Raw genomic sequence first — 57,671 nt, 5'->3', positions numbered from 1 at the left:
AACAGCATCTTCACTCTTTTCTGTCTCATACCAAGATTTTTCTATCGCGACGATATGATCGTCAATCATCGTTTTAGCGACGAACGGACCGGCAAGCTCAGCGATAACGAAAATAAATAACATCGCCATCGCTGCAAAAATCGTCCCTTTTACTTTCATCGCATATTGAAACAATCGTTTTGAAACACTCATATTTTCACCCCACTATCCGCACTTTCATTTTCACCTTGTTGTCTTTCAAACTGCTCAGCATACCAGCCTCCGTTTCGAAGTAACTGGTCATGCGTGCCTTCTTCCATAACTTCGCCGTCATCCATAACGAGAATCCAATCTGCATGTTGTACGGCAGATAAACGGTGCGTCGTAATAATCGTCGTCTTTCCGCTTCTTTCCGTTCTTATATTTTCAATGATCGCCGCTTCCGTACGAGCATCGACAGCTGATAACGAATCGTCCAAAATTAATATTTCTGGATTTTGAATAACCGCTCTCGCAATCGAAATCCTTTGCTTTTGCCCTCCTGATAACGAAACACCTTTCTCTCCAACGAGCGTTTCTAATCCTTCTGGTAAAAACTCTAAGTCTTTTGTAAACGCAGCAATTTCAATGGCTTTCTCGAGCTCTTCTTCAGTCGCTTCCCTGTTTCCGAATAAAATATTTTCCCTCGCTGTTTTTGAGAATAAAATGTGCTCCTGAGGTACATATCCAATCCACCCGAGTACATTATCACTCGTCATTTTATCTAATGTCACATCAGAAACTGCAATATCCCCTTCTCCAAGCGGATATTGACGAAGAAGCTGACGTACAAGCGTCGTTTTTCCGCTTCCTGTTTTTCCGACAACCCCTAGCGTTTCTCCTTGTTTTAATGTAAAAGAAACCTTTTTTAAATTTTCTTCAGATGATGAAGGATAGGAAAAAGAAACTTCATCAAACTGAATATAATCAGGATCTTGTACAAGCTTTGGATTTTTCGGATTCTTTACATCTGGTTCATATGCTAACGTTTCATTCACACGATCTAACGAAGCATTTCCTCTTTGCATAACATTAATTAATTCGCCAATTGCAAACATCGGCCAAATCATCATCCCTAAATACACGTTAAAGGAAACGAGTTCGCCAAGTGTCACCTTTGATTGAAATACAAGGTATGCACCGTACACTAAACCAATTAAATAACTAAGACCGACAAGCATTTTCACAGTTGGTTGGAATAACGCATCGATTCTTGCTACCTTCATATTCTTTTCGTAGACGTCATCTCCTAAATGATGAAATCTTTCCTGATCTGCGTTCTCTTGTACGTATGCACGAATCACGCGCACGCCAGCAATTGATTCAAGTACTTTATCATTCATATCACCGAACGCATCTTGCGCAACTGTAAACCTTTCATGCAATTTCTTTCCATATATATTCATCGCATATGCCATAATTGGCAGCGGTATAAGGGCTGCTAATGTAAGCTCCCAACTTATTGTAAATCCCATCATAAAAACGATTGTAAGCATATATAAACTAGAATCTACAAGCGTTAATATACCAAAACCAGCTGTCATAGCGATTGCTTTTAAATCGTTTGTTGCTCTCGCCATTAAATCGCCAGTACGATTTTTTTGATAAAACGTCGGTGTCATCTTGAGTAAATGCCCCATAAATTTCGAGCGCATCGTCTTCTCAAGTACGAACGCACCTCCAAATAATTGATGCTGCCAAACAAAAGTAAGGCCATATCCAACTATCGTAACTCCTATTAAAATAAGAATAGACTCCATAATTGCTGCATTCGTTAACGTTCCAGTTTTTATATTATCAATCGTAACCCCTAGTACTTTTGGGGGAATGACTTCAACTATATTTACAATTAAAAGCGCACCAATTGCGATACTATATCTCTTCCAATGCTCTTTAAAAAACCATCTTAACTTTAGTAATACTGAAAACAATGTAACCTCTCCCTTCTCGTTTTCGTTTCACTCTCATTTCTTTATCCGCTATCCAAACCAATCACATTTACATTTCGTAACCCATACAATCTCATCACATTTTTCCACCTTCCAAATTTCAGTTTTATAGTAACCATACAAAGTATGGAAACAAGCAAATTGGACAAAAAAAAGCATACCGTCGCTTGACGATATGCACAAAAATGCATAAAAGCGTACGTTACGATATACGCAACGTACGCTTTTTATAAGACAAAAATGCCCTATATATCCGTACGGGTTGCGTAATGATATGAATGTTTTCCGTTATTTAACAGAGCTAAGCCCATTACATTTACGATTACAATCATTACGCACACCCCTTTCATTTATTTTCCATTTATAATCTTATAACTTCTTTGAGTATTCTGTCAATTATTTTTTTTGCAAATTGAAGAAAATAGATACCAATCACGATAAAATGAAGAGGATTTATGACGAGATAAAGCAGTTTGAAATAAGGGAATCTTCTGTAAGAAAGGGCATACAAAATAAAAAAAGAATAAGAAATCGTTTTCACAAACATTTCATTTGAAAAATATTATCAAACCCCCTACAATCACCTTATACTCACTCTTACAAGTTGCTATTTTAGGAGGACTAATCATGACAACTAGCAATACGTACAAATTTTATTTAAACGGAGAATGGAGAGAAAGCTCTTCAGGACAAACAATCGACATTCCATCTCCATACTTACACGAAGTAATTGGTCAAGTACAAGCAATTACTCGCGGAGAAGTAGATGAAGCAATTGCATCTGCAAAAGAAGCTCAAAAATCATGGGCTGAAGCTTCTCTACAAGATCGCGCAAAATATTTATATAAATGGGCTGATGAGCTCGTAAATATGCAAGATGAAATTGCTGATATTATTATGAAAGAAGTCGGTAAAGGATATAAAGATGCGAAGAAAGAAGTTGTTCGTACAGCTGATTTCATTCGTTACACAATTGAAGAAGCTCTACATATGCACGGAGAAAGCATGATGGGCGATAGCTTCCCTGGCGGAACAAAATCAAAACTTGCGATTATCCAACGTGCACCACTTGGTGTTGTATTAGCAATCGCACCGTTTAACTACCCAGTAAACTTATCTGCTGCAAAACTTGCACCAGCATTAATTATGGGTAACGCTGTTATTTTCAAACCAGCAACTCAAGGTGCAATTAGCGGTATTAAAATGGTTGAAGCACTTCATAAAGCTGGCCTTCCAAAAGGTCTTGTAAACGTAGCTACAGGACGCGGTTCTGTAATTGGTGACTACTTAGTAGAACACGAAGGTATCAATATGGTATCGTTCACAGGTGGTACAAACACAGGTAAACATTTAGCGAAAAAAGCTTCAATGATTCCACTTGTACTAGAACTTGGTGGGAAAGACCCTGGTATCGTTCGTGAAGATGCTGACTTACAAGATGCTGCAAACCATATCGTAAGCGGTGCATTCTCTTACTCTGGTCAACGTTGTACAGCTATTAAACGTGTACTTGTACACGAAAACGTAGCGGACGAGCTTGTTGAATTAGTAAAAGCGCAAGTAGCTAAACTATCAGTTGGATCTCCAGAACAAGACAGCACAATCGTTCCATTAATTGACGATAAATCTGCTGACTTCGTTCAAGGCTTAGTTGACGACGCTGTAGAAAAAGGTGCTACGATCGTTATCGGTAACAAACGTGAGCGTAACTTAATTTATCCAACATTAATCGATCACGTAACAGAAGAAATGAAAGTTGCTTGGGAAGAGCCATTCGGCCCAATCCTTCCAATCATCCGTGTTTCTTCAGATGAGCAAGCAATTGAAATTGCTAACAAATCAGAGTTCGGCTTACAAGCAAGTGTCTTCACAAAAGACATTAACAAAGCATTTGCAATTGCTAACAAAATCGAAACTGGTTCTGTTCAAATTAACGGACGCACAGAGCGCGGCCCTGACCACTTCCCATTCATCGGTGTAAAAGGTTCAGGTATGGGCGCACAAGGTATTCGTAAGAGCCTTGAGTCTATGACACGTGAAAAAGTAACTGTATTGAACTTAGTTTAATCTTATATAGAAGCTGATCTAGTTTTAGATCAGCTTCTTTTTATTTCACGAGTTGTTTTTCCATAGGTAAATTCACACATTCTACAGAAATTTCATATCCTAGCCAACGCTCAGCAATATGTTCAAATGATAAAACAGAGCCTGTTGTAAAAAATCGATGCTTCGGATTCAAATTGTCAGACAGGATTCCTTTGTGCTGTAAAATTGTGCTTAATTCTATCGCTGTTTCTTCTGCAGAACTAATAATCGTTACATCTTCTCCTAGTTCCTTTTTTATATAGGACTCTAAAAGTGGATAATGCGTACACCCAAGAATTAACGTATCTATATCTTCTTTCGTTAATGGCAGTAAAGCTTGTTTCACTTGCTGCGTTACATATGCGGTATCTTCTAATTGATTTTCTACAACTGTAGCTAAAGTCGGGCACGCGTGACTATGCACTTCCAAATATGTATCAAGCTCATGTAATGCTTTTTCGTACATATTAGACTGTATCGTACCTACAGTTCCAATTACTCCGATTTCCCCTTTCTTTGTCACTTTAATTGCCGCTCTTGCTCCCGGATGTATAACGCCAATAACCGGAATAGACAGTGCTTCTTGCAGCGCAGTCAATGCAGCAGCTGCAGCAGTATTACATGCTACCACTAGCGCTTTTAACGGAAACTGTTTGAGGAACTCAACCATTTCAAATACGAAAGATTGTACCTCTTCTACACTTCTTGGCCCATACGGACAACGCTCATTATCACCAATATAATAAATGCTCTCTTTAGGCAATTGTCTTATAATTTCACTCGCAACTGTTAATCCCCCAACTCCCGAATCTAGCACACCTATTACTGAATGTTTATGACATACAGACATATACTTCATCCCCTTCTCAATCTTCTAGCGTCAATAACATTTATTATATTACGAAAATTCAATATTACATAATAATCCCTTTCTCTTTTAATCACAAACTCTTCTCTATAATCTGATTATTACTATATCCATTGACGTATAAAAATACATTTGTTACTCTTAAATACGTTAATTTAATATTTAAATCCTCATTCGTATCTCGGTGAGGTAGAGGTTGCAGTCATTAAGAGTATCATTTCAGGAGATGTAGTGGCATTGATGAAGAAATGAGAAAGGAATGATTGCCGAAGTAAGTCGTGTCCACCATGCACACTTGCTGGGTCTGCATTTAATAAGTGCAGAACTGTCACAAACGTTTCGTTTGTGGAGAGCTATCGAGAGGTATGTCGTGGGTTTCTTATAAGATAGAAAGCATGTAGCGGCAAATTACGTGCTTTTTTTGTTTTGTTTGGGACTTCTCTTCTCTAATCGGAAGACATACATATCTCCTCGCTTGACTTGGTTATACTAACTTTGGAGGTATTTTCTATGCAACAAAAAAAATGGGGCTTTTGGGTACTAACAGCTTTCGTTGTCGGTAACATGGTTGGCGCTGGTATTTTCATGGTGCCAAGTACGTTGGCACAAACAGCAAGCCCACTCGGTGTCACTTTAGCTTGGTTAACAACAGGGTTTGGTGTTTTAATGCTAGCTCTTGTTTTTGGTAATTTAGCAATTCGTCGTCCTGATTTAACGACAGGACCACAAAGTCATGCATATGCTTTATTCTCAACACCAAAAAAGAAAAAAATGGCTGGTTTCAGTATGGTATGGGGATATTGGGTTGCAAACTGGGCAAGTAACGTTGCCATCATTACATCTTTCGCGGGATATTTATCACTCTTCTTCCCAATTATGAAAGATACACGACTACTATTTTCAATCGGTTCGTTTAACATAGAAGTCGGAAAACTAATTACATTTACGATTTGTTCCATCTTACTTTGGGGAACTCATATTATATTAACTAATGGTGTAAGCGGAGCTGGAAAGCTAAACTTCTTAGCAACAACAACGAAAGTAACTGGATTCCTTTTATTTATCGTCGTTACGTTATTTGCATTCGAAGCTTCTAAGTTTGGACAATGGTACACACCGATGATTGATAAATCAGGTGTATCACACGGCCTTCTTTCACAAGTAAATTTAGCTGCTCTTACAACGCTTTGGGCGTTTATCGGAATTGAATCAGCCGTTCTTTTATCAAACCGGGCTGTTTCTCCAAAAACGGTAAAACGGGCAACAGTTGCGGGATTACTTATTACAGTTGCAATTTACTTAGGAATTACAATTTTAACAATGGGTGTCCTTCACGTTGATACATTACAAGCTTCTGAACGTCCGTTAGCAGATGCACTAAATGCTGCAATGGGTCATGGTGGCGGGAAACTGATGGCATTGCTTGCTCTTACTTCCCTGTTCGGTTCTATCTTAGGCTGGATTTTATTAAGCTCAGAAGTACCGTATCAAGCAGCAAAAGAAGGTTTCTTCCCTTCCTTCTTCACAAAAACAAATAAAAAAGGAAGTCCAATTTACTCATTACGATTAACAAACATTATGTCGCAAGTGTTCTTATTCTCAACATTATCAGGAACCATTGCGGAAGCTTATACATTCGTTATTACCGTATCAACACTGGCCTATCTCATTCCATATCTCGTTTCACCGATCTTCCAGTTAAAACTAGTCGCAACTGGTGAAACGTATAAAAATGAAATGCGGGCAAGAATTACAGATGGCATAGTCGCCGTTATCGCACTTTGCTACGCACTATGGGTTATTAAAACGGGCGCATCCGATATAAAAACGTTCCTTCTCGGAATTGGTTTATTCGTAATCGGCTTTGCCTTCTATCCATTAATGAATCGTGATCAGAAAAAAAATAACGAAAAGAAAAACGGGCAAGTTGCATAACGCAATTTGCTCGTTTTTTCTTTTGTAAAACATATATAATAGAACAAAGAGGTGAAAAACATGTCAATTGAATCACTATGGAGCAGTCGCTTCCAACAACATATGCAAAATATCATTACATACTTTGCACGTATGATTAACGGTTTACTATATAGCTTTATCTTTATTTCATGCGTTGGCGCATATTATTATGCTCAGTTTCTAAAAGCATCTCCTTCTAAAGGAATATCTCTCATACTCATAACGACCGTTCTTACATTTATTATAATGAGATGTCCCATTCGCACCTTTATTCAAAAACCAGATGCCGTCTATTTACTTGCGTTAGAAGAGAAATTAACATCTTATTTTAAAAAATCTCTTCTATATAATTACATCATTCAACTTTTCCCATTATTATTTACGTTCCTTATTCTCGTACCGCTTGCTATGCAATCATTACAATTAACTGTACCGTTCTTATGTACAATCTTTATCGTTTTAATGATTACGAAAGCTTGGAACCTGTACATATATTGGATGTGGCGTGATAGCCATGAAAAAAACATATGGTTCATTATTCGTATTGCTTGTAACGCCCTAATCATTTACATGCTATTTTACTCGGCACATGTTCTCATATTAGGCGGATTGCTCTTACTACTTGCTTTCCTACTTCTATATACGAAAAAACAGCCTACAAAACGAATACCGTGGGATTACATAATCGAGCAAGAAGAAAAAATGGATGTTCGCTTTTATCAATTTGCTAGCATCTTTACTGATGTTCCGCAACTTAATAAGCAAGTAAACAAAAGAAAATGGCTTACAAATTGGATTGAACCTTTATTACATAAAAAACGAGCAACTTTCTTCTATTTACATACACTAGCATTTTTACGCGGGAATGATTATTTCGGTATATATATTCGCTTAGGGCTGATTGGTGCCTTCGCCTTATATTTTATACCAAACACATACGTAAAAGGCGCTATCGCATATATCGTCCTATATATGATTTCTATGCAGCTTCGTTCCCTCTGGAAATATTTTTCGGGAAATATTATTGTAGCATTGTATCCGATTGATACTGAAAAACGAATGAATCAATTTCTTCGCTTAATCTTTATATTACTAAGCATTCAACTCATTGTATTTTCGAGTGTTATACTCATTGCTACAGGTCAATTACTACATACCTTGATTATTATGATAATCGGGGTAATCTGGATTAAATTTATTATTGTACCAAAAACGAAGCAACGTGTTTCTTCGTTTTAACGAAAAGAATTATCTTAAAAGCCAAGGAGAAAATAAATTATCTCCTTGGCTTTTTTATTTTTCTTCCTCAAACAACCGATATTTTATGATTTTTACATACAAAAACGATAATACATGTTTACGTCCTAATAAAAAGGGTATTTATTAAATTAACAGGGCAAAGGAACTGGAGGGAATGAAAAAACATGAATTAAAGTTTCACTTTATAAAAGGCATTGCTCAAGGATGATTCTGGAACCGATACTATAATATAAGGAGCTGACTGCAATGAGTAAAAAAATTGCTATTTTAATAACGGATTATTTCGAGGATACAGAATATACAGAGCCAGTAGAAGCTTTTAAGCAAAAGGGATATGAATTAACAACTATTGAAATGGAAAAAGGTAAAACGGTACACGGTAAGCAAAGAAAAAGTGAAGTCGTAATTGATAAAAGTATTGATGATGTTTCTCCAGAGAACTTTGATGCCCTCTTCATACCGGGTGGATTTTCCCCAGATATACTTCGTGCCGATGAACGTTTTGTTCACTTTAGCAAAACATTTATGGATGCGGAAAAACCCGTTTTCGCTATTTGTCACGGACCTCAGCTACTCATCACTGCACAAACACTTGAAGGACGCGATGTGACTGGATATAAATCCATTGAGGTCGATTTGAAAAATGCTGGCGGAAACTTTCATGATAAAGAAGTAGTCGTATGCCAAAATCAGCTAGTCACAAGTAGACAACCGGAAGATATCCCCGCTTTTATTGAAGAATCGTTGCGTATATTAGGATAGCTACTTTGGTTAACCTCTTTTATTTGTATGAAAAACAAAATGTAATCAGTGGGGGATTTATTTCATCCCCCACTGATTATTAGTTCACACTAATCGCGTGTTTATGGGCAACCCGACTCCCACAAATACACCTCTTATCTCACTCTAAAATTCCCAATCACTATTCATAGGCAGTTCTCATATAGTGAAAATGACTATATAATTCCTATCCATAAGTTAAATCATGATTTTACACATATATAAATACAAAAGATGGGAGCCTAACTATGAACAATACTCCACCTTCAACGCCCCCAAATCCAACGGAAACGAATAATAATGAAGTGAGCTTACAAACGTTACGCGTCATTGGGCTTATTGTACTGATTAGTGGCTACATATTAGTAGCACTTTCTGAAGTAGGAACGTTAAAAAATCTTTTACTACAGCCGAATACCACTCCAAATTTAGCTGAAGTTGATCCGTTTTAAAAACGGTATAAAAAGCGCTCCTCATTATAACTGGTTCGCTTTTTATATCGTTTCACTTTATCCGATCTGAGAAACCTTCCCTTCATCTTGATATTTCTCTTTCCCTATCGCCTTCATAAATAATAAAATACTGCTCATACCAACAATAAAGTACAGAGCACTCATGCCCCAAGATGCAATAAATGAACCTAACATAACACCTAATGCCCCGTTCATTTTCGCCATTTGAAAGACCATCCCGTTAATCGCCATATAAGAACCTCTTGCCTCATCCGGCACCATATCTGCCATAATAGATTGACGCACTGGCACATACATCATCTCGCCTACCGTTTGGAAAAGCCCTGCAATTAATAAAATCCATAAACTATTGCTCGTTCCGAGTATTGTAAATCCAATTGTATAAATGAATAAACCTACATATAAGATTTTCAAATCGTTGAAGCTTTTCAGCATTTTAATAAGGAGTGCCGAACATAACACAACTAAAATTGTATTCTCTGCTGAAATCCAGCTCATCATTCGAATACCTGTTAAATCAAACGTCACACCATTCCTAAAGAAAAAGTGCACCGTTTCAAATTCCTGCTGCAAACGTACTCCTAAATAATTATTAACCTGAAACTCTAAAGATAATGTACATATACTTGCTGCACAAAAAATTAAAAACGCTCTATCTTTTATTACGACTTTATAACTATCCGCCATATCTTTTAATACATTTTTCTTCTCCACCGTTTTTCGTGCTACATACACTTCTTCCATATATAGAGCCATCACATATAAAGTAATAACTGCAATAACTATTAATCCAATAAACAATTGTAATCTATAGTTTTCAAACAATAGTCCTCCAAATATCGCTCCAATTGCAATGGATAAATTAATCGCCCAGTAGTTAATGCTGTACATCACTTTTCGATTTTCTGGTGTACTCACATCAATTAACATCGCCTCTGTCGCAGGATTCATAAGACCAGACCCTAAACTATTCACTAACATAAAGATAAATGTTAGCCACGGTGAATCTACATAATCTGAATTTGCAATCCCCATACAAGCGATTGAAATGACTTGTATACTTTGACCGATAATCATAACCTTTTTACGCCCAAGCCGGTCCCCAACATATCCACCGTATAAACCAATTACTAATGAAGCAATTACATTAATAAGTAGTAACGCACCAGCAATTGCACTACCTAATTTTATTGAAAAATAAATCGCCATAAATGGAAAAATCATCGTGGATACAGTACGTGTTAAAAACGAAGTTATAATTCTAATTTTTATATTTCGATGCATACTCCAAAATCCCATCGTTTCCCCCTCCTTATGCTTACTTATTTTACTTTGAAAAAAAGGAAGAAAAAGGTTAGAATATTCTAAAGAGTTTCCCCTTTTATAGATAGAAGGAAGTGTATATATGAAAATTATGGACTATTACATTAGACTAAGACTACATGCACAAGATCAAAAACATATACAAAATAGCTTACAAGAATTAGCGGATGTTTTATATTGCAGTACGAAAAACGTAAAGATTTTATTAAAGAAAATGAGCGAGGAACAATTAATTAACTGGACTCCAGGGCGAGGCCGTGGGAATAAAACGGAAATTCTATTTATACATAATTTCGTAGAAGCGATTGAGTCCTATACAGATGAACTGTTAGCGCAAGAAAAATTAAAAGATATCTTTCTTCTTTTAAAAGAACCCCTACCCCTTGCACTTCAAAAAAAGATAGAAAATAAACTACATCATCATTTTGGATACGAACCTTCAAATGATATGTACGACATATTAAAGATTCCTATATCGAGAAAGATATTTCCATTAGATCCGGCTTTTGTGGCTGTAACTACAGAGAGCCATCTTACGAGTCAAATTTTTGATACGTTAGTCGTTTATAACGATGTTACTGAAAAAATGGAACCACACATTGCGCATACGTGGGAATTAAGTGGAGACGGGCTTACGTGGACTTTTTATTTACGAAAGGATGTATATTTTCATAACGAAACAGTTTTAACTTCTAAAGATGTACGATTTTCATTTGAAAGACTAAAAGAAATTCACTCTCCTTTCGAATGGTTAACAGAAGAAATTGTTCAAATTGAAACACCATCACCATTGCAAATTCGATTCCATTTAGCAAAACCAAATCTATTTTTCTTACACTATGTAAGTTCCATACAACTAGCAATTTTGCCACATGATGCTAGTATTGAAAATCATCATTATATAGGTACTGGACCTTTCAAACTTGCTCATTACTCTGAAGATAATATCGTGTTCGAAGCGTTCACTCATTATTTTAAAGAGCGCGCGTTATTAGACCGTATTGAATTTTGGGGTATTCCTGATCATGTACAAATCGATGCTGATTATGAACTACCAAATGAAGAAGAAAATGAAAGGCATAATATACAAATAGAAGAAATAGGTTGTATTTATGCTAGCTTCAACTTAAAAAAAACCGGTCCTCATCATGACATGTACTTTCGAAAGGCTTGGAGAGAACTATATGATGTTGAAACGATAATTCGTAGCATAGAAGGTAGACGAACAATTGCTGCATCAAGCTTTTTCCCTGAAAGAAGTCGCCAAGTTCCTAATAGGTCCTACTCTTTAGAAAAAGCGAAAGAGTATTTGAAAAAGAGTACCTATAATGGAGAAACGATACATATTTATTTCTTCGCATTTAAAGATAGTGCAAATGATGCACATTTCCTAAAAGCACGATGTAAAAGTTTAGGTATACAAGTAGAGCTTCACCCATTTCTCGTTTCAGATTATATGAATCGTTCTATTGATCAACATGCTGATATTATTTTTATGGGAGAAGTATTTGCTGCCGATCATGAACTTGCATTCTTAAATGTATTTAAAAATAAAAGTTGCTTCGTAAACCGGTTCATGGACCCGCACTATGAAAAACAAATTAACTGTTTGCTAGACACATTTTTATTAGAAGGAAATAAGGAGAAGCGCTACGAGCTCATGTATGAAATCGAAGAATTTTTACAAACAGAACACATCATTTTATTTAACTATCACGTTTTAAAAAGAAAAACATACCCTTCTTCTTTAAAAAATGTAACGATTGATTCATTCGGTTGGGCAAATTTTGCAAAGTTATGGATACAGCCATCCATGTCTTAAAATGTGAGTCATTATAAAAGGAGAGGAACTATGAAACGCAACCTAGAAAAAAGACTTTCCTATCTATACACAGGTGAGTTATTTTCAGTCATTACTTTTATCTTCACAAGTTACTTACTTAATTATGCTTATCCTACATTACATTTATATTCCCTATATTCTTTTTGGGTCTCATTTCTTCTTTTAGAGTTTATCTTATTACAAGGAGTAATTTACTGGTACGTAAAGTGGAAACGACTAAAAAAAGAGAAAACATCTGTTACGCCCATTAGGATGATTCAATATTTAAAAATACTTAAAAAGATAAATATAGCATTAATTATCACGGGATTTATTACGTTTACTATTGATTTTGTAATTTGGTATCCCCACTTACCTTTAGGTGGGCTATCATTCACCCTATTTATTTATATTTTTGCATTACTTGAGTACATTAACTATTATCATACTCAGCTTTCATACGATAACATCTCTGATATGACACATTTAATCAAATCAAAAAAACTAAAGCAGTCCTGTATAAGTAAAGATTTTCAACGTATTTCATAAAAGAGAAGGTACTACATCCTTAGTAGTACCTTCTTCACAATACAAACTATTATTGAATTACTCCATCCAAGTGATTTTTCAAGTTCAATAAATATTGCTCAATATTCGGATTCTTCACCACATCATAACAAGCAAAGCTCTTTAACGGACTCATGCCAAGAAACTTTTGTACGCGATGTAAGTGACTAAGCGCTGACTCTAAACTTTCTCCTTCAAAAAACTTCGTCTTATCTCCAAATGCTTTTTCAGGTGCATTCCAAGTTGTAGAAAACATATATTGCTTCTCTTTTAGTAAACCACCTGTTCCATATTCATCAGCACCTTTAAAGAACAAACCGTATTCATACACTTCATCCATATATGTTTTAAATAGTCCAGGTACACTAAACCAATAAATTGGTGTTTGATAAATCACAACATCCGCCCATAAAAACTTCTCTTGCTCTTCTTTAATACTATAGCCATCTTGAATCGTTGTTGTTTTCACATGATGATTCTCGCTTAATACCGTTACCATATAATCAACTAACGTTCTATTTAATCGTCCTTCTTTCGTACCGTATTTCTCATGTCCATTTATTATAAAAATATTTTTCATCGCTTTTCTCTCCCCTATATGATCTACTCTTCAGCTATTAAGCCCAGTTGCTGCTTTAGCGTAAGATTATCTTCTAAATGCCAATCTTCCGTTATCATTCCGTCTTTCACATGCAAAATATCAATTGCAAAAAAATTGATTTTTTTATCATTATGCGTTCCTGTAAAAGAAAGACGAGCTGTTACTTTATCCCCAACAACTAATAAATCTTCAATCTCGCAGTGTATATTAGGAACGACTTTACGAAAATTTTGCGCCGCAACCTTTAATCCTTCAGTACCTTGCGGACGACCTTTCGGTAATGTATTATCAAAGAAATTTTCCGTAACAGTCTGCGGAATAAGATTCTCTTTACCTGTATCCCAAAATGCATAAAAACGCTGCGCTGCATGAACCATTTCTGTCGCTTCCTTTTTACTTAATGAAGAATCAATTGTCATTGCTTTTGGCTTTGGCATTTCTTTTAATAACTGAATTTCAGTTTTTTCTTCCACGCCGCATGCTACAAGTACAATACAAACAACAAACAAACTAAGGAACATAAACAATTTTTTCATACTCATGGAAATCACCTCCTCTTCATCTAAACCCTTTTTATTTCATATTGCTATTGTATATGCACTAACTTCCTTTATGGAAGTAGTGATATTTTTTTCATATAGTTACCAAAAGTATAGTTTTGTGATACTATAAAGCAAATTCATTCAAAAAATTTTTATGGAGGCTAGTTCCATGAACAATATAGATTCAGTTGTATTAACGAAAGGTTTACCTGGCATACCTTGTCCTATCGCTAAAACGCTTGACGTAATCAGTACAAAATGGACGTTTTTAATCATTCGTGACCTTCTTATTGAAGGAACTTTACGTTTTAGTGATTTACAAAAATCAATGGACGGCATTAGCCCAAAAACATTATCGCTTCGCCTAAAAGAATTGGAAGCACAAGGGATTATAACGCGAAAAGTATATCCAGAAGTTCCGCCCCGCGTAGAGTACACTTTAACGGATAAAGGAAAGCAATTAGAGGGGATTTTTATTGAATTAAAGCGGTTTGGATTAAGTTTATAAACGAAAAGCCCCTTACCATACAAATAGTAAGAGGCTTTTCATTATTCACTACATTACTTCGCAAAACTTTCAGCTAGCTGTTTCTCTCTCCACATAAATGTAATGCCGAGACCTACGATTAAAATAACTCCTGAAAATGCATATGGATAATGAATATTCATATCAAATAATATTCCGCCCATAGCAGGTCCTGCGATATTTCCTAAACTCGTATACGTTGAGTTCATACCAGCAACAAATCCTTGCTCTTTTCCAGCTGCTTTGGATAAAAACGTCGTTAAAGCTGGACGAAGTAAATCAAATGCTAAGAAAATGAAGCAAGTAACGAGAAGTACAATCCAATAATTAAAGACTACAGTGGATACAAACGCTAACACTGCACCTACAATTAAACATATTTGAATTAACACTTTTTCACCAAACATGTCAACTAATTTTCCAAACATAAATACTTGCACGACTACCCCAAAGATTGAACTAATTGTAATAATTGCAGCAATATCTTTCGGCGTGAAACCAAATTTATGATCAGAAAACAGACTAAACACAGTTTCATATGCTGATAATCCAAATGCGAGTACAAATACGATAATAAATGCAATTGCATACATTGGGTTTAATGATTTCTTTAAATCTCCAATAAAGCTTGATTCTTTCGTATTAGAAGAAATTTCTGCAAGCTCTTCTTTCGTTAACGGTTCTTTTAAAATAAAGATCGAAATCACACATGCTATAAAGGCAATCACTGCTGCCACAAAGAACGGCACACGTATTCCGTATTCTGCAATAAACCCGCCGATTCCAGGCCCTATAATAAATCCAGTGCTAATAGCTGCTGAAAGATAACCCATCGCCTTTGGTCGTTCCTGAATCGATGTAATATCCGCAACATATGCTGTAACTCCCGGCATAATAAACGCAGCACTAATTCCACCTAACACCCTCGCTACATAAAGCATCCACACATCTTTTCCTAATCCAAAAAGCAGCTCTGAAACACCAAAAATAAATAATCCAATGATTATCATTTTCTTCCTACCGTAAAGATCGACCCAACGACCTGTAATAGGTGAAGTTATGAGCTGAGCCATTGCAAACACTGCAACGAGATAGCCCATCGTTTTACCTGTTAAATTCATATCATTCATAAAGGACGGCATAACCGGAATGATTAACCCAATCCCTAAAAAAGCGATAAATATATTGCTTAAAAGAATGACCAATACCATCTTTTGTTCTTTTATCGGTTTCTTCACTTTTTAACACCTCTTCCCATAAGTTCCTCTCAAAAATAATGCCCAAGAAACTTTTTCTTTATCCTGCTATTTGTGGGCTAATAATGAGTGGAGATACCCCCACTCATTAAAGTTTCACTTTATCCTTCCATACATAAATACAGGGTGAATGACTATCATTCAGTTTTTCGTAGAAATGAACCTACCCTCTTAAGATAGGTTCACCTAACTGTTTTGTCCCCATTAATGCGGGCTAATAATCAGCAGGGAATGCCCCTACCAATTAAAGTTTCCCTTTATTTCTTTATATGTAGTGCATGTATTAAAAAATCTAGTACTTCTGCCTTTTGAAGCTCCACTTGCTCATCATCTTTATGATCGTATAAATAAACTTGTTCCGCTGCTGATTCAACAAGAGCGATAAATAACTTGGCTGTTCGCTCTGCGTGAACCGAATCACGAATTTCACCAGCTTCTTTTGCCTCGCTTAAAAATTCGCTTAGCCACATATAAAGAGGCTCATATACAGCTTCCCATTCTTTTATATGTTCAGTAGATGCAAGACCCGCATACATTAATGCTTGTATTTCACGATATTCAGCTATAAAGTTAAATACTGCATCTATTACTTGCTCAACTTTACTTGAAAAAGATGCATCGTTCTGTACTTTTTCTTTCACTGCAAGTATCATCTTCTCAACCATCACTTCTGCTATTGCAGGCATAACAGATAGCTTAGAAGGAAAATATAAATAGAAAGTTCCTTGTGCAATGCCAGCCAATTTCACGATATCAGAAATCTTCGTTTTTTCAACGCCCTTTTCCTTAAACACTTCAATAGCTGCATAGACAATTTTTTCTTTTTTATTCATCATCTAACCCTTTCAAACACATATTGAATGACTGTCACTCATTTTATAAAATAACTAGCTGTACTGTCAATCATCATGTACTTTCATAATAAAAATCTCCCAACAGATCGTTAGGAGATTTAGCTTTACTATCCTTTTCTTATGAAAGGGCCTTTAATCCTGTAACTCCACATACGATAAGAGCTACGCTAATCAAACGTGCCTTACTTTTCGATTCACCAAACAGAAACATATTTAATAAAACTGCGCCTGCTGTTCCAATACCAATCCAAACCGCATAAGCCACACTTACTTGTAAAAACAAGAAAGAAGTGTATAAGAATGCGAAGGAAGTTGCAAATCCACCTATATAAATCGCTCCATTTGCTAACGTCTTATCTTTACTATACATTTTAAGACCTATCACACCGACTATTTCACTAATTGCGGCACAAAATACGAAAATCCAACCCATTTTTAAGCAGCTCCTTTCACAATTTCTTCCGCGGTTTCTTCTTTATTATCAGCCAGTTTTAAACCGATAACACCCGCTACGACCATCACGATAAAGAATAGTTTCCCTACACTGAAACTGCCGCCGAAAAGGAATACATCCATTAGGAAAGTACCTACCGTACCAGCTCCGGCAAACACAGCATATACAGTCCCTGTTGCAAGATGTTCGCACGCTTTAGAAAGAAAATGAAAATCAACAGCAATAACTCCTACAATAACAACCCAATGCCACCAAGTATGGGCTGTATTAAAACCGAACACCCAAAATATTTCAAAGATACATGTTAATATCACATATAACCAAGCTTTATTTTTCATATCTCTCACCTTCTATTATTATATGACTGACCGTCAGTCATTTTTAATTTAAAAAATATAATCTCACGCAAACTACTATTTTAAAAAACAATATCAGCCTCATTTATCCTTATATTTGTTCAGTTATTAAAAATTACTTATCTACACCCTTTCATAACAAATGACTGAATGTCATTCATAAATTATTTTACACGAATAATTTATAAAATGTCAATACCAACATTCCATAAACAATTTAACTACTTGTAATACTTTACATTTTTAGAAACCGTAAATTGCTTAACTTGATGGCAACAATGTCTCTTCCTCCATCAATCAACTTAATAAAAATCGGTACTCATTATTGTTAAAAATGTTATTCTTTCTTTATTAATAGGGGGCTAGCGTAAAAAAAGACACCCTCACAGGTGTCCTTTTCATTATGGAAATCTCTTAAAATACATTTCTATTTAAAAACCTTTTGTTACATCATAATACCGTTATGTTTGAACGTATACCATTTTCCATTAATTAAATGTTTTCCGACTGCCATGTCACCGCTAGACTGTAAATAATACCAATTTTTATTTTCTTGTAACCAACCTGTTTTCATTGGGCCATCTTCAAAGTAATACCATTTCCCTTTATCGCTAAACCAACCTTGTTCACTTGCACCAGATTGATCATTAAAGTAATACCATCCTTCTTCTAGCTGTTTCCATCCTGTTAGCATTGAACCATCTTCATTAAAGTACCAAACCGTACCGCCTTCAGCTAGTTTCCCTTTTCGCATAGCACCAGTGTCATCAAAAACATAACGCTTTCCGTTTTCTTCTAACCAGCCCTCGTTCCAGTTATTTTCTGTGCTTTTCATTGATCCATCTGTATTTAAGTAATACCATACGTTATTATTTTTTAACCAACCTGTTTGCATGACACCAGATGCATCAAAATAATACCATTTCCCTTTCACTTGTGCCCAACCTGTTGCCATAGCGCCATCTGCATTATAGTAAAACCATTTCCCTGTATAAGGCCCACTTTTAATCTCTTGCCAACCTGTAACCATAGTTCCATCTGCATTAAAAGTGTATGTTTTTCCTCCTATAGTCCTACGGCCATCAGACATGTAACCATCTTTGTCAAAGTGATACCATGAACCATTGATTTTTTTCCAATCTTTAGCCATAGAGCCATCTTCGTTAAAATAATGCCAAACTCGAACTTTCTTCCATCCTATTTGCATTGAACCATCTTCATTAAAATAATATGTTTTTCCTTGAATATTTTTCATATATGTAGCCATCATGCCTGTTTCATCAAAGTGATACCATTTTCCATTAATATTTTTCCAACCTATAGCCAAAGAACCATCTTCATTATAGTACAACCAGTATCCCGTCCCTTGAAACCAACCACGTTTTTCTTGAACTTGCTCAATTGTATCCGCATTCTTTTGAGAAACTACATTTTCTTCTGCATGAGACACTGCTGGTATGATAAACATTGAAGACATTAAAATCGGCAAAATAACTTTCTTCATTTTCCAAATCCCCCAATTAATGAATATTTTTAGTTTTTATTTCCACAAACAGAATTGTATTACGTTAATTAAATATAGTCAACAGTTTTTGTAATGTAATTGTAATATTTTTTATAAATTAGAAACATATGAGTTTTTAATGTAATTATAATTACATAATCGTTATAATTAATCATCCATTTTTCCAAGTAATTCATTCGTTCCAAATATCAAAAAGATAAAAAGTATGGATTTCATAGTAGTCAAAACTTTGAGCGTATACATGAACTTTTTAATACTGTTATAATTTTAGTTAACACAATAGTCTTTCAAATTTTTAATCTAGTTTAATAAAATCAATATTCCGTCAATAATATTGATAATACGATACTTTCTCCACTCCCCCTTGGAGAGATCCCTTGAATGGAGCAGTTAGCTTTTGCTAGCTGCTCTTTTTATTTGTCCGCACACTATGATGAAATACTCATAGATCACATCCATTTTTCATCACGTAACAGGAAACAGCGTATTTTTTAATCTATGTATTTTTCAACGAGTCTTTGTATGCAATGATTTTATTTTCAAGCATCTTCTCTGTAACTTCTAAGTTTTCTCTTTGAATCTGAATAGATTTCCTGTGATCTTCTAGGAGCTGTAAACGAGCTTCAGTTGTATGCTCCCCTTCTAAATATAATCTAGCGTATTCTCTTATTTTCGCTATTGGCATTTGCGTTTGTTTTAACTTCATTACAAACTGCAACCACTTTATATGTGATTCTTCATACAGTCGATTTCCATTTGTATCGCGATTTGCAATTAGTATGTTCTCTTTTTCATAATAACGTAATGTATGTGTGCTCACTCCTAATAATGTAGCTACCTCACTAATTGTGTACATACTCATACTCCCTCCACATGCCATTTGCTCTCATATATTTTGCGTTCTTATCAAATTTATAAAAAACATTTGACTTAGAGTATACTCTAACAAATACAATCTAACCATAAATGAATTTGAACTTAGGGGGATTTTATATGAAATATACTGTTATTACTGGTGCTAGTTCTGGAATTGGCTATGAATCGGCTTTAGCCTTTGCATCTCGTGGAAAAAATATAATACTTGTAGCTCGAAGAAAAGAAGAATTAGATGGATTACAATTGAAAATTAACGAAATGTATCCGGAGTTAGATGTTGTCATTCGAAGAACTGATTTATCCGTCACGGAAAATGTTTATAAACTTTATGAAAGTCTCCAAAGTTTCCAGATTGAAACGTGGATTAACAACGCAGGTTTTGGTAATTTTGCCTCAATCGCTGAACAAAATTTAAATAAAATAGAAACGATGTTGCATGTAAATATAGAAGCACTAACAATACTCTCTTCCCTTTTCGTTCGAGATTATTCAATGATTGATGGAACACAGCTTATTAACGTTTCATCAGGCGGTGGATATACGATTGTCGCTAATGCTGTTACGTATTGCGCTACGAAATTCTATGTAAGTGCATTTACAGAAGGATTATCTCACGAACTGAAAGAACAAGGTGCAAAATTACAAGCAAAAGTTTTAGCTCCTGGTGCAACTGAAACAGAGTTCGCGAAACGATCATTTGATGTTGATGAATTCCAATACGATAATGTTGTACCAAAATTCCACACTGCAAAACAAATGGCACAATTTATGCTCGACCTTTATGATAGCGATAAAGTTATAGGGCTTGTCGATGGTTCTACTTATAACTATGAGCTTAAAAATCCCATTTTTAATTTTGCAGTAAGAAAAACAAATTCAAATTCTTAACAACATCTCATTTCTGCCTAAAATATAGATACCCACTATTTCTTAAATAATAGTGGGCTTTTTTCTCTCTAAACATTTCACCCAACATACCTAATCATCGCCACTTCATCGCAATAATCAACTTTTGGACAATGCCTGCAATCAATCCACACTTTCTCTGGCAACACTTCCTTATTCACAAAATCAAACCCGCACTTTTGAAAAAATTCCGTTTCATATGTTAAAGAAATTACCCTGTTCACTTTTATCTTTGCCGCCTCATTCATAACATGATTCACTAACATACGCCCTATCCCTTTCCCTGCATATGTATGCGAAACTACTAAAGATCGTACTTCTGCAAGATCCTCTCCTAACACATGTAAGCCAGCAACTCCAACGACTTCCTCTCCTTCTTTCATAACATATAAACATTGCAAATATTGATAGAGAGACAAAAGAGAACGCGGTAAAACACCCCCCTCTTTTGCATAAACTTCAATGAGACTATAAATTTCTTTCACATCACTCGTAACCGCATTACAGATTTTCATATTATATCCCCTTGCCCCCAATATTAATATTTATAAACTTAAATGAATTTTAATACATAATTTTATATAATAATACATCTCTCTTTTCTCCTCGTCAATCACTTTATACAAACAAAAAACCAAGCAATCTAATCGATGCTCGGTTCCTCATTTCGTATCGGCAATACCGTCGAATATTTAATTTCACGCAGTGCTAAACTTGTCTGTATCCGTGTAATACCAAGCTTGTTCAACTTTCTAATAAACTGCTCCAGTTCTTTACGATCACGATTTGCAACTTTTAATAAATAATCATATTCCCCTGTTAAACAATGACATTCTAACACTTCAGGCATCGATTCTAATTCTCGTTCTAGCACTTCAAGCTTTTCATACTGATGAATATTTGTGCTCATAAAAATGAAGCATAGTAAATCAAAACCGAGCTTTTCTTGATTTAAAATTGCTACTTGCTTATCAATAAAACCTTCTCCATCTAACCTTTTTATTCTTGCATGCATCGCAGCTGGAGATAAATTAACACGGCGTGCAAGTTCTGCATTACTTACTTGTGATTCTTTCTGCAATATATCTAAAATTTGTACATCCAAATCATCTAACACTTTAATAACAGATGACTCCATTATAATTCCCCCTTTTTTCTTACCGATGATTATTCGAAAAAACATCCCTTAATTCAAATGAAACTGAATATTATTCTTTAATATACAAACGAAACGAAATATTTTATTGATTTTTAACCATTATACAAAAGAATATATTACACAATAAAGAAAAATGCTAAAATTATTTACAATTCGTATTGATTATAACAAAGGGGATTTTAATATGCCTTATTTTTATGTCTTTTTACTATTATTAACGAGCTTATTATGGGGAGGGAATTTTGTCGTTGGGAAATCTCTCGTCGATCATGCCTCGCCGATGACACTGACGAGTTTAAGATGGATCATTGCGATCGTTTGTTTATTACCTATGGTATGGTTTAAAGAAAAGAAAATCCTGCCACCGCGCGCTGCGATACTACCTTTAATACTGATGGGGGTTTCAGGAGTCGCTCTCTTTAACATCTTTCAATTTTTAGCATTAGAAAAAACATCCGCAACGAATGTGGGTCTCATCTCTACATTGAATGCAATTTCAATTGCACTATTTTCGGTATTATTTCTAAAAGAAAAAGTAAATACACTTCAAATATTATCCATGACCCTTTCATTCTTCGGGGTTATCCTCGTTCTATTAAAAGGTGATTTCTCACTTTTATTTTCACTACATTTTAATAGCGGAGATTTATGGATGATTGCGGCAGTTTGTATTTGGGGGATATATTCTGTGTGCAGTAAATGGGCAACAAAAACAACTACACCGCTAATGGCGACGTTATATTCTGGTATTTTCGGCATTATTTTATTATTGCCATTTAACATCGGGAACTTCACTGTTTCAAATATAAATACATCATTCATTACATCGCTTTTATATACAGGAATCATTTCAACAGTACTTTGTATGGTATTTTGGAACATTGGTGTACAAAAATTAGGAGCTACAACATCGGGAATTTTTCTAAACTTCAATCCGATTTTCACAGCTATTTTAGCATTCCTTTTTCTAGGAGAAGAATTAACATGGATACAAATTTTAGGTACAATTGTCGTCGTGACAGGATGTTATTTATTTTCTCATTTCAAAACAGTTGCTGTTCAGCCAACTAGAGCTTTACTGCGCAAACATTCTTAATCAAAAAAACATCGCCACCAAAGTGGCGATGTTTTTATTTACCTTTCATTTCTTTCACATACTTCTTTTCTTCTTCTGGCGATAAACGTTCTGTTGCCTTTCCAGTATCACCACCTTGAATTTCCCACAAAAAGTTATGCTCCTCAACCGTTTGTGAAAAATCCCCTTTCTCCCAGCGCTCCAAAGTAGCAAGTAACTTTGATTTATTTTTAAAATTTGTACTGCTTTCTACCGCTTCCTTCGCACTACGAATTTCCTTATTTGTCATTTCAATAAATCCCCATTTTTCAGAGGATTTCACTTTTTGATGTACCATCCTATGCATGGTAGAAATAATTTCATCTTCACTAGCTTGTTGCTTCTCTTCCTTTGCTTTCTTCCCTTGTTGCCCCGTTACATTTTGTGCTTTCAGACTCTTCTCCTCTTCTTCTATATAATTAAGAAGTTTCGTAACACCGAATACAGCTCCTATCGCAATTACAATCATTGTAATTGTCCCTATAATCCATTTTTTCATATTATGTATTCCCCATTCCCCTAATAATCACATAAACAAATGGAATCGCCTGCGCACAGCCGATTCCATTTGTTTCCTTATTCTATTTTAAACCTTCATCGCTTCTCGCACAATAAAACTATCCACATATTGCTTAAATTTTATAATTTTCCCATTTTCAAGCTGCCATATATGAACAAATTCTGCTTCAAACAATTTTCCCGTTTCTTTATAAACTCCTGAATAAACACCTTCAGCAATAATTACATCTTTTCCGTTTACTTCATGATACATATTTACACTCGCTGTATAATCATCCCATTCTGATCCTAAACGACTAAATACATTTTCCATTATATCCTCTGTACCTATATACGTTCCGCCGTACGGGAAACCTTTTGCCTCTGTCCATTCTATTTTTTCAGAGAGGGCTTCTGCTAAATGTCTTGCATTCGAAGAAGCTGATCCTTCATACGTACTTTGAATAATTTCTAAATTTGATTTAAGCATAGTAATTCCTCCCTCGTTTATTTATTCTTTACACAAGTTGTAACTACTTAAGTTACAACTTGTGTAAAAAAATATGCTAATTAACTTCATTCTTAACTTAGTCGTTGTAATCATTATAGTTACAATAAATATTTAAGTCAACAATTTATAAATAAAATTTACTTCGTTTTCATTACTTTCTCTTTTAAGAAACGATCTACATATCCTTCTGCTTTTACAACGAATAAATACGCACCCATTGATAATAATGCAAGATCTAATTCATATCCTGGATTCTTGCCATCTCCTAATAATCCTGCTGCTCCATTTACCTTTACGATAGCTCCAGCTAAAATAAGAGCGAATAACAATCCTACATATCGAACACCTAAACCGATAATTAATAATATACCACCAACTAATTCAACTGTCGCTATGCCATACGCAAGGCCACCTGGTAAACCGATACTTGTAAACCATCCTGCTACGTTATCTATACCTGATTGAAACTTTGCTAAACCGTGTGCAAAGAACGTAACTCCTAACACGATACGAATAATTAAATTCCCAATATATTGATTCATTTTGAACTCTCCTTTTTTGTTTTGTTATGGTGAACATTTATTCACAAGACAAAACAATACGGTATTTCGTTTCATTCGTCAAATGCTTTTTTTAAAGAAAACAAAAAACATTATCCGTTTTACGAATAATGTCTTTTATAAAATAGCGCTAATTCAAGCTTTTACTCAATCGCACAGAAAAAGTTGAAACTTTTTTCCAGCACCAATATAAGGCAATAACAGCACGTCCTCTTCCACAACCATTCCGACAACATTCACCTTCTCATCTGTAGGCAAATCATTTATAACAACTTGCATCTCCCCGGCATATCTACCGTACAATTCATTATCAATTGTGATACTGCCTTTCTTTCTTGCGATTGCATGCATCGGCTGTAAAATCACTTTATTTCCTTCCCTTGATTCTACTGAGCGAATGACATCACGTGCTGGGTCTAATCTATTTGTATGCACTTGCTCTACTACTTTTAATACTTCATTTTCATTTATAAATGACTCATATCGCAGCGGAATAATCCCTCTACTCACGCTCGCAATTTCTTGTACACTTTCTAAACTAGCACTTATATCTCCAATCAACACTTTATCGACATCACAATCTTGAACAAGTTCTAAAAACGCTTCAAGCGGGCGCATATTGCGGTGCTTTTCTAACGTTGGTAACCCTTCATATAATGGGCCACGTTTATCCTCATCTCCCGGAATAAATGCCATCGTTGTTATTCCACACGCATGTAAATATTGATTTTGCTTTTGTAAGAAGGACCTTGCTAGTCCTGTTTCTGGACGCGGATAAAAATTATGCCACGCTTCTACATTCTCTACCCGTATATTTTCCGCAAGTAACTCTTCCCAGAAAGATTCTGTAATCGTACTCGCATTTAAAGCTACTTTCATCTTATGAGATACACGCGCAATTTCCTTCGGCGCAATGCCATAATCCATTCGTAAACCAGTAATACCAAAGCCCAATAACACTTCCACATTTTCATACATTATTCCTAAATGATTTAACGACTTTGGAGATATATCCACCATTAATTCCATTTCATTTTCGAGAGCCTGTTTCCCTAATGTTTGAATTAACTCTTTATACGTATCTGGATCATCTTCCGGAATATGAAGTGATGTAAAAATAGATAAAAATCCGTTTTCCTTCGCTATTTTTAGCCACTCTTTTTGTTTGTCTGCTTGCCCTTTTGAAAGATAAATTGAAACTCCTATCATATGAATCTCCCTTTCTATGAATAGAAAAAGAAAAAGGAATCCCTTTCTCTATATGTTTTCTGCCATTTCTTCTTTAAATCCGAAGAAGTACGTGAAGATAAATCCGAAAGTATATGCAATGACTAAACCTAAGAAATATAGTAAATATTTATTATCAGCAATTAACGGGATTAAAGATAATCCTGATACGCCAATTCCGAGTGAAGCCGTTTTCATAACTGCTTGGAATGCACCACCGACAGCCGCTCCTAAACAAGCAGTAATAAAAGGTTTTCCAAGTGGTAATGTAACCCCGTATAATAACGGCTCACCAATCCCTAAAAACCCAACTGGCAATCCACCTTTAATTACGTTACGAAGTCGTTTATTTTTTGTTTTTACATAAATTGCAATCGCTGCGCCCACTTGACCGGCACCAGCCATTGCGAGTACTGGTAATAAAGGTGTTACGTGCGTTTGATTAATAAATTCCATATGAATCGGTGTTAAACCGTGGTGTAATCCGACCATAACGAGTGGTAAAAACGTTCCGGCTAGCACTGCTCCAGCAAATGCCCCACCAACATTTAAAATTGCGTTAATACCGCTCGTAATACCATCAGATAAAAATCCCGCTGCTGGCTGAATCGCTAACATCGTTACTATACTTACAGCTAATACAGTAATAAGCGGTGTTACAATAATATCTACTGCATTCGGCACTGCTTTTCGTACTCTTCTCTCAACTACTACCATAAGCCACGCTGCAAAAATAACTGCAAACAATCCGCCCCGCCCAGGTACCATTGCCTCACCAAATAATTTCACATTTGCCATCGCCGGATTGAAAATTAAAATACCCGCAATCGCCCCAAGAACTGGTGTCCCGCCAAATTCTTTCGCTGTATTCCAACCGACTAAAATCCCTAAAAATGTAAAGATACCGCCGCCAATGAGTAGTAACATTTGTAGCCATGTAGCATTCGGATCAGCACCAGCGTTTTTCGCAAAGTTAGCAACTCCGTTTATAATTCCTGATGCAACAAGACCAGGTATTAACGGAATAAAAATGTTACCTATTTTTCGTAAAAAGTTCTTCACTGGTGTATTATTTTTCTTCTTCATCTCTGATTTAATCTCTTGACCAATATCTTCAAGATGATGATCTGCAACCTCACCAATTCGTAATCCTGTTAAAACTTCCATTTCAGCTGCTACTTTATTTACAGTTCCTGGACCAACAACAACTTGAAGTGTTTCATCTTCAATGACGCCCATAACGCCTTCAACCTTTTTCAAAAGATCCATATTCACTTTACTTTCATCATGAAGCGTTAACCTCAGTCTCGTCATACAATGAGCAATGCCACGAATATTTTTTATTCCCCCAAGTTGCTCTGAAATTTCTTTGGCCATTCTCTCTTCTTTCTTCATAATAGAATCCCCCTCCCTATTCTTATCGTTTCACTTTATAATGCTTTCTTCACAAAGCCTTTCGCTTCTTTTAGTTTTTCTAGTGCTTCCCCATACTCACACTGTAGTAATACCATAACGATAGCAACTTTCACATTACGATTTGCTTTTTCGTAATACTCTGCCGCTACTTCATAACTAACTCCTGTTGCTTCCACAATAATTCGTTTTGATCGTTCTACTAACTTTTCATTCGTAGATTGAACATCTACCATTAAGTTTTTATATACTTTTCCTACACCAATCATTGACGCTGTTGAAATCATATTGAGCACTAATTTTTGCGCTGTACCAGCCTTCAAACGTGTTGAGCCTGTTAATATTTCTGCACCTGTCTCTACTTCTACATTGAGTTTTGCATACTTACTTATTTCAGCATTTTTATTACAAGAAATACTCGCCGTACTTGCTCCCACACTATGTGCGTATTTCAATCCGCCAATTACGTAAGGGGTTCTACCACTTGCCGCAATACCAATCACTGTATCTTTCTCGTTTAAGCCAATACTTTTCAAATCTTCTTCTGCTAATTCTTCGCGATCTTCGGCACCTTCCACCGCCTTAGTAAACGCTTTCAATCCACCTGCTATAAATCCTTGCACCATTTTATCATCTGTTCCAAATGTTGGTGGGCATTCAACCGCATCTAAAATACCTAAACGGCCACTCGTACCAGCCCCAATATAAATTAATCGGCCCTCTTCTTCAAAAGATTTAATAACAGTCTGTACGACCTTTTCAATGTGTTCTATTTCTTTTTCAACTGCTAACGCAACAGTTCGATCTTCTTCATTCATACTTTGTAACACTTCTTTTATACTCATCTCATCTAGATTCGTCGTTTTCTCATTACGGTGTTCTGTCGATAAATTTTCTAACATATTGCCACCCTCTTTGAAATTATATTTCACACTTTTATTATAACTTTAAGAAACTAAAAATCAATAACTCTTTCTTATTTTATGAAATAAAATTTCACAACATGACATATTTTTGTCAAAGATAATAAAGTGAAACTTTAATCAGCCCGACCCCCACCTAACTTTCTTTGCTTCCACTGAATTTTGAGGGAGGGGTCTTACTGCCCGGCAAATAGCGGGATAAAAAAAGATGAGTCCCCTCATCTTTTCTTCTACTTTAACTTCCGTAACCGCAAAGCTTCTTCTCGCGTCTCCATAAATTGATCCAGCACTTTATTGCCAATTCGATTAAAAGTAATCACATATAAAGCATCAATCATATTCAGTTGCGTCATTCTCGAAGCAATACTCGCAATACGATGATCTTGCTCTACATCCGGCATACAAAGGCGAATGTCCGCTTCTTTATATAAAGGTGATGATTGGTCAAGTTTTGTAATTCCGATAACAGTTGCACCTTGTCTCTTTGCATATTGCGCCATTTCAAGCACATCTTTCGTTCGCCCAGATGTTGAAATTGCCACAAATATATCGCCTTCTTTTAAATTCGTCACAAGCGGCAACATCATATGAAAATCAGATAGCATCATCGCTGTAAATCCGAGCCGTGTAAATTTATACGCCCCATCCATCGCCGGTGTCGCTGACCCACCTACGCCGTAAAATAAGATCTTATCCGCATTTACAATACGATCTGCAGCTTTCTCAAGTTCCTTCTTATCTATCGCCGTAACACTTGCCTCAATTGCAGCTTTATTCACATACGTAACTTTATTAAACAAATCGTACGGTCCATCTTCCTTATTCATTACTGAAAAATCGTTAATATTATAATCAGCAATCGTTAATTCACGAACAAGCGCTATCTTAAATGCTTTAAAGCTTCCAATACCGATTGTTTTACAAAAACGTACAACACTCGCCTCACTCGATCCCGCATTTGTAGACACTTCTTTTGTCGTTAAATTTGGAACAATCTCTGCGTTCTCCATTATGTACATGGCAACCTTCTTTTCAGCTGGTGAAAATTGATCCATATTATTTTCAATTTTAAATAGTAATGTTGAAGCTTTCACTATTTAACCTCCACTTCTTACGGTTGCGTATATTCTCTAATATCATTTGTATCATATAGATAAAAACCATCATTACCAGGTGGATGATGAACAATTACAGTTCGATCCCCTTTTTTATATGACGTTATTTCACCTTCAGATCTCTGTTTTTCCCATCCATATATCCAAATTGCAAAGTCAGGTACAAAAGCAGTGTACTTATAGTCTTTCGGTTTTCATCTTCTACATAGGAAGAAAAAATAGAAACTGGAAAATATTTCACTTTTTGATTCTTTCCATGCGGTAAATGGTATACATAGTGCAATAAGTATGATTACGCCTATAACCTTCCCCTTCGTAATCTTCAAACATCCCTCTCCTCGTCCACATCATATACATAGATTTTACCATAATTACAAACCACTCATGCTACATGCCCATTGCTTTTTGAAATAAAAAGAGCTTACCTACGTTAGATAAGCTCTTTCCCTCTATACAAAATACTTCTTTAAAAGTGGCGGCGTAATAATCGTTGTCAATATAACAACAATAACAATCGCTGTGAAATTTTCTTTCGCTAATAAATTCGCCGTCAGTCCATTTGCTGCGATAATCAGCGCTACTTCTCCGCGTGACACCATCCCTGCACCAATACTAATAGAAGATTGGAGGTTGAATCCTGTCAGTCTTGCTCCTAAACCTGATCCGATTAACTTTGTGAAAATCGCAACGAGCGTCATAATGATAATGAACCAAAGCTGACTCCCGATTCCTTGAAATGTAATTTCCATTCCGATACTTACGAAGAACACTGGTACAAATATCGCATAAGCAATCGGTTCAATTTTATGTTCCACTTCATGCTTATACTCCGTTTGAGAAATGGCAATTCCTGCTGCAAATGCTCCAATAATACCTGCAATTCCCATCATTTCACTGTAATACGAAAAAGAGAAACAAATAATAAGAGCCGCGCTAATTAAAGCTTCTGTTACGCGAAGCGGCACAAGCATTTTCATAATCCAAGGAACGACTTTCCATGCGATAAAAACAATACTTACAAAGAAAACAATTTTCTTTACAATGACAAGTGTTATATTCACATCTTGCGTTCCTAAGAAGCTCATAACAAACGCTAATAAAATAACGACAATTACATCATCAAATACGGCAGCACCTAAAATCGTTGTACTTTCTCTCGTATTCATCTTCCCTAAATCTCTTAGCGTTTGCACTGTAATACTAACCGATGTTGCACAAAGTAATAATCCTAAAAAAATGGCGTGAGATTGCATTAATCCAAACAACAGTCCTGTCACATATCCACCGATGAAAGGAAAAATAATTCCACCAGCCGCTACTGCAAACGACGATTTCAAATTCCGATTTAACTCTTCTAAATCTGTTTCAAGTCCCGCCATAAACATAAGTAGCAAAACACCAATTTCACTAAGCTCATCAATAAGTTCTGAACTATTAATAATACCTAGCACCGCAGGACCGATAATAATACCAACAAGTAATTTACCAAGTACAGAAGGCTGACCGAGTCTAACGCTAATATCACCAGCTAATTTCGTACAAAGTAAAATGACGACAAGTTCAAAATAAAATAACATAGCATCTTCTCCTACTATATAATATAAATCTATTTGTTAACCCGCATCCATTTCCGCACATAGTTTCCCCTATTCATCCGCATTTTATTTGTTAAAGTTTTATTTGACAAAATATTCTGAATTATAATAAAGTTAATCCAGAAACTTTAAAAAACTACATACCATAACTGTACCTCCATTTACTTACGTACTCTTTTCTAATGGGCTCATACTATATTCGCAGTTATGGAAATGAAAAACGGGGGGAGAGTCCAAAATGAAGTCATTATTACGAAAAAAAGCGCTCAGTACTGAATCACCAAAGCAACTAGATAGAACATTAACTGCACTCGATTTAACGTTTTTAGGAATCGGCGCCGTAATTGGGACAGGGATCTTTGTATTAACGGGTATTGTTGCAGCAAAACATTCTGGTCCTGGTATTATGCTATCATTTCTTATCGCTGCATTTACTTGTGCTTGTGTAGCCTTTTGTTATGCTGAATTTGCTTCTTCTATACCTGTCTCAGGAAGTGTGTATACTTACGCATATATGACAGTCGGAGAAGTCGTCGCCTTCATCGTCGGATGGTGTTTAATGCTTGAATATTTACTTGCCGTTGCAGCTGTAGCTGTTGGGTGGTCTGGTTATTTACAATCTTTACTACAAGGATTTAACATACACCTTCCCGCCATAATCGCCTCGGCCCCCGGTGTTGGAAAAGGTGGTATCATCGATTTACCAGCTGTCTGTATTTTACTTCTTATTACTGGCCTTTTAAGTTTTGGTATACGTGAAAGTGCACGCATTAATAATATTATGGTTCTTATTAAACTAGCTGTTATCATTGCCTTTATCGTTGCAGGCGCAAAATATGTAAAGCCTGAAAATTGGACACCGTTCATTCCATTCGGATACGACGGTATTATTACTGGAGCTGCCACTGTATTCTTCGCCTTTTTAGGGTTTGATGCAATCGCAACCGCTGCAGAAGAAACGAAAAAACCACAGCGTGATTTACCAATTGGCATTATCGGTTCCCTTCTTATTTGTACTGTTTTATACATGATTGTATCTTTCGTTTTAACAGGCATGGTTCCTTATACACAATTAGATGTTTCTGATCCAGTTGCATTTGCATTGCATTTCGTTGGTGAAGATACAATTGCAGGATTACTCGCTGTTGGTGCGATGACTGGAATGACAACCGTTCTCTTAGTCGTTATGTATGGACAAGTTCGTGTTTCATATGCGATGAGCCGCGACGGTTTACTTCCAAAAGCGTTAGCACGCGTAAATAAAAAAGTGAAAATCCCTTTATTAAATACGTGGATTACTGGCGTTGTTGCCGCTTTATTAGCGGGACTTTTAGACCTACATTTACTCGCGAATTTAGTAAACATCGGTACGTTAACAGCTTTCACATTCGTTTGCTGTGCTGTACTTATTTTACGAAAAACACATCCTGACTTAAAACGCGGATTCCGTACTCCATTCGTACCTGTACTACCAGTTGTCGCAATCCTTTGCTGTTTATATTTAATGATCAATTTGTCTAAAACGACATGGATTAGCTTTGCAGTTTGGCTTATAGTCGGCTTATGCTTCTATTTCTTCTACTCTAGAAAGCATAGTCATTTAGCTACTGAAAAAACAAATGATGAGACGAAAGAAGCATAATAAAATAGCTCGCCAATGAAACGGCGAGCTATTTTCCTGTTTTATTATGTTTTCTCGTTAACGATTGTAAAATGATGAATATGCCGATGCAAGCTGTAAGCGATGCCCAATTCCCTATTGGTGTAGCGTATTTAAAAACTCCAATACTTACAAGCAATAAGAAGATAATCACCTAATATATAAGCTTCCACTTTTGCATAGATTCCCCCTTTACTTCGTCTCCTTCTTTTTCTTCTTTTTCTTCTTCCACGCATTTACACTATCAAAGAAGAAATTAATAAATAACGTGCCTAAACCCGCTAATAAGAAAGTCATTAAAAATAGAATCCATATACTTTTATCTTTTAATAAATAATATCCTACAAGGAGCACAACCGCGATCCATACATATTCAAGAATTCTTTTTAGCTTTTTCTGTTCCAAATTATTCGCTCCGATACGATAAACTTAACTAAATCTATACAATTCAATCAAATTTACACAAGTTAGTGCTTCATCGTGTTCTCGCAACCCCGAAGGGACGAGGGGTATAACACTCCACACGAGGCAGTATCGTTACCTCCTATTATCAAGCATTTATTTTACCCATCTTGATAAGTTTATCGAAGCATTTACATCCCTATCGTGATGGCTATTGCATGAAGCACAACACCACTCACGTATTTTTAAACTCCACTGTCCTTCTGGTTGAACTGTATGGTCGTATTTTACGCCGCAACATGAGCAAATCTTGCTTGAAGCGAACCATTTATCAGCTTTTACATACTCAGTGCCGTACTTCTCGCACTTGTATGACAGACATTGAAAGAAGAAGTGTAATTTTTGAAATGAAAATGCTTTCGATAGTTTTTTGTTTTTTAACAGGTTTGAGATAGATAAGTCTTCCACAACAATCCTCATTGGTTTGGTTTTCACCAATTTAGCTGTTGCTTGATGGATATGGTTATTTCGGATATTCGTAATTTTCCTAGATAACCGCAGGTGCTCAGCTTTCGCTTTTTCATATCCGGCAGATTGAATTTTTACACCTTTTTTAAATCTCCTCGACATATCTCTTTGTGCTGACTTTTTCCTTTTCAAAAGTTTTTTAACCTTAGCATCTTTGTTTATATTTCGTTCTTTCATACCATTAGAAGCTACAAAAAGCTCTTTTAAACCAACATCCACACCAATCGACTCATCGGTTAGTTCTTGTAATTCAAAGTCTTCTTGGAACCCTACACTCATCCACCAGTGACGACCGTCAAAGGTAACTCTTGGATTGGATGGTTTTTTATTTCTTGGTAGTTGTTGGCTTGTTTTCACTTCTCCAATAGACTGAATATGAACTACTTTCTTTCCTATAACCAGTCTTTCATAATTGGCATAAAATCCTTGAATTAAATCTTTTTTGGATTTATAAGAAGTGTGATAACCATTTTTGTACTTTTTGAACGAATGTTTTCTCGCCGTATCAAAATCTTTTGAAGCCTGTTTGGGAACTTGTGCATTGATGTCTTTTAACCACTCATATCTCTTTCGCTTCTTGATCTTTGTAAATCGTTTCTGTAAAGCTAACTGTGAAACAGATTTTCCAAATAGCTTATAGTATCTATCACTCATTCTTTTACAATAGTTATAAGCGAATCTTGCAGCGCCAGCATGGTTTCTAAGCACTTTTTCTTGTTCAGGCGTTGGAATTAGTCTGACTTTCTTCGCCAATATCATCAGAATGTAACTCCTTTAATGAAAGATTTGTTCTTCTGAATAGTAGCGTGTTCCACCAGCATTCTCGTAAGACTACTCGGATGCAAACCTGTTAATTCTGATACTTGACTAACTCGTGAAAATTTCATTATTATTCTTACCTCATTGAACCTACCATAGCACATGTGTTCGGTAGATTCAATGAGACTTAATAGATTTAATTAAATTTATCTCGTTCAACTAAGGGCGCAATTCCTTAGACAGTTCTCTTATGAACTTCTCATGTTTTCACATGAGCGCAGACTATATGTTTATCTCTTTAGAGATAGAGGATTTTTCCACCACCATAGGCTTGTGATGTACTCTCGTCAGTTATACGAGATAGTCGTTGAACGTTCATCTTATCACTTTTGACTTAGATGATTCGAGGCGGAAGACCCATTGTTCTAGTGTTTAGGGTTTAACCTTGCACCATCTGATTGATTTTTTCTGCTTTCGCGACATTCACGCTCGCCATTTCTAGCCACGTTGTAGTTCAATCAGCTTTAGGGATTGCCCGCAGTTAACCCTCACTACTAGCCAATCACTTGACTAGCAGGGCTTACTGATATATTTAATTAACTTTCGTTATAATTGGTTAAATAAATCGTAACAGTTAATTACCCTTTTGCTATACTACTTTTAGTATAGCAAAAAAGAAGCCTATCATGATAAGCTTCTTTTTCTTCTCTCTTATTTGTTCATGCTTTTTTCAACGAGTGAAATCGCATGCTCTATCGTACGATTCATCGTTTCTACCTGTTCGTCTTTCACTTTCGCATCTTTTAATACAGCTTCTGCAACTGTAATTTTTTGCTGTAATGATTTCCCTGAACCGTCCGTTACATTCGCAGCTTGCGCTTTCTGTACTACAACTTTTGCAGATTCAATATTGATTTTTAATTTTTCTTTCGGTGTTTTTGGTTGCTCTTCTGCTACTTTAGATTGTACAAAGTTTACATTAGCTGTTTTTAATTCGTTATACGTTTGAATAATTTGTTCCCCAGTACTTCCGATATTTTCAAACGCTTGCTTTGCAGTGTTATAGCTTTTCTCTAGTTCTTGAAATGCTTCCTTTGAGTATTGACCTGGCTTATCACCAAATTCATACGTACCAGCTAACACTGCTTTTACTTTTCCTAGCTCTTCATATAACGCGTTTACTTGCTCTAACTTCGTACGATTAAAAAACTCATTGTACGCTGCTAATACTTCTGAAGAACTTAATGCTTTACTATATAATTTTGCTAGCGCAATTTGACCATTTAACGGAATGCCACCATTTCCATTGCTATCTGGATCAGCTCCAAATGCAAACGGTACGTTCGGGTGATACACTTTTCCTTGAGCTGGTTGGCTATTTACTTTTTTACCATCTACATAAATGGCTACTTCATTTCCGTTATACGTTCCTGTTAAATGATATGTTTTGTTCGCTTCTAACTGAACGCCAACACGTTTATAACTACCACCAATATGAGCCCACAATTCAACATTTCCACTTCCTGTAGATTCAAAACCAATTCCACCACTCTCTGTATTTTGCAAAATACCTTGTCCACGAATTTCATTCATTGAAAATACAGTTTCTAACGTAAATGCATTTGCTACTTTTTCTTTTTGGGCTGCTGAAAACGGCAGATACCCAAATGTATTTGCTTTCCCGTTTAACTTCATAACATTCTTTTTCAAAGCTTTATCATATTCAATAGTCACATTGCCCTTCACATCACCTTTTGTAACAAATGGTGAATTGTCTTTAAATGTACCATCTGCAAAGTTCACATCGAAAACATCAGCCTTTGGCACTTTTACATTCGGATCGATATTATCTTTTTTCGTAGTAATTTCTGCCGTTAACGGCTGCACACTTTCATTGCCAAATGAATCAATTGCGACGACTTCAAGTAGGTATGTTTTCCCACCATCTAACCCTGCAAGCGTAAATGTAAGGTCTTTCGGCACTGGGTCACGGTAAAACTCTGAGAATGCTAATAACTTATTTTTAATCTCACCTGTTTGTTTATCCTTCGCTTGTACACGATAAGAATGAACAAGAAGGTTATCCAATGCTTGCGGGAATGTTACTGTTGCTGCGTTTTCTGTTACATTTGATACAGCAAGCTTTGCATCCTTAGCGAAGTATGGCTTTTCTTTATCACGATTTTCTACATGTGTAAATGTTTCTTTCTTTGCTGGCAATTTAATTTTCCAAGGCTCACCCGTCCAAGCATTCGTATGGAAATCACGACGGTTAATCGTTACCTCTTCATCATCTACTTCTACTAATAAACCTTGGCTTAACGTACTAGCTCCTGGCGGGATATTTCCTTGTACTTTACCGCCTTCAACTTCCATATAACTTACAGAAGATGTACCAACAGACGTAAAGTCTTTTTGATGAATTGATCTTGGATCATCTAACGGATAATGAGAATGACCTGAAAACGTAATGACTTGTGGGTATTCTTTTAATACTGCATTAATTTTCGTACTATCTTTCGTTCCCCACTCTTGGCTACCGTATACTGTATCTTTAATATGTTGATGTAAAAATACGAAAATCGGCTTTTCTGGATCATCCTTTTGCGCTTTTGCCATTTCTTCTTTTAACCAGTTAATTTGCTTGTCTGAATAATATCCATGAGTTGTCCCATCTTCCGGAGACATAACAAGGAAGTGATACCCTTTCACCACTTTATGATAATAAATCGATTCCATTCCTGTTTTTTCTAAGAAACGCTTCTGCGCTCCCTCTACAGATAAGCCGTTCCAATAATCATGATTACCGAGAGAATTCATTCGTACCGCATCTTTATTTGCATTTTCATTATACACTTGCATGAAGCGATTATATTGTTGTACCGATCCTGAATCAGTAAAATCTCCTACAATTACAAATGCATCTTGTTTTGGAGCAAGTGTATTAAACTGTTCAATCGCTCTTTTCCAGCGAAACGTATCATCCGTTCCACTGTTTTTAATATGTACATCACTTACAACTGGAAAAACTAACTTCTTCTCACTCTGCATCTTTTCTTGTTTCTTCTCTTCCGCTTTGACTGATGTACTCCACGGAAATGATACAAACGCCAATACAAAAATCATTAATAATCCAATAAGGCCTTGTACTTTTCTTAAAGCAGTTCTGTCCACGTGAATCCTCCTCATAATAATTGATTCATTACAAGGACTATTTTATCTAAAGCATATTAATGTCGTTTAAATCACAAATGGATTTTATTAGATTTTTGTAAATATACAGTTAATTATAAATTAAGTCCCACATTCCTCGTACTATTGTATACAACCACCTTTTGTCTAAAAGATTCTGATCATTCTTTTCCCATGTCTATTCACATATACTCTTTTCTATAACATGAATGATACGTTAAGATGTAAGCCTATTAGACAATCTTAATTTTTAACATTTTCTTCTTTTCTTAACACATCGGCCATGCTTCTACATTTAATAGTAGTAAAAGACAACTTTAAAAGGAGCGGTTGTATTGAAGATTAAAAAAAATATTGGCTGTTTCGCTCCTTTATCTATCATTTGTCCAGACCCTTGTCCACCGCCCCCTCCTCCAAATCCAAGTTGCGAGCTAGTAACAAATGAATTTGCAGGGAATTTCCTCATAACTAATAGCACCATTCCCTCTGCCAAAGATGCATTACAATCAATGATACTATGGCAAAGTGATGGGATACTCCTTATATCAGGTACTGTCTCGGTTTACAATAGTACTAGCAGCACTGAAGCAAGTACAATTCAAATCGTTGGAGCAGTAACTAATATTTTCACTGTGTTTCCTGGCAATACAATATCTTACACAGGTAAAGGTTTAATATCCGTTAGTATTATTAATATACAAAGTAATTCTTCACTATATTTAGAAGGCAAGTACTGTTGCCAATTTACATGTTGCTTATAGAATACCAATTTCATTACTTCCTCAATAAAAAAACATACCCTTTACGGTATGCTTTTTTATGAAATCGGATAACATACTGTAATACAAAACTCTCCTTGACTAACAGTTGTTCCTGTCGTAGTAATTCGAATCGTAGTAAAATATCGTATAGTGAAAGTACCGCTACTTTGCGGTTGAACAGTAATCGTATCAACTACTGTAGCACCTACTAAAAAATCAACAGTAATTGGATTTGCGCCTACATCATATTTCACATAACCCGAACCATACACTTCTTGCGTAATATTATTCGTATATACAATTTGAGTACCAGCACCTGTAATAGACCAGTCTGTACATACTTGATCTTGTACAAGCGTTTTATTAGAACAACAAGACAAACTGGAACTTCTCATTCCCATTTTGATCCTCTCCTATTCTGCTATGAAAGTGGATAACGTGTTGTAATACAAAACTCTCCCTGATACGTTCCAGCAGGTGTTGCCAGCAACACAACTTGTATACTATCAAAGCGGCGATACGTAAAAGCAATACTCGTTCCTGGGTTTAATGTTTGTGTATCAATTGTAGCCCCAGCAGAATCAAGTGCTTCTACAGTGATTGGGCCCGGTCCAACATCATATTTCACAAAGCCAGTACCAATTACATTTTGATTAATATTATTTGTATAGAGAACATTATCAATTGCTGTTGCAACTACAGTAGCAGACCACGGACTACACACTTTATCTTGCACATAATTTTTATCTGGACAGCAAGTTAACGCTGACCCTGAGCACTCACAAGACATAGTTGTTTCCCCTCTCTCTTTTATATTCCCTATATGTGTATGTCCTTTAGAGTCCTTTGCCTGTACTATTCATCTATTTTCAAAAATTAATCAAAACTCAATGCTAATAACTAGATAGATTCCGTTTTGTTTCGTTTTTTCATAAATTTATAGATAAAGATACTAGCCACGATAAGAAGAACGCCTCCTAATATCGGTAGCATATATTGTCCAACAACATCCGCTGCTTTTTCCCAATGCGGACCTAATTTCATTCCTACATATATATACAAAGCCGTTAACGGGAACATCGCTACAAATGTATATATGCTAAATTTCCATATGTTCATTTTCGCCATACCACATGGAACGGAAATAAGTGTTCGAACTCCTGGAACGAAGCGTCCAACAAATGCTACAACCGGTCCGTATTTCTCAAAGAAATCATCTGCCTTTTGAATTTGTTCTTCTTTAATGAAGAAGTATTTTCCGTATTTTATTAATAGAGGACGACCACCGTAATAACCGAGTGCATATAACGTTAATGGTCCTGTCGTTCCACCAAGCGTTCCAGCTAATACAGCTAGCCAAAAATTCATATCTCCCTCGTACACCCAATATCCAACCATGGGTAAAACTACTTCTGCTGGAATAAATTCAAACGTTAATGCTAACACAACTCCAAAATAAGAAAACTGCTTTAAAAACTCGATTATATCTAAAATAATTTGCTCCATTCTTTTAACTCCTATCCAATATTTACATTATGCTTTTCTTGTAATTGCACTGGTGCCATTTTTACAATTCGATTCAAAATGAATAACACAATTCCAATATCATCTAAAATACCGATAAACGGCAGGAAGTCTGGAATTAAATCAAGCGGCATCGCCACATAACCAACTAAAAAAGCAACAGATAAAATTTTCTTCTTTATTGAAACCTCTTTTGAAGTGAAAAAGTCAAATAGGAATGGAACAAACTTGCGGACACGAAATACAACTCTTAATCTACTAATAAGTTTTTTCATTTTTTATCTCCTCTCTTTGTATACAAAAAGGCCCCTACCAAATATGGTAAGGGTCCTAAAAAAGACAATAAGGGGCCTGTACCATTGCTGGTAAAGGTCTCACTAACAACGAAACGTTGCCAATAAAGCCGAGGGTTTCTCCCTGTAATGACGACTTTACTGTGATAAGTTACTCCCCTTTATATACACAATTTTATACAATCACATTAAAATATTTTAGAGGGCTTGTCAATACATTTTATGACTCGAACTATCTAGCTTACCCTTGACTAAAAATAAAAAACGTATATGAAATTTCTTACTATCTCATAATAAACATACTTATTTTTTTTAAATGAAAGGAGAAATTTCATATGCATACCGTATGGAAAGGTGCACTTTCACTTGGGCTATTAAATATAGGAATCAAACTATATAGTGCCGTAGAAGAAAACGATATAAAATTTTTAAGTCTCCATAAAGAATGCCTAACACCTATTAAATATAAAAAGTTTGCTCCTGATTGTACGGATGAAGAAATCGATGATAAAGATATTGTAAAAGCCTATGAATATGCACCTCATAAATACATCATTATTGATGAAAAAGAATTAGCTGAGCTGCAAAAAGTTCATGAGCCACGGTCCATTCGTATTATATCTTTTGTCCAAAATAGCGAAATTGATTCTGTTCTCTATGACCGTTCTTATTTTATAGGCCCTACGCCGGGACACGAAAAGTCATATTTATTATTAAAAGAAGCTCTTGAACGTACGAATAAACTTGGTCTTATTCATATTTCTATCAGAAAAAAACAACACTTAGCTATTATCCGTAGCTTTGAAGATGGGCTTATGTTACAAACCATTCATTACCCTAATGAAATTCGCAATATAACAACTACACCTAATTTACCAAGTAACGAAGATCATCCTATTCAAAAACAAGAACTCACCGCGGCAATCAATTTAATTCATCATCTTACAAATCCTTTCGAACAAGAGCTATTTACAGACGAGTATAAAGAAGCTCTTACCGAATTAATCGAAAACAAAATTGAACAACAGGAAAAAACTGAAACAATCTCCCCAGCTCCAAACATCATCAATATTATGGAGACATTACAGGCAAGTATTGAGCAAGCAAAAATAAAAAGAGACAATAAAACAGAAAAAGAGGCCAAATAAAATTGACCTCTTTTTCTTTAAAGCGGATTACATTTCGGCATTTCGAGTCCAGATGATTGGGCTAATTTTAATAAATAATAACATTCCTCTCTTGCCATATGATCTGCCATTCTCGCTGATAATGCGCTTAATATTTCATTCGATAACTCCAGCTCTTCAACCTCATGGAGAAAATGTGAAAATAATTTCAATTCAAGTGAAACATCTTTTGTAAACTTCTTTAATGCGGGAAAATGATGAAGCTCTGTTCTTAAATACCCCGTCATTTCAACTGCCTTTAAGTAAAATTGTTCAAAATGCTTCGTAAATTCTTCGCTTTTCTCTTTTAATCTTTTTTCAACAAGATCTAACCCACCAGAAATAGAGCCCGCATGACCAGCCGCATCCGTTAACCAAACGAGATGGTAATGCAGTTCATGAAAAACAGGCGGAACTTCTCCTTTCTTTAAAAACTCTAACACCGTTATATACTCTTCTACTTCATTTACCATATGATTAATAAAAGTTGGCGTAAAATGAATAGTAATTTTCCCCTCCAACTGTTTCTGTATAATATTTAATTTAAACGTTCGTATCTCCTTAGCAGCTCGCTCTGCCTCTTTTGAGAATGCAATGAGATTGACAGTATGAATTTTATTTAAAAAGCCTGTAAACGTCTCAACAAAATAAGTAGCTTTTTTTATATCTTCTTTTTCCTTTGGAGCTAACGCATCAAGTAAAAATTGCGCATGATCAGTAAGCACCTTTAGCCAAAATTGATGCTCAAACAACGCGCTTTCTTCATAATTCCTCTCCACTAAATCCCCCTCCGTTTATTCATCCTTCTCTATCACTTGAAGTTTATATCCATCTGGGTCTTGTACTACAATACTCTTCTCACTTTTGTTTTCTGTATATGCAATTTTATAAAACACTAACCTCTTCTTTAAGTTCTCTATGTTAGAAATTGAAAACATTAGAACATCAACCGCATCCGTAACACTCTTCTCACGCCCACCCAAACTACGATTCATTACAAAACTAACTCTCATTGAATCAGCATCATACCAAACCCCTGTTACATCTAATTGGGGTCTTTCTAAACTAGGCTTGATTCCTAAAATCCCTTCATAAAAATACAAAGTTTCCTTTAAGTTTTTCACTTCCAATACAATGAATTGTTTCACAGTCTCCACATTCATTCCCCCCGTACCTATTACTTTTTTATATGTGTCATAAATGCCTATTATGTCTGAATACAATACGTAGTGATGAAGAGTTAAGGAGGTTTATTCATGAATAAATATATGAGATCATTCGTGCCATACCATAGCCCTCAAGATCCTTGTCCTCCTATCGGAAAAAAATATTATTCTACTCCTCCTAATTTATTTTTAGGTTTTCAACCGCCAAATTTACCGCAATTCACACCAAAAGAGGCATTACAAAAAGGGACTTTATGGCCTGTTTTTTATGACTATTATGAAAATCCTTATAAAAAAGGGCGGTGACTACTGACGTGACTCAATCGCTACCAGAAGAATATTATCAACTTTTACTGGAGCTTCAAGAACTAGACTTTGTACTAGTTGAACTAACTCTTTATTTAGATACACATCCAGATGACACTGCTGCGATTAATCAATTTAATGACTTCTCCTATAAACGAAGGGTATTAAAACAAAAGATGGAAGAAAAATACGGACCACTTCAGCAGTTTGGAAATAGTTATTCTAACGCTCCATGGGAATGGAGCAAAGGTCCTTGGCCATGGCAAATATGAAGGAGAGAAAATATGTGGATTTATGAGAAGAAATTACAATACCCGGTTAAAGTAAGCACCTGTAATCCAGCCCTTGCCAAATTATTAGTTGAACAGTACGGTGGTGCTGACGGCGAACTAGCTGCTGCCCTTCGTTACTTAAATCAGCGTTATACTATCCCTGACAAAGTCGTTGGCTTGCTAACCGATATCGGCACCGAAGAATTCGCACACCTAGAAATGATCGCTACAATGATTTATAAATTAACAAAAGATGCAACACCGGAACAAATGAAAGCTGCCGGATTAGACGCACAGTACGCTAATCACGATAGCGCTTTATTTTATCATAATGCAGGTGGTGTTCCTTTTACTGCTACTTATATTCAGGCAAAAGGAGACCCTATCGCAGATTTATACGAAGATATTGCAGCTGAAGAAAAAGCGCGCGCAACATATCAATGGCTCATTAACTTATCCGATGATCCAGATATAAATGACAGCTTACGCTTTTTACGTGAACGAGAAATTGTGCATTCACAACGCTTCCGAGAAGCAGTTGAAATTTTAAAAGAAGAACGTGATAAAAAGATTTTCTTTTAACACACATATCGTAACGATATGTGTGTTTTTTTATATGTAAAGTTAAATCCTTCCTAATTAACATATAAATAGTATATTTATTCAATTTAATGCATTATTTTTTAATTTTTATAAAATTCCCTCTTGCTTTCTAGTCATCAGACCTTTAAAATAATAACAGTTACTCGACAAATTATTTGAATTTTCGACAAAAATACTCATTAGGAGGATTTTCTTTATATGCGTACAACTTTAAAACCAGCGCAAATACTTTCGATTAGTTTACTACTATTCGCAGTTTTCTTCGGTGCTGGTAATATGATTTTCCCGCCCCTTCTCGGTCTTTCTTCCGGAGAGAACATGTGGGTTTCCATTACAGGATTTATTATTACAGACGTCGGTTTATCTTTACTAGCTATCGTCGCTGTTGCCCTTGCCGGTGGTAGTTTTAACACTTTAGCAAGCCGTGTTCATCCAAAATTCGCAGCAGTATTCGCTATCATTATTTATCTTTCAATCGGCCCACTATTTGTTATTCCACGAACTGGATCTGTATCTTACGAAATTGGGATTGCACCACTTTTCCCAGATCAATGGTATTCTATGTTGGCTTTTAGCGCTATTTTCTTTACAGTCGTTTACTTCCTATCATTAAATCCATCCAAATTAGTAGATCATATCGGTAAAATATTAACGCCAATTTTACTTGTAATTATTGCAATTATGGCAACAAAAGCGATTCTTTCACCAGGATCATTCACAGAACCTATCGGTGACTATAAAGACATCCCATTTTTCAAAGGATTTCTTGAAGGGTTTTTAACGTTAGATGCAATTGGGGCGCTCGTATTATCAACAATTGTTGTAAATGCAATTCGCCAAAACGGTATACAAGATAAAAAATCCATCGCAAAATATACAATTATTTGCGGAAGCATTGCTGCCCTTTTCTTAACAATTGTTTATTTCTTACTCGGTTATATCGGGGCTTCAAACGGAAACTTAGGACAATTTGAAAACGGTGGTCAGCTATTAGCTACGATTATGTATCAATTCTTTGGGACAAGCGGTAATGTTTTATTAAGTATCGCAATTATTTTCGCTTGTTTAACGACTGCAATCGGTGTTGTAAGTGCATTCGCAAACTATTTCGCAACAGTGTTAACGAATGTTTCATACAAGAAATTGGTACTATACGTTTGTATATTTAGCTTCATCATTTCAAACTTAGGCTTAAGCTTATTAATTAAAATTACATTACCTGTATTAATTATTTTATATCCAATTACAATCATTTTAATTTTCGTATCATTTATTGATAAATATACGAAACGTAAACCTTCTGTCTATATCGGAGCAATGATTGCTGCATTCCTTATTAGCTGTATTCATGCACTTGATAATGTGGAAATGATTCCAAGTTTTATCGCTAATATCGTACACACAATTCCTTTTTATAACTTAGGAATCGGCTGGATTGTTCCGGCAATTATCGGTGGTATAATCGGATACTTTATTCCGCAAACAGAAGCTGAAGGTGAAGTTTCTACGAAATAAAAAAAGAAGCAAGCATTGATTATGCTTGCTTCTTTTTTATTTTCACATCGTATGTTTAAAAGTAAATAACTCTTCTTTTGACTGCACAACAGATTGTTCTTCTTCTACAACTGGCTTCTTTATCTCTCCGCCTAACCTTACTTTTAACATCGCCTCTTCTATACTTTTTACAATCATATTTCCTGAAAAAATAGTAAGCCCGAAAAATGTAATTGGGACGAGAGGAATCCACGGATGCACTGTTAATGATCTAAAATAGACTCCTATTAACCCTGACCATTCATGTGTGTAAGAGTCTATTTCTTTTATCCCTATCGGTCCACCAAACTGGACTGTCCCTCCAAAAAACACCTCAAGTAACCCTAAATGAAGTAAAATGGTCAAGGTTTGAGTAAACTGTTGAAGAAATACAAGTATAAACGTCATATAGAGATGCGGAAAAAGATGCCTTATAACAATGTGCCTTCTCGATCCACCTAATATGCGCGCGGCATCAACAAATTCTTCTGTTTGTAATTTACGAACTTCCTTCGCAACATACAGTGCAATAACTGGCATCACAAGCATTACAAGTAATACAACTTGAAACGAAGCCCTTTCAAAAAAGCTTGTTGTTTCCTCCCCGCTTCCAAATAGATTTGCAAATTGAAGAAAAAAATACGCAATCATAACTGTTGGAATAACTGTGAAACTATCAAAAAAAGCCTCAATCTTTGAAAAACCTCTTCTTACATATGTTCCAAGTACAACACCAAAGAACACACCTATTACCATTCTAAGTGCCGCAATTAAAATAGATATACCAATCGTCCACTTCGCGCCTTCAATAACTAAATGTAAAAGGTCGTATCCTTTCCGATCTGTCCCGAGTAAAAATTGGAATGAAGGTGAAAACGGTGGCACTTGTGGATTTTCATCCGCATCATATTGCAATGTAACTTGCCTAATGTGTCCATCATTCCATAACGTATTTCCGATGCTCAAAAGAACTAATATGAGAAGAAACCCAATGCTTATCCAAAATCTTTTATCACGTTTTATATACGTCCACATATTATAATCTCTCCTTCATCGCAGCCGGAATGAGATAATGAAACAATTTAAATAAAATAAAAATCGGAATATAAATAAGCAGTACACTAACGATGAAAACCTCCACCCTAATACCTTCGTACGATTTTAAAAACATGAAAATACCACCCGTATTAAAAATCCATTCTATAATATATAAATTAGATAACATAAAAAAGATATTCGTTTTCGCAAAGAAAAGTGTACTAAGCAACACATTTCGTAAAATATGACGATTTAAAATATGAAAACGCCCCAAACCTTTCGCCTTAGCAAATAGTACATAATCTTTTTCTAATTCATTTTCAAAACGAAGCACTACCATTTTTACAAACATAATCGTAGTCGGGATGCTCAAACAAAGTATCGGCAATCCTCTAATCGACTCGCCTCCAATTGAAGCAATTTTAAAAGGTAAAAAACCTGTTTGTTTAAAAAACCATACAACTAAAATTTGTGATACTAAAATAAGAAGAATATCTGGAATGGATTCTAGGAAGATAAGAAATGATTTAATTCGATGTTGTATACGCGGTGAACTACTCATAATTACATAAACGATACAAAATGCTACAAATAATGAAATGAAAAAAGCGGCCAAAAAAATAACAATCGTCTCTTTATAATGGACAAACAACTGTGGGAATAAAAATTTATCTCTCACATATTGCAAATTGGAGAGATCCATTAAGTTCAAAAATACTTCTTTTAAACTCTGTATGTATTTTGATACATCCACCTTAAATCCATAAAATAATTTCGGCAAAGCCCCTAAAATAATAATCCCCAAAATCGAAATAAGAAATTGAATCGTCACTTCCATCCCATTCAAAAATACTTTTTTGACCATTTTTCCCCTTCTCTCTCTATGATTTACCCTTTAATTTTATTCTTAATTTTCTGAATTGTAAATATTCAAACATAAAAAATCACTAGGTTATGATCCTAGTGATTCTTTATGTACATGTTTTTCTCTTTTCGCAAACGGCATATACACAATAAAACATCCAATAAGCGCTGCGAGTTCTAATGAAATAATGTAGTAAGGATGCGGTCCTAACATATCGAGTAATGAGGCAGTTTCTGGCTTATGAGCTAAAAACATATAATTTCCACCCGTTTTGTAATTCACAAACGAAACAATTGGAATCAATATGTTTAAAAATATCATTGTGCGTTTAATAGATTGTACTGTCGGACGATACCCTTCTACCCAGGTCATAAAGAGCGGTGCCCAAATGAGCAATACATGCGCAATGAAATATTCAATGAAACGAAAATGTGGAAAAGCATACTGCAAGTTTGGCGTTAAAATGGCTTGTGATGCACCGATAATTCCTGTGAAAAACACAATCTCATATATGCGATAACTTTTCGTTACAATCATAATTGACGCTAATAATAAACTAATCGTACATAACTCAAATGGTAATGAAGTGCCTAGGTCAAAAATCCCGGCTTTCCATTCCCACATATGAAGCCCAATTTCACTTCCTATAAATAGAAATGTAATCGCATATCGAACCGTTATATTCCACTCAATTTGACGTAATACATCTTGGTATTGATATAAAAAAACGATCCCCACCAACATAATAAATAATATAATGGCATGTTGCCTTGAGTATGGAATAAATGGTTTTAATGGGTGTGCGCTAAAATAAGTTTCCATCTTCCTTCCTCCTCTCCTTCCTACAATATTATTGTAGGAAAGAAACAACGAGTCAATTCATTTGCTTAAGCTAGGACAACCTCTACCTTACATTTACATATTCATACCTTACAAAACTGTAAGGTTATTGTAAGCTAAAACGATTTGTCAGATTCTTCACCTCTTCTATACTTAATGTAGATACTAAAACGAACGAAAAGGTGATAAATAGATGAAGAAGAAAAATAAAGTGTTAATTACTAGTGTAGTAGCAATCGGAATTGCAGCTGGATCATACTTTGCATTTGCTGGTGGTGGTGGTTCAGATGTTGCAATGGCATATAGCAGTTATAAAGTAACAGAAAAACAAATCGAAAACGCGCAAAAATTTGGCGGTGAAGTTATTCCAAACGGAATTGAAACTATTTCATTTGATCCAACAAAAGGCACGTATGAATTAGCGGTTAAAAAAGGCGATGAAGTGAAAAAAGGGCAGCTTCTGTTTAAATATAATGACCCTACTGCTAAACAAGGTGTAACGGAAGCAGAAATGCAAAAGAAAATCGCACAAAAAGAAGTAACATTGTTCCAAAAACAAATTGATGCAGCGAAACAAAAATTACAAAAAGATAAAAATGCAGGTCTTCCTCAGGAAGCATTAAAAGCATCGGAAGTCGAAGTGCAACAATTAGAATCACAACTTGAAATGAAAAAGTTTGAAGTTGAAAAATCTGATGAACTGATTAAAGCAGCAAAAGAGAAAGTAAACAATCTTTCTGTAACAAGTCCTGTTGATGGTGTAATTGATGATATCGTGAAAACTGCTGATGAAAAAACAGGTATGAGTGGCATTACTCTTCGTCATGCTGGTCAATTTAAAGTAAAAGGTCAACTTTCTGAATATGAGCTTGCTAGTATGAAAGTTGGGCAAGAAGTAACTGTTTCATCAAAAACGGTCGCTGGTAAGACTTGGACAGGAAAAGTAACGGAAATTGGTTCTACACCATTAAAGAGCATGGACGAAAATAAAACTGTTTCTAACTATCAATTCACTGTCACATTAGATAATAGTGAAGAATTACAAAACGGCTTCCACGTTTACGTAACAAGTAAATCTGGCGAAGCAACTGGTACAATTGTTCCGAAAAGCAGCATCGTGAAAAAAGGTGACAAAAATGTTGTCTTCGTTGTAAAAGATGGTAAAGCGAAAGAACAAGCGATTACTGTTGAATTCGAGACAGATAGCGAAGCAAAAGTTTCTGGAGTAAAAAAAGGAGAGCAAATTATCTCTAAACCTGAAAAAGACTTAAAAGATGGTATGGAGGTTGTCGCCCAGTGATTAACTTAAAAGGCATCACGAAATCCTTCCAAAATGGTGCAGAGTCCGTTCAAATATTACACGGAATTGACGTAACACTAAACCAAGGAGAATTCACTTCTATAATGGGACCTTCTGGTTCTGGTAAATCAACTTTAATGAACATTATCGGTTGCTTAGATAAACCAACGACAGGTGCGTATGAATTAGCGGGACAAAATATTTCAAACATGTCTGAAACCGAACTTGCACGCGTTCGTAATAAAGAGATCGGGTTCGTATTTCAAAACTTCATGTTATTACCGAGACTTACAGCACTTCAAAATGTAGAACTACCTCTTATTTACGCTGGAGTCGATAAAAAAGAAAGACGTGAACGCTCATTAGCCGCTTTAACAAAAGTTGGTTTAGCAGATCGAGCTACTCACTTACCGAACGAATTATCCGGTGGTCAAAAGCAGCGTGTTGCCGTTGCCCGTGCAATTGTAAATAACCCAAAATTCATTTTAGCTGATGAACCAACGGGTGCACTTGATACGAAAACGAGTACACAAATTATGGACCTCTTTTACGAATTAAACAAACAAGGCTCAACAATCATTATGATTACCCATGATCGTGAAATCGGGGAAGCTGCAGCACGTCAAATTGTAATTCGTGACGGAAATATCGTCCAAGATTGGAGAGGTTAATTTTGAACACGAGTGAAAATATACGCATGGCCCTTTCCTCTATCTTTGCTCATAAAATGCGTTCTATATTAACAATGCTAGGTATTATTATTGGTATTAGCGCCATTATTACTATCATTTCAATGGGTGATGGTACAAATGCAAAGTTTAAAAAAGAATTAGGCCAAGGAAAAGATACAGAAGTAACGATTTACTACAACAACCCTGATTACGGAACTGATAGTGCCAAAATTACAGCTGATATGTTAAAACGTCTTCAAACTGTGCCAGGCGTTAAAGATGTTTATCCAGATGTAAGTATGAAAGTAAAAGCATCTTCTGGTTCAAAAGATGTCTCTCTTGATTTAAGAGGTGGAACAGGCGCCTTCATGACAGATGCGAAAATAAAATTAGTTCACGGTCGTGAATTAAATGATAGTGAATTAAAGCAAGCGATTCCTGCTGTTATTTTAAATGAAGAAGCTTTCAATAAATTATTTAACGGCTGGGAATCAAATTTATACACTGACATAAAAGGAAAGCCATATAAAGTAGTCGGTGTGTATGAAACGAAAAATGATTTCGGAATGGCTATGTCAGAAGGTTATACATCACTTGAAAACGCTCCTGTAATCTCAGGAGTAACTGAGTATGACTCTGTAAGATTAATATTAACTTCACCAGCAGAACGTAAAAGTGTAGAAAAACAAGCCGCTTCTGTTTTAAACGATATGAAAGCTCCTAAATTTGAGCATAAATTTGAAGCTCAAGATATGGGTGAATTTACGAAGCAACTAGATGAATCAATCGGTATGATGAAAATGGTATTCGGTGGTATCGCTGCTATTTCATTACTTGTTGGTGGTATCGGTGTAATGAACATCATGCTTGTATCTGTAACAGAACGTACACGTGAGATCGGTATTCGTAAAGCACTTGGTGCAACACGCGGTAAAGTATTAACGCAATTCTTAATTGAATCTTGTATTTTAACAGGACTAGGTGGTTTTATCGGATTCATGCTCGGTATCTTCTTCGCTTGGATCGTCTCAATCTTTGCCGGATGGCCACTTGTTATCTCAAAAGAACTTGGACTTCTTTCAGTAGGTATTTCAATGCTAATCGGTATTGCATTCGGACTACTACCAGCTAACAAAGCTGCAAAACTGGATCCAATTGAATGTTTACGATATGAGTAAATAAAAAACGTAGGAGTGTACGCTCCTACGTTTTTTATTTACCTATCAAATTGTGTTTCTTCTATTATATATGTTTCACGTTACAACTATCTTTCTAATACTCTTCATTCTTTATAGATACTCGGGCTATTATCGAATCCTATTATTGCAAAAATAATATGTAATAGACAAAATACAAGGCGTAATTTTTTCCATGCATCGACTTATTTTGTAACAATTCTATCGATATTTCATTAAATTTCACCTCATTTATATATTTCCACAGTCAAAAATATTATTATTTTATAACTAAATTTTCGTTTCGACAGTAAAACACACCATTTTTGTAATACTGGAGAAAACAATTAGAAATATTACTGTAATACTATTAACGTTATAGAAATTGAAATACCACTCATTTTATGTTTCACACGCTCTAATCCTCCAAAAAACAATAAGGAAGCGCTATCAGGTTATTTATGGAATTATTACAGAATATTAATGCCCCGTTACGAAAGCTTTGTAATTTTATGTTTTTCGCAAATAAGAAAATAATGGTTGCTATAATGAGGTCAACGAAAACAAATGCAATGGAGGCTATTATGAAAAAATTTATGGGTATAGCAACAGCAGCGGTTTTTGGTCTTGGGATTTTCACAACATCTGCTAAAGCAGAAACAATCGTAACGACTGACGTACTAAACGTACGAGAAAACCCAACTACTGAATCAAAAGTTGTAGGAAAATTATTAGATGGATATAAAGTAAATGTTTTACATACAGAAAACGGATGGTCAAAAGTTAAATTGAATAGCGGTAAAGAAGCTTTCATAAGCGCTGACTATACGAAAGATACTTACTACGTAACAGCAAACGTATTAAACGTACGTGCTGGAGCAAACACAGACTCAGAAATTCTTGGTAAGTTGAAACAAGATGATGTAATCGAAACAACACACGAAGTGCAAAATGACTGGATTCAATTTGAATATAACGGAAAAACAGCTTATGTTCATGTTCCTTACTTAACAGGTAAAGCACCAGTTAAGGTTCAACCAGCAGTTAAAGTTGAAAAAGCAATTAAAGTTCAAGACACAGCTAAAGTTCGTGAAGCAGTTAAAGCTGGTGAAGTAGCTGAAACTCAAGCAAAAGCTAAAGCAGAGGAAGCAACTAAAGCTCGTGAAGTAGCTGAAGCTCAAGCGGAAGTTAAAGCTCAGGAAGCAGCTAAAGCTCGTGAAGAAGCTAAGGCTCAAGCAGAAGCTAAAGCTCAGGCAGATGCTGAAGCTCAAGCAGAAGCTAAAGCAGAGGAAGCAGCTAAAGCTCGTGAAGAAGCTAAAGCTCAGGCAGCAGCTGAAGCTCAAGCAGAAGCTAAAGCAGAGGCAGCGGCTAAGGCTCGTGAAGAAGCTAAAGCTCAGGCAGATGCTGAAGCTCGTGAAGCGGCTAAAGCTCAAAAACCAGCTACACAACAACCTGTTGCAAAAGAAACTGAAACAAGCACACCATCATCTTCTCGTGAGTTAAGAGTTGTAGCAACAGCTTACACAGCAGATCCACTTGAAAATGGTTATAAAGCAGGCGACCAAGTAAAATCAGCTTTAGGTCACAACTTAACAGCAAATCCAAACATGAAACTAATTGCAGTTGATCCAAGTGTCATTCCATTAGGTTCAAAAGTATGGGTTGAAGGTTACGGAGTAGCAATCGCTGGTGATACTGGTGGAGCTATTAAAGGAAATAAAATCGACGTTTTAATGCCAGATAAAGGCACTTCAAGTAACTGGGGACGTAAAACAGTTACAGTGAAAATTTTAAACTAATTACTAAAAAAAAAGAGTCAGTCTCATTGTTGAGGCTGACTCTTTTTTTACTCTATTAAACTACTGAAAAATGTCACAGTAAATGAAATTATATCAACGATTTTTCAAATATATCTATCGTAACCTACAATATATCAACGATTTTTCGAATATATCTATCGTAACTTATAATATATCAACGATTCGACAAGAGATATCGATTTATCGACAAACTTTCACATTAAAAGCACTTTACTATTAAAAAGGCGTTCCAAAATTTAGAACGCCCCCTATCTTCCCTATTCCACACAAGTAAACTGCGTCCAAGCCCCTACATAATCTAGTAAGAATAACTCCTCTTCCGCAATTGTACCGACAATATTTTTTCGTTCATCTATCGGCATCTCTTTCAAGATGATTTGCAGTTCACCTTTGTACTTTCCGAATGAGTTATTACCAATTACAACTTGCCCTCTTTCCTGTAGCACACTTTCGCGCACCGGGAAGTCATAGTCTTTGTACTTTTTACGCACTTCTGTAGAACGTACCATATATTCTGTTATGTCGCCGCGTCTTACGTGTAATTCTTGCAGCGTCGCTTTCTTCTCTACTTCAGTCACTTCGTCTACAAAGTGCACTTTTAGCTGTAACATGTAACGATTTAAGTTTCCTAATTTCTCTAACTCTTCTTCACTCGCATAAGCATTTCCGATAATGACATCATCAATTAGCCCTGTTGCCCATAAATGCTTCGCTTGTACTTCAATTGGTAAATTACGATGCTCTTCTAACGTACATAAACCGTCGTTAATATCCCATGGACCGATGTTTGCGGCATTTGATGTAATAAAGGCTGCACTGCGAATACCGTGCTTTTTAAAACGTTCACTACATCGAATGAAATAATCGTACGGAAGACCAGTAAACTTTTGCGGATAGAAGTTATGGCAACCGATTAAAGCTGATTTATTCGCTTGATGCGAAAGAATATTTTCTAAGTACGCAATATCGTTACTTACATTTAACTCAATTTTTAAACCGTACGGATTATTCGTCATTTTCGCTTCCGTTAACCCGTCAAAGCCTACATCTAAACGAATACCATCTGCGCCTAATTCTACGAAAAATGATAGATCGCTATAACTAATACCAAGCTGATCAAACACAGCCGGAGCTACATCTAAAATAACTTCCATATTGTTATCTTTTGCGTGATTAATAATCTCTTTAAATTCAGCTACAATTTCTTCTTTTGGACGATTCACAGATAACAAACAAGTAAATATTCTTGAAAAACCGTGTCGTGCCGCTGCGGAAATATAAGCCATATCTTTTTCTTTCGTTGAATGCTCTGGATAAAGTGAAATTCCTAATTTACGCTCCATGCTTTTGCATCTCCTTCACACGTTGTATTAATGCCATGCTCGTAAATCTATATTTTGCAGATAAACATGTTGCACATAAAATTGTCGGTACAATAATTACGTACGGTGAGTGTAGACCTAACATTACATATGCACCCATTGAACAACCGATAAACAAAACTGATACGAGTAGTAAAACTAATAAAGATTTACTTTGTACCCATTTCGAATAATGAGCAATGCATTGTCCGATCACAAATGTAATTAAGATGATAATTGCTCCGAGCATTCTGTTTTCTCCTCTCCTGCTATTTGTTGTTTCTCATACATTTTGAAGAATGGATAGTAAATAATAAATGAGATTACAAAGTTAATAATTACAAGTACGCCAGCCATAATTGTCCAGTCAGTACTAATCACTGCTGCAATTGGCGCTAACATCGTAAATGGCAACTTCGCCATCATAAGTGGAATCATACCTGAAACAACTGCGAAATATGATACTGTCGTTGTAACTAACGGTGTAATAACGAACGGAATAATTAAGATTGGGTTCATTACAATCGGTGCCCCGAAAATAATTGGCTCGTTAATATTGAATAAACCTGGCACGAATGATAATCTACCTAACTCTTTTAAAAACTTAGATTTAGAGAACATAAACATAATGACTAAAGCTAACGTTGAACCCGACCCACCAATCCATACGAACCATTGAATAAATTGCTCTGTAAATAAGTTTGGTAACTGATGTGCATTTCCTGTAGCTGTGAACACTTCCATATTTTCAAGAATTGCTGAATCCCACATCGGACGAATGATTGGTCCTAAAATCGCTGGGCCATGAATACCGAATGACCAGAAGAACACGATTAAAAATACTGTTAATAAACCGCCGAATAAATTGTTTCCTACTAATACTGACTTTAATGGTGCGATTAAATATGTGATCGTTGTATTTACATCAAATTTTAAACCGTAACGAATACCCCAGAATAAAAGAATAACTACTAGAGTTGGAATTAATGCTGCAAACGAGTTTGCAACTGCTGGAGGTACACTTTCTGGTAATTTAATCGAAATATTATGCTTAATCATAAAATGATAAATTTCTACTGCAATTAATGCAGTAACAATTGCGCCGAATAAAGACGTGGCACTTAATGTTCCTACTGAAATGTATCTACCCGCATCAATAACACCTGGTACAGCTTTCGTAATTTGAATTGGTTCAACTGATGCTAATAAAAAGGCGAGTACAGAGAGTAACCCTGCGCTTAATTGATTGAGCTGATAAAAATTAGCGAGCGAAGCCCCTACCCCAAAAGCTGCGTATAATGCCATTAAGCCTACTGTAAATCGGAATGGAATATCTAAAATATGACGAAACGGTGCAATCCACTCCATATATGCATCAATTGGTAAGTTTAAAAAGATAACGAAAAATGATCCGACGATCGTTAATGGTAATGTAGAAATAACCCCGTTTCGAATTGCTAATAAATGTCGCTGTCCTGCAATCTTTTGCGTTGTTGGCATAATCTTCTGTTCCATAAAACTCATAAACCCATTCATCAATAGCCCTCCCTTTGTTCAATATAACCAAAAGTTATAACATTATAATGTTTATGTTTAAAAAAATATAATTACGCTAAAACTAATTCTTCTGCCTGCTTAAGTACTTTCAAACCGTCACACATGCCATAATCTCGTTGGTTTATAATAGCAACTGGTATATCGTATGACTTTGCAAGAAACGCTACGGCCGGAAATAAATATTTCACTTGCGGACCAATTAAAACGGCATCTGCTTCCTTAATTTCAAGCTTCACAAGTTCTGAATCAACTGCCTTAATTTTATAATCCTTCCCTTGTTTCTTCGCCTCTTCTTGCATTTTTCTTACAACCATACTCGTTGACATACCTGCAGCACAACATAATAAAATATACATATTATACTGTCACTTTCTCTTTCTCTTCCACACGTTTATGAAGAGCGATAAATTCTTCAGCAAGTTCTTTCACTGTAATTGCATTCATTAAATGATCTTGTGCATGCACTAACAGTAAACTTATTTCTGCATGATTTCCTCTTGCTTCCTCTTGAATTAAATCCGTCTGAATACGATGAGCTGCTGAAATTTCTTCACTAGCAAGTTCCATCTTTTCACTCGCATTCTCAAAATCTCCTTGTCTTGCAAAAGCGATTGCTTCAAGCGCCGCGCTTCTCGCGTTGCCACCATGTAAAATTAACGCAAATGGAGTTTGCATATCAGTCATTTTAACTTCCCCCAAGCTTTGTTTTTCTATATGTTCATCTTATTATGAAAACGCATACAATTAAACATAAAAAACTTCCGTTATGTAACGGAAGTTTTTATATACTTTTTCAATACGATAATAAAATCTCTTGAAAACCTTCAATTAATTCAGCCTGAGTTAATTTCTCTATCGTATTCTGATTAGACATAATATCATATAAAAAATCATAAAGCCGTTGCAAATCTTCATTATTATTGCGCTTCACACTAAATAAAATAATCAATTGTACTTTTTTATCTCCCCACTCAACAGCCTTATCAAGTGTACAAAATATCAAAAATGTTTCCTCACTTAATAACTGCATCGGATGCGGAATCGCCACTAAATTTCCAACCGCTGTCGGAGATGTATTTTCTCTTTCCATAACAGAAGCATAAAAATTTTCTGACACATAGTTTTTCTCAGTGGCTTTCTCACATAAAAATTGAATAACTTCTTCTTTCGTAGAAGCACTACGATTTAAAAAGATTAAATCTTCTTTTATATATTGCTGCACACTATTATTCACATGCGTAAACAATTGCTGACCAATCGATTTAATCTCTTTATCATCAAATATTGAGTTCACTTTTATAACTGGAACAGGCAAACCACTCGGTATATGAATCGTACTAATAATACAATCTATTTTGTCTTTATAAAGGTCTTCTACTTTCAATTGATAATAACCTGTAATACCTACAATCTCTAATTTATCTCGAAACTGTGATAAAATTTTATATTTTAATAGTTGTGCACTCCCTTGACCAGTCGCACAAACTAGTAAACATCTTTTCTTTTGATTCTGCTCCTGCAAACGGCTCATCGCTCCGCCGAAATGAATAGCAATATAACCAATTTCACTTTCCGGAATCGTTTCACCCGTATATTCACCAATTATATCTCCAACGAGAACCGCAATTTCAAAAGCATACGGATAATTCTTTTTCACTTCTGCCAAAAGAGGATTTCTCGTATTTAACTTATACTTCAAACGATTTAATAACGTTTTTAAATGAACACCAAATCCAAATAATAATTCTTCATCATAATAAAAAATAA

General features: G+C 35.6%; 63 protein-coding genes, 1 pseudogene and 1 riboswitch (2 of these 65 cut by a window edge). Of the genes and pseudogenes, 21 read left to right on the top strand and 43 right to left on the bottom strand.

Annotated elements, in window-relative coordinates:
- Nucleotides 1-192, bottom strand: the 5' portion of a protein-coding gene (locus JDS98_RS22955; RefSeq protein ID WP_098911301.1) for an ABC transporter ATP-binding protein. 1,809 nt of this gene lie to the left of the window's left edge; only the first 192 of its 2,001 coding nucleotides appear in the window; the start codon lies at nucleotides 190-192; its stop codon lies beyond the left edge, outside the window.
- A complete protein-coding gene (locus JDS98_RS22950; RefSeq protein WP_098911302.1) occupies nucleotides 189-1,949 on the bottom strand; it encodes an ABC transporter ATP-binding protein in 1,761 nt (586 codons plus the stop codon). The genes JDS98_RS22955 and JDS98_RS22950 overlap by 4 nt, the downstream gene beginning before the upstream one ends.
- Nucleotides 1,950-2,594: 645 nt before the next feature.
- Between JDS98_RS22950 and gapN the strand changes: the two genes are divergently transcribed.
- Nucleotides 2,595-4,034, top strand: a complete 1,440-nt coding sequence (gapN, locus tag JDS98_RS22945; protein WP_000213650.1) for an NADP-dependent glyceraldehyde-3-phosphate dehydrogenase — start codon at nucleotides 2,595-2,597, stop codon at nucleotides 4,032-4,034.
- Between the two features lie 40 nt (nucleotides 4,035-4,074).
- Here the strand turns inward: gapN and racE are convergent, their stop codons facing one another.
- Complete coding sequence (gene racE / locus JDS98_RS22940) at nucleotides 4,075-4,902, bottom strand: glutamate racemase (RefSeq protein WP_000109657.1); 828 nt, start codon at nucleotides 4,900-4,902, stop codon at nucleotides 4,075-4,077.
- Between the two features lie 200 nt (nucleotides 4,903-5,102).
- Nucleotides 5,103-5,284, top strand: a riboswitch (Lysine riboswitch).
- Nucleotides 5,285-5,430: 146 nt separating this feature from the next.
- Between racE and JDS98_RS22935 the strand changes: the two genes are divergently transcribed.
- From JDS98_RS22935 to JDS98_RS22920, 4 genes are all read left to right on the top strand, one after another.
- A complete protein-coding gene (locus JDS98_RS22935) occupies nucleotides 5,431-6,855 on the top strand; it encodes an amino acid permease (RefSeq protein ID WP_001186296.1) in 1,425 nt (474 codons plus the stop codon).
- Nucleotides 6,856-6,915: 60 nt separating this feature from the next.
- The gene (locus JDS98_RS22930; RefSeq protein WP_098226162.1) at nucleotides 6,916-8,115 is read left to right on the top strand and encodes an ABC transporter permease; all 1,200 of its coding nucleotides are present in this window, start codon (nucleotides 6,916-6,918) and stop codon (nucleotides 8,113-8,115) included.
- Nucleotides 8,116-8,382: 267 nt separating this feature from the next.
- Nucleotides 8,383-8,898: a type 1 glutamine amidotransferase domain-containing protein gene (locus JDS98_RS22925; protein ID WP_000037539.1), complete on the top strand. Its 516-nt coding sequence runs from the start codon at nucleotides 8,383-8,385 to the stop codon at nucleotides 8,896-8,898.
- Nucleotides 8,899-9,164: 266 nt separating this feature from the next.
- Nucleotides 9,165-9,368 (top strand): hypothetical protein, encoded by a 204-nt coding sequence (locus JDS98_RS22920; protein ID WP_001066489.1) that lies wholly within the window; start codon nucleotides 9,165-9,167, stop codon nucleotides 9,366-9,368.
- A gap of 57 nt (nucleotides 9,369-9,425) precedes the next feature.
- Here the strand turns inward: JDS98_RS22920 and JDS98_RS22915 are convergent, their stop codons facing one another.
- Nucleotides 9,426-10,688, bottom strand: coding sequence for an MDR family MFS transporter (locus JDS98_RS22915; RefSeq protein WP_199634351.1), 1,263 nt, complete (start codon nucleotides 10,686-10,688; stop codon nucleotides 9,426-9,428).
- A 106-nt stretch (nucleotides 10,689-10,794) separates the two neighbouring features.
- On the opposite strand from JDS98_RS22915, the gene JDS98_RS22910 reads away from it, so the two are divergent.
- Both JDS98_RS22910 and JDS98_RS22905 read left to right on the top strand, forming a co-directional pair.
- Nucleotides 10,795-12,534 carry an SgrR family transcriptional regulator gene (locus JDS98_RS22910; protein ID WP_097957718.1) on the top strand — a complete coding sequence of 580 codons (1,740 nt, stop codon included), beginning with the start codon at nucleotides 10,795-10,797 and terminating at the stop codon, nucleotides 12,532-12,534.
- 30 nt (nucleotides 12,535-12,564) lie between these two features.
- Complete coding sequence (locus tag JDS98_RS22905; protein ID WP_199634350.1) at nucleotides 12,565-13,083, top strand: general stress protein; 519 nt, start codon at nucleotides 12,565-12,567, stop codon at nucleotides 13,081-13,083.
- Between the two features lie 49 nt (nucleotides 13,084-13,132).
- Here JDS98_RS22905 and JDS98_RS22900 read toward each other — a convergent pair whose 3' ends face one another.
- Both JDS98_RS22900 and JDS98_RS22895 read right to left on the bottom strand, forming a co-directional pair.
- A complete protein-coding gene (locus JDS98_RS22900) occupies nucleotides 13,133-13,681 on the bottom strand; it encodes an NAD(P)H-dependent oxidoreductase (RefSeq protein ID WP_000789204.1) in 549 nt (182 codons plus the stop codon).
- A 23-nt stretch (nucleotides 13,682-13,704) separates the two neighbouring features.
- Nucleotides 13,705-14,244, bottom strand: coding sequence for an ester cyclase (locus JDS98_RS22895; protein WP_199634349.1), 540 nt, complete (start codon nucleotides 14,242-14,244; stop codon nucleotides 13,705-13,707).
- Between the two features lie 169 nt (nucleotides 14,245-14,413).
- Between JDS98_RS22895 and JDS98_RS22890 the strand changes: the two genes are divergently transcribed.
- Complete coding sequence (locus JDS98_RS22890) at nucleotides 14,414-14,752, top strand: winged helix-turn-helix transcriptional regulator (protein ID WP_001059478.1); 339 nt, start codon at nucleotides 14,414-14,416, stop codon at nucleotides 14,750-14,752.
- A 53-nt stretch (nucleotides 14,753-14,805) separates the two neighbouring features.
- Here the strand turns inward: JDS98_RS22890 and JDS98_RS22885 are convergent, their stop codons facing one another.
- From JDS98_RS22885 to JDS98_RS22860, 6 genes are all read right to left on the bottom strand, one after another.
- Nucleotides 14,806-16,008 carry an MFS transporter gene (locus JDS98_RS22885; RefSeq protein ID WP_199634348.1) on the bottom strand — a complete coding sequence of 401 codons (1,203 nt, stop codon included), beginning with the start codon at nucleotides 16,006-16,008 and terminating at the stop codon, nucleotides 14,806-14,808.
- Nucleotides 16,009-16,283: 275 nt separating this feature from the next.
- Complete coding sequence (locus JDS98_RS22880; RefSeq protein ID WP_097854841.1) at nucleotides 16,284-16,862, bottom strand: TetR/AcrR family transcriptional regulator; 579 nt, start codon at nucleotides 16,860-16,862, stop codon at nucleotides 16,284-16,286.
- 136 nt (nucleotides 16,863-16,998) lie between these two features.
- Nucleotides 16,999-17,313, bottom strand: coding sequence for a DMT family transporter (locus tag JDS98_RS22875; RefSeq protein ID WP_000539702.1), 315 nt, complete (start codon nucleotides 17,311-17,313; stop codon nucleotides 16,999-17,001).
- Nucleotides 17,314-17,315: 2 nt separating this feature from the next.
- Nucleotides 17,316-17,672, bottom strand: coding sequence for a DMT family transporter (locus JDS98_RS22870; RefSeq protein ID WP_000790623.1), 357 nt, complete (start codon nucleotides 17,670-17,672; stop codon nucleotides 17,316-17,318).
- 463 nt (nucleotides 17,673-18,135) lie between these two features.
- A complete protein-coding gene (locus tag JDS98_RS22865) occupies nucleotides 18,136-19,194 on the bottom strand; it encodes a glucan-binding protein (RefSeq protein WP_199634347.1) in 1,059 nt (352 codons plus the stop codon).
- Between the two features lie 517 nt (nucleotides 19,195-19,711).
- The gene (locus JDS98_RS22860; RefSeq protein WP_000288079.1) at nucleotides 19,712-20,071 is read right to left on the bottom strand and encodes a MerR family transcriptional regulator; all 360 of its coding nucleotides are present in this window, start codon (nucleotides 20,069-20,071) and stop codon (nucleotides 19,712-19,714) included.
- Nucleotides 20,072-20,208: 137 nt separating this feature from the next.
- Here JDS98_RS22860 and JDS98_RS22855 point away from each other — a divergent pair, with 137 nt between their 5' ends.
- Entirely contained in the window at nucleotides 20,209-20,979 is a 771-nt protein-coding gene (locus JDS98_RS22855; RefSeq protein WP_199634346.1) for an SDR family NAD(P)-dependent oxidoreductase, read from the top strand.
- A gap of 77 nt (nucleotides 20,980-21,056) precedes the next feature.
- Here the strand turns inward: JDS98_RS22855 and JDS98_RS22850 are convergent, their stop codons facing one another.
- Both JDS98_RS22850 and JDS98_RS22845 read right to left on the bottom strand, forming a co-directional pair.
- A complete protein-coding gene (locus JDS98_RS22850) occupies nucleotides 21,057-21,512 on the bottom strand; it encodes an N-acetyltransferase (protein WP_098184456.1) in 456 nt (151 codons plus the stop codon).
- 128 nt (nucleotides 21,513-21,640) lie between these two features.
- Nucleotides 21,641-22,135, bottom strand: coding sequence for an Lrp/AsnC family transcriptional regulator (locus JDS98_RS22845; protein ID WP_000446110.1), 495 nt, complete (start codon nucleotides 22,133-22,135; stop codon nucleotides 21,641-21,643).
- 205 nt (nucleotides 22,136-22,340) lie between these two features.
- Here JDS98_RS22845 and JDS98_RS22840 point away from each other — a divergent pair, with 205 nt between their 5' ends.
- Nucleotides 22,341-23,252, top strand: coding sequence for a DMT family transporter (locus tag JDS98_RS22840; protein WP_098911307.1), 912 nt, complete (start codon nucleotides 22,341-22,343; stop codon nucleotides 23,250-23,252).
- 34 nt (nucleotides 23,253-23,286) lie between these two features.
- On the opposite strand, the gene JDS98_RS22835 is transcribed toward JDS98_RS22840, so the two are convergent.
- From JDS98_RS22835 to JDS98_RS22795, 9 genes and pseudogenes are all read right to left on the bottom strand, one after another.
- Nucleotides 23,287-23,769: a PRK06770 family protein gene (locus JDS98_RS22835; protein WP_000758760.1), complete on the bottom strand. Its 483-nt coding sequence runs from the start codon at nucleotides 23,767-23,769 to the stop codon at nucleotides 23,287-23,289.
- A gap of 87 nt (nucleotides 23,770-23,856) precedes the next feature.
- Complete coding sequence (locus tag JDS98_RS22830; RefSeq protein ID WP_097957713.1) at nucleotides 23,857-24,258, bottom strand: nuclear transport factor 2 family protein; 402 nt, start codon at nucleotides 24,256-24,258, stop codon at nucleotides 23,857-23,859.
- Between the two features lie 158 nt (nucleotides 24,259-24,416).
- The gene (locus JDS98_RS22825; RefSeq protein WP_001077742.1) at nucleotides 24,417-24,821 is read right to left on the bottom strand and encodes a DoxX family protein; all 405 of its coding nucleotides are present in this window, start codon (nucleotides 24,819-24,821) and stop codon (nucleotides 24,417-24,419) included.
- 165 nt (nucleotides 24,822-24,986) lie between these two features.
- On the bottom strand, nucleotides 24,987-26,048 hold the full coding sequence (locus JDS98_RS22820) for a DUF871 domain-containing protein (RefSeq protein WP_097957712.1): 1,062 nt from the start codon (nucleotides 26,046-26,048) through the stop codon (nucleotides 24,987-24,989).
- Nucleotides 26,049-26,096: 48 nt separating this feature from the next.
- Nucleotides 26,097-27,461, bottom strand: coding sequence for a PTS transporter subunit EIIC (locus JDS98_RS22815; protein WP_000711285.1), 1,365 nt, complete (start codon nucleotides 27,459-27,461; stop codon nucleotides 26,097-26,099).
- Nucleotides 27,462-27,496: 35 nt separating this feature from the next.
- Nucleotides 27,497-28,381, bottom strand: coding sequence for an N-acetylmuramic acid 6-phosphate etherase (gene murQ / locus JDS98_RS22810; RefSeq protein ID WP_000892376.1), 885 nt, complete (start codon nucleotides 28,379-28,381; stop codon nucleotides 27,497-27,499).
- Between the two features lie 251 nt (nucleotides 28,382-28,632).
- The gene (locus JDS98_RS22805; protein WP_000648150.1) at nucleotides 28,633-29,496 is read right to left on the bottom strand and encodes a MurR/RpiR family transcriptional regulator; all 864 of its coding nucleotides are present in this window, start codon (nucleotides 29,494-29,496) and stop codon (nucleotides 28,633-28,635) included.
- Nucleotides 29,497-29,513: 17 nt separating this feature from the next.
- Nucleotides 29,514-29,843, bottom strand: a pseudogene (locus JDS98_RS22800) (outer surface protein).
- A 123-nt stretch (nucleotides 29,844-29,966) separates the two neighbouring features.
- Entirely contained in the window at nucleotides 29,967-31,094 is a 1,128-nt protein-coding gene (locus JDS98_RS22795) for a cation:proton antiporter (RefSeq protein ID WP_000899812.1), read from the bottom strand.
- Nucleotides 31,095-31,350: 256 nt separating this feature from the next.
- Between JDS98_RS22795 and JDS98_RS22790 the strand changes: the two genes are divergently transcribed.
- Nucleotides 31,351-32,754 (top strand): branched-chain amino acid transporter BcaP, encoded by a 1,404-nt coding sequence (locus JDS98_RS22790; RefSeq protein WP_000838706.1) that lies wholly within the window; start codon nucleotides 31,351-31,353, stop codon nucleotides 32,752-32,754.
- 28 nt (nucleotides 32,755-32,782) lie between these two features.
- Here the strand turns inward: JDS98_RS22790 and JDS98_RS22785 are convergent, their stop codons facing one another.
- The 5 genes from JDS98_RS22785 to JDS98_RS22770 all read right to left on the bottom strand — a co-directional run bounded on the left by JDS98_RS22785 (nucleotide 32,783) and on the right by JDS98_RS22770 (nucleotide 37,635).
- Complete coding sequence (locus tag JDS98_RS22785) at nucleotides 32,783-32,926, bottom strand: hypothetical protein (protein ID WP_000583223.1); 144 nt, start codon at nucleotides 32,924-32,926, stop codon at nucleotides 32,783-32,785.
- A 38-nt stretch (nucleotides 32,927-32,964) separates the two neighbouring features.
- Nucleotides 32,965-33,177, bottom strand: coding sequence for a hypothetical protein (locus JDS98_RS22780; protein ID WP_199634345.1), 213 nt, complete (start codon nucleotides 33,175-33,177; stop codon nucleotides 32,965-32,967).
- Between the two features lie 153 nt (nucleotides 33,178-33,330).
- Nucleotides 33,331-34,461 carry an RNA-guided endonuclease InsQ/TnpB family protein gene (locus JDS98_RS22775; protein ID WP_199634344.1) on the bottom strand — a complete coding sequence of 377 codons (1,131 nt, stop codon included), beginning with the start codon at nucleotides 34,459-34,461 and terminating at the stop codon, nucleotides 33,331-33,333.
- Nucleotides 34,461-34,589 (bottom strand): hypothetical protein, encoded by a 129-nt coding sequence (locus tag JDS98_RS30505; protein WP_000672787.1) that lies wholly within the window; start codon nucleotides 34,587-34,589, stop codon nucleotides 34,461-34,463. The genes JDS98_RS22775 and JDS98_RS30505 overlap by 1 nt, the downstream gene beginning before the upstream one ends.
- 583 nt (nucleotides 34,590-35,172) lie before the next feature.
- The gene (locus tag JDS98_RS22770; RefSeq protein ID WP_199634343.1) at nucleotides 35,173-37,635 is read right to left on the bottom strand and encodes a LamG-like jellyroll fold domain-containing protein; all 2,463 of its coding nucleotides are present in this window, start codon (nucleotides 37,633-37,635) and stop codon (nucleotides 35,173-35,175) included.
- A gap of 353 nt (nucleotides 37,636-37,988) precedes the next feature.
- Here JDS98_RS22770 and JDS98_RS22765 point away from each other — a divergent pair, with 353 nt between their 5' ends.
- Nucleotides 37,989-38,414 (top strand): S-Ena type endospore appendage, encoded by a 426-nt coding sequence (locus JDS98_RS22765; protein WP_097957706.1) that lies wholly within the window; start codon nucleotides 37,989-37,991, stop codon nucleotides 38,412-38,414.
- Between the two features lie 56 nt (nucleotides 38,415-38,470).
- Here the strand turns inward: JDS98_RS22765 and JDS98_RS22760 are convergent, their stop codons facing one another.
- The 4 genes from JDS98_RS22760 to JDS98_RS22745 form a co-directional block, all read right to left on the bottom strand.
- Nucleotides 38,471-38,815 carry a DUF3992 domain-containing protein gene (locus JDS98_RS22760; protein WP_098911246.1) on the bottom strand — a complete coding sequence of 115 codons (345 nt, stop codon included), beginning with the start codon at nucleotides 38,813-38,815 and terminating at the stop codon, nucleotides 38,471-38,473.
- A 20-nt stretch (nucleotides 38,816-38,835) separates the two neighbouring features.
- Entirely contained in the window at nucleotides 38,836-39,204 is a 369-nt protein-coding gene (locus tag JDS98_RS22755; protein ID WP_199634342.1) for a DUF3992 domain-containing protein, read from the bottom strand.
- Between the two features lie 110 nt (nucleotides 39,205-39,314).
- Nucleotides 39,315-39,920, bottom strand: coding sequence for a DedA family protein (locus JDS98_RS22750; RefSeq protein ID WP_000435006.1), 606 nt, complete (start codon nucleotides 39,918-39,920; stop codon nucleotides 39,315-39,317).
- Between the two features lie 11 nt (nucleotides 39,921-39,931).
- Complete coding sequence (locus JDS98_RS22745; protein ID WP_097957704.1) at nucleotides 39,932-40,213, bottom strand: YkvA family protein; 282 nt, start codon at nucleotides 40,211-40,213, stop codon at nucleotides 39,932-39,934.
- A 353-nt stretch (nucleotides 40,214-40,566) separates the two neighbouring features.
- On the opposite strand from JDS98_RS22745, the gene ku reads away from it, so the two are divergent.
- The gene (ku, locus tag JDS98_RS22740) at nucleotides 40,567-41,379 is read left to right on the top strand and encodes a non-homologous end joining protein Ku (protein WP_097957703.1); all 813 of its coding nucleotides are present in this window, start codon (nucleotides 40,567-40,569) and stop codon (nucleotides 41,377-41,379) included.
- A gap of 17 nt (nucleotides 41,380-41,396) precedes the next feature.
- On the opposite strand, the gene JDS98_RS22735 is transcribed toward ku, so the two are convergent.
- Nucleotides 41,397-42,176, bottom strand: coding sequence for a DUF2935 domain-containing protein (locus JDS98_RS22735; RefSeq protein WP_199634341.1), 780 nt, complete (start codon nucleotides 42,174-42,176; stop codon nucleotides 41,397-41,399).
- A 15-nt stretch (nucleotides 42,177-42,191) separates the two neighbouring features.
- A complete protein-coding gene (locus JDS98_RS22730; protein WP_170958090.1) occupies nucleotides 42,192-42,620 on the bottom strand; it encodes a VOC family protein in 429 nt (142 codons plus the stop codon).
- Between the two features lie 33 nt (nucleotides 42,621-42,653).
- Between JDS98_RS22730 and JDS98_RS22725 the strand changes: the two genes are divergently transcribed.
- From JDS98_RS22725 to brnQ2, 4 genes are all read left to right on the top strand, one after another.
- The gene (locus tag JDS98_RS22725) at nucleotides 42,654-42,869 is read left to right on the top strand and encodes a spore coat associated protein CotJA (protein WP_001046260.1); all 216 of its coding nucleotides are present in this window, start codon (nucleotides 42,654-42,656) and stop codon (nucleotides 42,867-42,869) included.
- A gap of 8 nt (nucleotides 42,870-42,877) precedes the next feature.
- On the top strand, nucleotides 42,878-43,141 hold the full coding sequence (locus JDS98_RS22720) for a spore coat protein CotJB (protein ID WP_000194492.1): 264 nt from the start codon (nucleotides 42,878-42,880) through the stop codon (nucleotides 43,139-43,141).
- Nucleotides 43,142-43,153: 12 nt separating this feature from the next.
- Entirely contained in the window at nucleotides 43,154-43,723 is a 570-nt protein-coding gene (gene cotJC / locus JDS98_RS22715; protein WP_000265285.1) for a spore coat protein CotJC, read from the top strand.
- A gap of 219 nt (nucleotides 43,724-43,942) precedes the next feature.
- Complete coding sequence (gene brnQ2 / locus JDS98_RS22710) at nucleotides 43,943-45,259, top strand: branched-chain amino acid transport system II carrier protein BrnQ2 (protein ID WP_087970999.1); 1,317 nt, start codon at nucleotides 43,943-43,945, stop codon at nucleotides 45,257-45,259.
- 42 nt (nucleotides 45,260-45,301) lie between these two features.
- Here the strand turns inward: brnQ2 and JDS98_RS22705 are convergent, their stop codons facing one another.
- The 3 genes from JDS98_RS22705 to JDS98_RS22695 all read right to left on the bottom strand — a co-directional run bounded on the left by JDS98_RS22705 (nucleotide 45,302) and on the right by JDS98_RS22695 (nucleotide 48,002).
- The gene (locus JDS98_RS22705) at nucleotides 45,302-46,312 is read right to left on the bottom strand and encodes an ABC transporter permease (protein WP_097957352.1); all 1,011 of its coding nucleotides are present in this window, start codon (nucleotides 46,310-46,312) and stop codon (nucleotides 45,302-45,304) included.
- A gap of 1 nt (nucleotide 46,313) precedes the next feature.
- Nucleotides 46,314-47,180 carry an ABC transporter permease subunit gene (locus tag JDS98_RS22700; RefSeq protein ID WP_097957354.1) on the bottom strand — a complete coding sequence of 289 codons (867 nt, stop codon included), beginning with the start codon at nucleotides 47,178-47,180 and terminating at the stop codon, nucleotides 46,314-46,316.
- An 87-nt stretch (nucleotides 47,181-47,267) separates the two neighbouring features.
- Nucleotides 47,268-48,002 (bottom strand): YwaF family protein, encoded by a 735-nt coding sequence (locus tag JDS98_RS22695; protein WP_097957355.1) that lies wholly within the window; start codon nucleotides 48,000-48,002, stop codon nucleotides 47,268-47,270.
- A gap of 211 nt (nucleotides 48,003-48,213) precedes the next feature.
- Here JDS98_RS22695 and JDS98_RS22690 point away from each other — a divergent pair, with 211 nt between their 5' ends.
- The 4 genes from JDS98_RS22690 to entC all read left to right on the top strand — a co-directional run bounded on the left by JDS98_RS22690 (nucleotide 48,214) and on the right by entC (nucleotide 52,965).
- Entirely contained in the window at nucleotides 48,214-49,320 is a 1,107-nt protein-coding gene (locus JDS98_RS22690; protein ID WP_199634340.1) for an efflux RND transporter periplasmic adaptor subunit, read from the top strand.
- A complete protein-coding gene (locus tag JDS98_RS22685; RefSeq protein ID WP_000609098.1) occupies nucleotides 49,317-49,991 on the top strand; it encodes an ABC transporter ATP-binding protein in 675 nt (224 codons plus the stop codon). The genes JDS98_RS22690 and JDS98_RS22685 overlap by 4 nt, the downstream gene beginning before the upstream one ends.
- A gap of 26 nt (nucleotides 49,992-50,017) precedes the next feature.
- On the top strand, nucleotides 50,018-51,169 hold the full coding sequence (locus tag JDS98_RS22680; RefSeq protein WP_002038017.1) for an ABC transporter permease: 1,152 nt from the start codon (nucleotides 50,018-50,020) through the stop codon (nucleotides 51,167-51,169).
- Nucleotides 51,170-51,627: 458 nt separating this feature from the next.
- A complete protein-coding gene (gene entC / locus JDS98_RS22675) occupies nucleotides 51,628-52,965 on the top strand; it encodes a cell wall-binding protein EntC (RefSeq protein ID WP_199634339.1) in 1,338 nt (445 codons plus the stop codon).
- A 278-nt stretch (nucleotides 52,966-53,243) separates the two neighbouring features.
- Here entC and JDS98_RS22670 read toward each other — a convergent pair whose 3' ends face one another.
- From JDS98_RS22670 to JDS98_RS22645, 6 genes are all read right to left on the bottom strand, one after another.
- Nucleotides 53,244-54,329, bottom strand: coding sequence for a DUF871 domain-containing protein (locus JDS98_RS22670; protein WP_199634338.1), 1,086 nt, complete (start codon nucleotides 54,327-54,329; stop codon nucleotides 53,244-53,246).
- Complete coding sequence (locus JDS98_RS22665) at nucleotides 54,319-54,597, bottom strand: hypothetical protein (RefSeq protein ID WP_000900039.1); 279 nt, start codon at nucleotides 54,595-54,597, stop codon at nucleotides 54,319-54,321. Before JDS98_RS22665 ends, JDS98_RS22670 begins: the two co-directional genes overlap by 11 nt.
- Nucleotides 54,573-55,883 (bottom strand): PTS sugar transporter subunit IIC, encoded by a 1,311-nt coding sequence (locus JDS98_RS22660; protein ID WP_001013063.1) that lies wholly within the window; start codon nucleotides 55,881-55,883, stop codon nucleotides 54,573-54,575. Before JDS98_RS22660 ends, JDS98_RS22665 begins: the two co-directional genes overlap by 25 nt.
- A gap of 71 nt (nucleotides 55,884-55,954) precedes the next feature.
- A complete protein-coding gene (locus tag JDS98_RS22655; protein WP_000275634.1) occupies nucleotides 55,955-56,260 on the bottom strand; it encodes a PTS sugar transporter subunit IIB in 306 nt (101 codons plus the stop codon).
- Between the two features lies 1 nt (nucleotide 56,261).
- Nucleotides 56,262-56,588, bottom strand: coding sequence for a PTS lactose/cellobiose transporter subunit IIA (locus JDS98_RS22650; RefSeq protein WP_199632607.1), 327 nt, complete (start codon nucleotides 56,586-56,588; stop codon nucleotides 56,262-56,264).
- Between the two features lie 109 nt (nucleotides 56,589-56,697).
- Nucleotides 56,698-57,671 carry the 3' portion of a BglG family transcription antiterminator gene (locus JDS98_RS22645; protein WP_199632606.1) on the bottom strand. Its footprint extends 967 nt past the window's final position, so 974 of the gene's 1,941 nt are visible here — the last part of the coding sequence; the start codon falls outside the window, past its right edge — the gene reads right to left on this strand; the stop codon is at nucleotides 56,698-56,700.

The sequence above is a fragment of the Bacillus cereus group sp. N11 genome (assembly GCF_016483605.1).
In the GTDB taxonomy this organism is placed as follows: domain Bacteria; phylum Bacillota; class Bacilli; order Bacillales; family Bacillaceae_G; genus Bacillus_A; species Bacillus_A toyonensis.
The sequence above is the reverse complement of the archived record's forward strand: the minus strand, read 5'-3'. Positions and strand labels throughout refer to the sequence as shown.

Excerpts from the sequence above, each read along its gene's own strand:
- gapN (WP_000213650.1), top strand. The coding sequence starts at position 2,595 with ATGACAACTAGCAATACGTACAAATTTTATTTAAACGGAGAATGGAGA.
- racE (WP_000109657.1), bottom strand. The coding sequence starts at position 4,902 with ATGTCTGTATGTCATAAACATTCAGTAATAGGTGTGCTAGATTCGGGA.
- JDS98_RS22935 (WP_001186296.1), top strand. The coding sequence starts at position 5,431 with ATGCAACAAAAAAAATGGGGCTTTTGGGTACTAACAGCTTTCGTTGTC.
- JDS98_RS22930 (WP_098226162.1), top strand. The coding sequence starts at position 6,916 with ATGTCAATTGAATCACTATGGAGCAGTCGCTTCCAACAACATATGCAA.
- JDS98_RS22925 (WP_000037539.1), top strand. The coding sequence starts at position 8,383 with ATGAGTAAAAAAATTGCTATTTTAATAACGGATTATTTCGAGGATACA.
- JDS98_RS22920 (WP_001066489.1), top strand. The coding sequence starts at position 9,165 with ATGAACAATACTCCACCTTCAACGCCCCCAAATCCAACGGAAACGAAT.
- JDS98_RS22915 (WP_199634351.1), bottom strand. The coding sequence starts at position 10,688 with ATGGGATTTTGGAGTATGCATCGAAATATAAAAATTAGAATTATAACT.
- JDS98_RS22910 (WP_097957718.1), top strand. The coding sequence starts at position 10,795 with ATGAAAATTATGGACTATTACATTAGACTAAGACTACATGCACAAGAT.
- JDS98_RS22905 (WP_199634350.1), top strand. The coding sequence starts at position 12,565 with ATGAAACGCAACCTAGAAAAAAGACTTTCCTATCTATACACAGGTGAG.
- JDS98_RS22900 (WP_000789204.1), bottom strand. The coding sequence starts at position 13,681 with ATGAAAAATATTTTTATAATAAATGGACATGAGAAATACGGTACGAAA.
- JDS98_RS22895 (WP_199634349.1), bottom strand. The coding sequence starts at position 14,244 with ATGAGTATGAAAAAATTGTTTATGTTCCTTAGTTTGTTTGTTGTTTGT.
- JDS98_RS22890 (WP_001059478.1), top strand. The coding sequence starts at position 14,414 with ATGAACAATATAGATTCAGTTGTATTAACGAAAGGTTTACCTGGCATA.
- JDS98_RS22880 (WP_097854841.1), bottom strand. The coding sequence starts at position 16,862 with ATGATGAATAAAAAAGAAAAAATTGTCTATGCAGCTATTGAAGTGTTT.
- JDS98_RS22875 (WP_000539702.1), bottom strand. The coding sequence starts at position 17,313 with ATGGGTTGGATTTTCGTATTTTGTGCCGCAATTAGTGAAATAGTCGGT.
- JDS98_RS22870 (WP_000790623.1), bottom strand. The coding sequence starts at position 17,672 with ATGAAAAATAAAGCTTGGTTATATGTGATATTAACATGTATCTTTGAA.
- JDS98_RS22865 (WP_199634347.1), bottom strand. The coding sequence starts at position 19,194 with ATGAAGAAAGTTATTTTGCCGATTTTAATGTCTTCAATGTTTATCATA.
- JDS98_RS22860 (WP_000288079.1), bottom strand. The coding sequence starts at position 20,071 with ATGTACACAATTAGTGAGGTAGCTACATTATTAGGAGTGAGCACACAT.
- JDS98_RS22855 (WP_199634346.1), top strand. The coding sequence starts at position 20,209 with ATGAAATATACTGTTATTACTGGTGCTAGTTCTGGAATTGGCTATGAA.
- JDS98_RS22850 (WP_098184456.1), bottom strand. The coding sequence starts at position 21,512 with ATGAAAATCTGTAATGCGGTTACGAGTGATGTGAAAGAAATTTATAGT.
- JDS98_RS22845 (WP_000446110.1), bottom strand. The coding sequence starts at position 22,135 with ATGGAGTCATCTGTTATTAAAGTGTTAGATGATTTGGATGTACAAATT.
- JDS98_RS22840 (WP_098911307.1), top strand. The coding sequence starts at position 22,341 with ATGCCTTATTTTTATGTCTTTTTACTATTATTAACGAGCTTATTATGG.
- JDS98_RS22835 (WP_000758760.1), bottom strand. The coding sequence starts at position 23,769 with ATGAAAAAATGGATTATAGGGACAATTACAATGATTGTAATTGCGATA.
- JDS98_RS22830 (WP_097957713.1), bottom strand. The coding sequence starts at position 24,258 with ATGCTTAAATCAAATTTAGAAATTATTCAAAGTACGTATGAAGGATCA.
- JDS98_RS22825 (WP_001077742.1), bottom strand. The coding sequence starts at position 24,821 with ATGAATCAATATATTGGGAATTTAATTATTCGTATCGTGTTAGGAGTT.
- JDS98_RS22820 (WP_097957712.1), bottom strand. The coding sequence starts at position 26,048 with ATGATAGGAGTTTCAATTTATCTTTCAAAAGGGCAAGCAGACAAACAA.
- JDS98_RS22815 (WP_000711285.1), bottom strand. The coding sequence starts at position 27,461 with ATGAAGAAAGAAGAGAGAATGGCCAAAGAAATTTCAGAGCAACTTGGG.
- murQ (WP_000892376.1), bottom strand. The coding sequence starts at position 28,381 with ATGTTAGAAAATTTATCGACAGAACACCGTAATGAGAAAACGACGAAT.
- JDS98_RS22795 (WP_000899812.1), bottom strand. The coding sequence starts at position 31,094 with ATGTTATTTTATTTTGAACTTGTCGTCATTTTACTTTGTACGAAATTA.
- JDS98_RS22790 (WP_000838706.1), top strand. The coding sequence starts at position 31,351 with ATGAAGTCATTATTACGAAAAAAAGCGCTCAGTACTGAATCACCAAAG.
- JDS98_RS22775 (WP_199634344.1), bottom strand. The coding sequence starts at position 34,461 with ATGATATTGGCGAAGAAAGTCAGACTAATTCCAACGCCTGAACAAGAA.
- JDS98_RS30505 (WP_000672787.1), bottom strand. The coding sequence starts at position 34,589 with ATGAAATTTTCACGAGTTAGTCAAGTATCAGAATTAACAGGTTTGCAT.
- JDS98_RS22760 (WP_098911246.1), bottom strand. The coding sequence starts at position 38,815 with ATGGGAATGAGAAGTTCCAGTTTGTCTTGTTGTTCTAATAAAACGCTT.
- JDS98_RS22755 (WP_199634342.1), bottom strand. The coding sequence starts at position 39,204 with ATGTCTTGTGAGTGCTCAGGGTCAGCGTTAACTTGCTGTCCAGATAAA.
- JDS98_RS22750 (WP_000435006.1), bottom strand. The coding sequence starts at position 39,920 with ATGGAGCAAATTATTTTAGATATAATCGAGTTTTTAAAGCAGTTTTCT.
- JDS98_RS22745 (WP_097957704.1), bottom strand. The coding sequence starts at position 40,213 with ATGAAAAAACTTATTAGTAGATTAAGAGTTGTATTTCGTGTCCGCAAG.
- ku (WP_097957703.1), top strand. The coding sequence starts at position 40,567 with ATGCATACCGTATGGAAAGGTGCACTTTCACTTGGGCTATTAAATATA.
- JDS98_RS22725 (WP_001046260.1), top strand. The coding sequence starts at position 42,654 with ATGAATAAATATATGAGATCATTCGTGCCATACCATAGCCCTCAAGAT.
- cotJC (WP_000265285.1), top strand. The coding sequence starts at position 43,154 with ATGTGGATTTATGAGAAGAAATTACAATACCCGGTTAAAGTAAGCACC.
- brnQ2 (WP_087970999.1), top strand. The coding sequence starts at position 43,943 with ATGCGTACAACTTTAAAACCAGCGCAAATACTTTCGATTAGTTTACTA.
- JDS98_RS22705 (WP_097957352.1), bottom strand. The coding sequence starts at position 46,312 with ATGTGGACGTATATAAAACGTGATAAAAGATTTTGGATAAGCATTGGG.
- JDS98_RS22700 (WP_097957354.1), bottom strand. The coding sequence starts at position 47,180 with ATGGTCAAAAAAGTATTTTTGAATGGGATGGAAGTGACGATTCAATTT.
- JDS98_RS22695 (WP_097957355.1), bottom strand. The coding sequence starts at position 48,002 with ATGGAAACTTATTTTAGCGCACACCCATTAAAACCATTTATTCCATAC.
- JDS98_RS22690 (WP_199634340.1), top strand. The coding sequence starts at position 48,214 with ATGAAGAAGAAAAATAAAGTGTTAATTACTAGTGTAGTAGCAATCGGA.
- JDS98_RS22680 (WP_002038017.1), top strand. The coding sequence starts at position 50,018 with ATGGCCCTTTCCTCTATCTTTGCTCATAAAATGCGTTCTATATTAACA.
- entC (WP_199634339.1), top strand. The coding sequence starts at position 51,628 with ATGGAATTATTACAGAATATTAATGCCCCGTTACGAAAGCTTTGTAAT.
- JDS98_RS22670 (WP_199634338.1), bottom strand. The coding sequence starts at position 54,329 with ATGGAGCGTAAATTAGGAATTTCACTTTATCCAGAGCATTCAACGAAA.
- JDS98_RS22665 (WP_000900039.1), bottom strand. The coding sequence starts at position 54,597 with ATGCTCGGAGCAATTATCATCTTAATTACATTTGTGATCGGACAATGC.
- JDS98_RS22660 (WP_001013063.1), bottom strand. The coding sequence starts at position 55,883 with ATGAATGGGTTTATGAGTTTTATGGAACAGAAGATTATGCCAACAACG.
- JDS98_RS22655 (WP_000275634.1), bottom strand. The coding sequence starts at position 56,260 with ATGTATATTTTATTATGTTGTGCTGCAGGTATGTCAACGAGTATGGTT.
- JDS98_RS22650 (WP_199632607.1), bottom strand. The coding sequence starts at position 56,588 with ATGACTGATATGCAAACTCCATTTGCGTTAATTTTACATGGTGGCAAC.